Consider the following 57,671-nt stretch of genomic DNA (forward strand, 5'->3'; position numbering starts at 1 on the left):
GAGATGCCGAAGGTGGGCGGCGCCTGCACCGGCGCGGGCGGGAGCCGGTGGTCCTTCCGCCCGGTGGGGAGCGACATCGACAGGTGCGTGCGCTGGCCCGGCGCGCCGCCCGGCTCCAACGCCGCGGTGGTGTGGTAGAGCGCCAGGTGCACGAACTGCGCGGCCGATTCTCGGGGGATGCCCGTGTCGATGCACCCCAGCCCCAGCATGCGGGCCACGTGGAAGTCCAGCGCCACCAGCTTGAGCATGACCAGGTAGCTGATGCCGAAGGCGCCGCCGTCGCGCGGGTCGTCGGCCGGGAGCGCGTCGCTGGCCGCCGCGTTGGCGGGGCTGGTGCTGAGCGCCAGGTAGCGCTGTACCCCCGCGCGCAGCCCGGCGCCGTCGTCCGGCTCCTGCAGCGGGGGCAGCGTGGGGTCCCAACGGGCGCGGTAGTTGGCCACGCTGGTGGTGAAGCGCCCCGACCCGGGGTCGGCGAACAGGTAGCGCGGCCAGCGGCGGTCCACCGGCGCCGCCGGGGTCTCCAGGCGGTCGAAGGCCAGCGCGTCGCGCTCGGTGAGCGCGAACCCCCGCCCCACCGGCCGCCATCCATCGTCGGTGGCCAGGGCGCCCAGGATGAAGTCGTCGTACGTCTCCAGGTGCAGCTCGCCCGGGGCGCTGCGGGTGCAGGCGAAGCGGAAGTAGCGCACGTTCTCGGCGCACACCCGGTGCTCGGGGAGGGCGGCGGCGGCCGGGACGGTGGCGGCCGGCGCGGCGGTGCGCACCCCCAGCAAGGCGAGCAGCGCCGCGAACAGCCGTCCGATCGCGGTACGGGCGAGCGGAGGCGGCGGGGAGGGCGGGGGCGCCGGCGGACGCACCACCACGAAGCGCTTGCGGCAGGAGACGACCCGCTCGGCGTCCGGCAGGTTCTCGGTGACCGAGACGGCCTCCACCCGCAGCTCCGCCTCGCGCCCCTCGCCCACCGTGCGCATCACCAGCGTCAGGGCGAAGCAGAGGCGGTCGGTGACCTCCACCTCCACCATCCCGCCGTAGCGCCCCAGGAAGTCGCCGGGTGAGGTACGCGGGTCCACGCCGGCGCGCACCGCGTCGTAGCTGGCAAGGTCGGCAAAGCGCAGCACCACGTCGCGGTGGCGCGGGGGAGTGGTGCCCTCCACCGGGGCGTGGTAGGTCCAGCGGCGGTCCGTGCCCGCCTCCACCACCGCCGCCGGCCGGTCCTTGGCCAGCTTCACCACGCAGGCGCGGCGGCGGTAGGGGGCGCGCAGCACCACCACGAAGTCGTCGGGGCGGTTGAAGCCGTAGGGCGCCGAGTAGGGCGGGTTCGTCCCGCTGGCCAGGTTCCCCTTGGGCAGGTGCGTCTCACCCACCCCGCGCAGCAGGTCCCAGCGCAGGTGGATGCCGCTGGCGCTCCCGTCGGATCCGTCGCTTCCCGCCGCCTGCAGGTACAGGTAGGGGCTCTGCACCAGCGCCGTTCTGGCGGCCAGCTGCTGCGGCACGGTGTCCACGCCGCCGCGGGGGTCGGCGACCGTCTCGGGCGGGTAGGGGGTGACGGTGCTCATTGCGTGACTCCCCCGGGCGAGAGGGCGGGGCCCGCCGGGCCGGTGGGATCCACGGGCGGCGAAAGGAAGAGGGTCACCGTCACCACGCTCGCCGGTGCCCAGGCGGCGCCGTTCCACTCCGGCAGGGTGAAGGTGAAGTCCAGGTCGTGCAGCGCCACGTTCAGCCCGGGGTGGCCCACGAACGCCATCGCCCGGTCCTTCGAGTGCACGGTGGTGAAGGAGACCGGCGGCGCGTTCCGCTGCGTGAGCACCAGGGTAGGGGCGGCGCCCGCGTCGGTGATGCGGGGGTCGATCAAAGGCTCGGGGCTGCGCACCAGGAAGCCGAGCACGCCCCCGCCTGCCGCGTCGCGGACGATCGTGAAGTCGGTGCCCACCGGCGGGTCGAGGGCGGGAAGGCGCAGCACCCCCTGCGCCAGCCGGTCGAACGGATGCCCGTACTCCCGCTCCAGCGGGTCGCCCGAGGGCGGGGCGTGCGAGAGCAGCGCCACCAGTTGCGCGGTGCGACCTGCGTCCAGGGTCACGGCCACGTCGTCGTACACGGCGTCGCGCAGGTACGTCCCGTCGGCGTCGGCCAGGCGGTAGCTGTTCACCTGCTCCGGGTGGTCCGCGTAGCGCGACGTCCGGAAGTTTTCGCGGTGCACCTCCTGGACGGCGGCGCCGAAGCGCGCCGTGAACACGGCCAGGTACAGCTTGCGAGGCTTGAGGCGTTCCACGCTCACCGTGGCCTGCACCCCCGGTGGCGCGATCCCGCCCTGGCCCACGCCGGTGCAGGGGTCGCCCTGCGTGGCCAGGTTGTTCAGCAGCTTCACGTCGGGCGGCGAGTGCCTCGCCAGCCCGGCGGTGAAGGCCAGGTAGACGGGGGGGACCTCGCCCGGGGCGCCGGGCGCGGGCCTCGGGTCCACCGGGTCCAGGATGGCCACCTCCAGGGTGCTTGAGACGGCGGGGTTCCCGTTGTACGCGTCGAACTGGCCGCCGAACATGGTGGCCACGTACGGGTGCAGCCACGCCAGCCGCAGCCGCGGCTCCACGTAGTAGAGCGGCTTGGCGTTCAGCACGTTGCCGTCGGCGCTGGGGTAGCTGTGCGCGAAGTCGATGTACGGCTTGAGCGACTGCAGCCGGAACTGGTCGGCGCGGTCGGCCGCGAGGAGCGCCTGGTATTCGGCGCGGTACGGATGGAAGTGCCCCAGCGGCCCCCGCGTGCGGAAGCCCAGGTGCAGGTAGCGCCGGGCGGCGGTGGAGATGCCCTGCTCGTCGACGGTGACCCGGTCCACCACCTGGAGGGTGACCGCATAAAGGGTGTCGAGCCGCCAGATGGGGTGGAGGGTGCGATTGATGGCCGTCACCATCGCCGTGTTGCTGGCCAGCAGGGCCCCGGCGCCGGGGATGGTGGCGTTGTACGCCGCGTCTTCCGCCGGCAGCCAGCAGAAGCCGAAAAAGAACGTGGCGCAGCCGTAGTCGAAGGATCGGTCCAGGTTGCAGGGTGGGTAGTCCTGGCGCGGCGGCCGCTGCCCTCCCAGCCCCTCCCCCACGGTGTCGCCGCGCAACGGGACGGCGCCCGGGCAGCAGCGCAGCAGCGCGGCCAGCGCCTCCATCTGCCCGCGCAGCTCGTCCGCCTCCGCGCGCAGCTCCTCCGCCAAGCCGTGGTGGTGGACGGCCAGCGCGGGGGAGCAGCACTCCCCCTGCGCGCCATCGGCCAGCAGCTCGTGCTCGGCGGCCTGGGCCAACAACTGGGCCACCTCCGCTTCCAGCGCGGCGAGCTGTCCGCGCACCTCGGCGCAGACCATGGCGAAGTACGCCTCCAAGCTCCCGCACGGCGGCGGAGCCGGCGGTGCGGGGGGCGGCGGACCCCGGTCGGGCCAGGGGGGGCGACCCCCGGCCGGCGCGGTGGCGACCGCGGTGGGTCCGTCGCGGCAGTCGCATTCCCCTGCCTCGATCACCACCCGGTCGATCGGCGCACCGGGTGCGTCGTAGACCAGCGGCTGCTGCAGGCGCAGGGGGTCGGCCACCTCGCTGCGCATGGTGATGTCATCGTAGACAGGCTGGTGGCTGGGGTTCACCCCCGTCTGTCGCCGGCGGCGGTAGTGCACGGTCACCCCGTCGGAGAGGGTGGCCAGCTTCAGCCGCACCCGCGCCGCCGGCTCGGGAAAGACGATCTCCAGCCGCCACCCGGGGCGCAGCGCCACACCGCGGAGGTGCCCGAACGTGTTGGGGAAGGGGATCGCCCGGCCGTCGCCGCCGGTGAGCCGCACGTCCACGCCGTCGAAGGCGTAGCGCCGCCCCGACGCCATCGGGTCCGGCCAGGCGGGCCCGTCCACCGCCACGCAGCGCTCCGGGCGCGGGGGCTCGGGGCAGAAGAGCGTTTCGGTGGTGATCCCGGAGTTTTCGGGGATGAAGGGCCCGGCCGTGTCGTTGACGTAGCTCAGCGGCGTCTGCGACAGCAGCGAGAGCTTGTTCACCCGCCCCGGCTGGTCGGCCTGCCACCACCCCTCCCGCAGCCCGGCAAGGTCCGCCGGGTCCACGAAGGAAAGGTGGGCGAGCGGGGTGAGCGCGCCGTACACGTCGTAGTCGTCCCAGCGGCCGGCGGCGGGGTTCCAGGAGCGGATCCGCACCTCCTCCACCACGTACTCGTGCCGCACCTGCGGCGACTTCCCCCGCTGCGGCGGCACCAGGTCGGCGTTGGCGAAGCCGGTGCCGGTCACCCCGATATTGGTCACGGCGGGCCCCGGCGCCACCGGGCGTTTGAACTCCACGTCGATGGTGCTGTCCAGCGGCACCACGAAGTCGTCGAAGCTCCCGCTCCACCCGGCCGTGGGCGGCGGCGGCAGCGCGGCGGCCATGGCGCCCGGCGCCACGTTCAGCGCGAAGCGCTCGCGCGTGGCCACGCACACCGCGCGGGCCGCCTCGCTGGGGGCGTCCTCGTTGAAGACCGGGAGGGCCGCCGTTTCGAGGTTGGAGTCGAAGGTCCAGGTGAAGTCGAGCGTGAAGGTGCCGCCCAGCTTCTTCACCGGCTTGGGGAGGTCGAGCTCCACGCTCACCGAGCCGGTAACGATGAACGGCTTCGGCGCCTCGGCGGCCAGCGCGGCCGCGAGGCTGACCCCCATCTTGAACTTGAACACCTTCACCGCCGCCGAGCCGCCCATCAGGATCCGGCCGCCGATCTGCTTGGGCTTGAAGCTCAGCCGCCCCTGCGTGTCGAGGTACACGTGCGCCTCGAAGCGCACGGGTCCGAACCCCTTGGCGAAGTCCCAGCTGACCCCCGCCCCGGCGCGGATCCCCGAGGCGGAGAGCATCAGGTACGACCAAGCGTCGAACAGGGTGAGGATGCGCGCCGTGATCCGCTTGCTCGCGGGGGTGTCGACGCCGGCGTTGATGTACCAGGCGCCGGAGTCCTGGAAGAAGAACCCCATCTCCACCAGCGCCTGCAGGTCGAGGATGGCGCCCGAGCCCTCGGGCACCTGGTAGTCCACCCCGAAGGCCGCTTGGATCGACTCGCGCGTGACCGCGATCACCACCGAGAACGGCGGCTCCGTGGCGCGCAGGTCCGCCCGCTCGCCCAGCACCGCCGCCTGCCCCACCAGCAGCAGGACGTCGGGGAGGGAAAGGAGGAGGAAGAGCTTGGCCGAGATCGCCTTCGCCGAGTCGCTCGCGGTGCCCACCACCGCCCCGGCGCCGAGCGAGAAACCCTTGCGGGAGGTGAACTTGTCCACGTTCACCCCTTCGCGGTACGAGAGCGGCACCTGCTTCTTGTAGTACTCGTACCACGAGGCGTCGGGTGGGAGGTTCACCGCGGCGCGGTCGGCCACGTAGTGCATCCCGAGCAGCACGCGGAAGGCGTAGAACGCGAGATTGGTGTTGCCGATGACGATCGGTACCGACAGGCTGAGCTCGGCGTCGATCAGGAACGACGGGATCGACGGGTTGAGCCGCATGGCCGCGCTCGCGCCGATCCCCGCTCGGGGGAGCATGAGCCTGATGCCGCCCGCGTACTCGGCGCCCGCGCTGGAGCCGGTGGCGTCCGGGTCCGGCTCCTTCACCTGCAAAAAGCCGCTGATCAGCACCGCTGCCTCGTCGGCCGACTTGCTGCCGGGGATCACCATGTCGACGGCAATCCCCTCCACGCGCATGAACACGTCCAGTGGCGGGCCGTCGGTGCGCCAGTAAATCTTCAATCCGCTGGCCTGCACCTGAACGCTGCCGGAGTTCACGTCCACCCCGCCGTCGAAGGAGAGCCACTTGTAGCTGAACCCGTTGCGCTCGTACGAGCCGGTTCCGAGCGCCGTCACCGACAGGGTAACGGGCCCCACCTTGAGGGTAACCGCCTTCGGCAGCACCAGGGTGCCACCCTCGATCTCGAAGGTGCCGTCTTCCCAGATCACCAGCTTCTTGAGGTCGACCGAGATCGGGCGGTCGAAGGTGAGCGCGGGGATCTGGAAGGTGAGCGTGGCGGTGCCCGAGGCGCACAGGAAGAAACGGTCGTCCTCGCGCCCGAAGCCCAGGGTGTAGATCACGAAGTCCATCACCCCGGGGATGCGGATGAGAATGCCGTCCTTTTCCGTGGCCGTCACGCTGAAGTCGCCGTCCTGGGCGATGTGCGCGCGGATGTCGATGGTGGCGTCGTTCCCCAGGGCGTCCTTGAAGCCGGGGATGGTGATCCACCCGCGGATGTTGGACTCGACGATGGCGTTGCGCTCGAAGCGCAGGTCGAAGGCGGTGAGGCCGGCCTCGATGTTCCCGATCTGCGTGTGCATCACTCCCGCGGCGTCGAACCCGATCTTTCCCGAGAAGCCCCCGGTACCGATGATCAGGTTCGTCCCCACCAGCTTGGGGCCCGTGCCCGTCGTCGTCCCCGACGCCTTGAACCACCTGTTCGGCAGGCCGATGGTGGCCTCCTTCACGTAGACGCCCACGAAGTCCACCGGCCGCCCGTCCGCCGTGGCCTCGGGGATGTTCTTTGTGCGGCTCAGGTCCAGCTTCATGTCGTCGAAGCCGAGCGTGAGCCCCGTGTCGCCGATCTGGCTTGTGGTGAAGCTGAAGGTGCCCAGCGAATCGAACTCGAACCCCGTTTCGGTGGAGTAGAGCACCGAGCCCGCCACGAAGGTGAGCCGCGACTTCTGTTTCTGATCCTCGGGAAGGGTGGAGTTGGCGTCGATCACCTCACCGGTGTTGGCGTCCACCGGCTGCAGCAGCGTGCGCGGGAACTCCAGCGCCAGGCTCAGGTCGCGGATGGCCACGGAGCAGCGGGGGACCAGGAACGCCTTGAAGTCGTCGCGCGAGAACTCCTTCACCCACTGGCCGAAGAAGGTGGAGATGTCGTTGAACACCTGGTCCACCGAGTCGGCGCTGCTCAGGTAGTCGTAGATCAACTCGTAGAGGGTGAAGGTCTGCGACTGCTCGAGCTGCGCGAGCAGGTCGTCGATGACTTCGTGGGGGGCGGCGCCGGGGTTCTGCAGGGTGGGGTTGGTGAGGAGGACGGAGGGGAGGTGCTCGAGGTTGATGCTGTTCACCAGGTCCTGCACCGGGTCGGCTGCTGCGCCGTGGAACAGGTCGATGAGCCGCGCCAGCAGCGCCGGCGGCGGCGCGCCCGAGATCTCCACCAGCGCGTCGAACACTAGCCGCGGCAGCTCCACCAGGCTCGCGTGCTGGAAGTGGCGCACGTACTTCAGGATCTGCCAGCGGTAGCTGAGCGCGATGGGGATGGAGGTCTCCGGGCCCGCGACCAGGTCGGGGTACATCACCAGCGCCACGCCCCCCGTACCGGGGATCTCGAAGCCGAGCCGGCGGTAGATGACCAGTGACAGCTGGTAGAACCCCACGTCGCCGTGCGCGCTCTTCTGGACCTGCAGGTCGCGAAAGAAGAGGCGGTCGAACACGGCGTGAAGCCCCTCCTGCACGAACCCCAGGTTGGGCGGGATCGCGTCCAGCGGCAGCAGCGTGGAAACGGAGGGGTAGAATGAAGTGTCGGTCATGATTTTTATCTCAACGAACGACTAGGGTCCAGTAGGGTCCTTCTCTCCAACCGCATGACGGTCGCGATCGAAAGAGTCATACGAGATTGCACGGGCTGGTTCGGGATCGGTGGGTGAAAGATCTCACGGAGAGTCAGCAGAGTCAGCAGAGTCAGCAGAAACTGCTTTGTTTTTTCTGATGACTCTGCTGACTCTGCGTGATTCCTCTTTTCCCGTTGTTCCAGAACGATGCTCGGTGATCCAGTATCACGAGTAACTGACGCGAAGCGAGATCATGCTTCAACGCCTTGATAAAGGATCGAGTGAAATTTCTCTACATAACCAACCAGGAAGGCACTCCGCGCAGCCAGCTTCCTGTTCCTGGATTTGAAGGCATTTTTCAATTCGTACTGGTTGTGTGATGAGATCGCCCGGATAATACCAGGGTCATTGCGAGAAATACGGACATATGCACCGTTCTTCATCTTCGGCTTCAACAGCACGTTGTCCATCTCGTACTCGGTCACCACCCACCGTCCGATACCACCGTAGGAAACAGTCGCAAACAGCAGCTTCTCAAGAATGTTGGGTGCTGCTCCCGTTGCGATGATGTTCGTGACCTTGTTTTTGATGAGGGTCTGTGTATAGTATTTTTTTGAAAAGATGAGCAGGTAATTCTGCACAATGGTCCGCTTGGCTACGGGCATCTGGAAAGCGTCGAAGGTAGCTTTGTTCCTGAGGTAGATCAGCATGCCTGGGCCTCTGTACAACCCGAAGATCTTCTTCAGGGCCGCTTTGAACAGCCCCGCGTTGAATCCTAGTTTGTGAGTGCCATCCAGCACGGAGTCCGGCGCAGTGAAATCGCCGCTGGCGTAAAAACCGTTTAACAAGGTTTCGAAGCTGGAGTAATTGACTGGATTGTCGGGTAACTCACTGGCCGGTCGCACCAGGTAGCGCTGACTATCAGTCGCGGGCGTAATCAGGATCTTCGCCGGAGTTTCCGACGCGGGTTTGTGATAGAAGACTTCATGCGAGTAAATGTTTCGGAAGCCGTTGACGGGATCCCCAATCCTCTGCTGAATGGTAACGCGCCACCCCGTGTAACCCGCGGCGGGACCGGTTGCGGAACTGATGGCGATCAGACTTTCGTCTATTCCCATCAGATCTCGAAGCGATAGGCGAAGGCTGGCGTCGCCGGCCGCAAACGGAATGGCAACGGAGCGCGACTCGTAGTGCAACGTGAACGATCCCGTTGCACCAGCGAGTTTCTGGATCGTAAACTCGACCTTGTAGACGTTTGCCGTGGCGTAGTTGCCGCCGATGTCGTAACCGTACCCCAGGGTCAGGCCGGACGCCCACCGCGTGGTGGCTTGCGAGCGTATGTTGGGGTTCTCCGCATAGAACTGCCCCGCCTGATAACGGACCAACAGGCCGGTCAGCACCCCTCCCGACGTGTAGAATGTGTCGGCCGTGAAATCCTCATCACCCGCGAAATCTTCTTCCAGGTAATGGTTGGTTGGTGTGCTGGCACTCGTGACATAATATCGGTCAGTGGAATCACGATTGATGGTCCGGCCTGCAATGGCGGCGCTTCCCGGTTGCGGCGAACTCGCGGTAAAGACACCTGCCGTATCGTATGTGCCGAAGGTGATCCGACGTTTTGCATGCACGACTGTTTCAATCTCATCCGGGTAATGCGCACCCCGCACGAAGTTCTGTGGCTTGTTCTCCGTATAGACCGTGAGGAAATAGTACAGCGGAAGCGTCTTGATCGCATCGATGGTAGCCTGATCATCGATTGCTTCCTTGGGTACCCGCCCGGGAAAGAGATCACCGAAGTCAATTTCGTAATAGGAATATGCACGTGCAGTGTCAGGGGTGTTGTAATCGAAGCTTACGACGTTTCCTCCGTCGTCTACGTGATCGTACGTGCTCCCGGCGAGTGCCACCTGTTCACCAGCGCCGTTCAGCCGCTTCACGGCGTAAGCGGCGCGGATGTCATTGGCTCGCTTGCTCCACGTCGTTCCGCCCACGTCTAGTGGATCGCCAAAATTGGATATGAACGGGCTCCCAGCATAGTAGCTGTCGGAAGGAGTGTCGTAGAACAGGTCCTGACCCGCAATGTCGAAGTTCGCGACGGGGTTGGGGCGCGTGATGGTGCAGAGTTGAAACTGCGGACTTAGAACTTCACCCTTCGAGTTGACGACTTCGTGGAATGCCCCCAGCACGTAGGTACCGTCGGGGGTTTTCACGATCCTTCTGTTGCAGTAGAGGTCCAGTTCCGGATCGGTAAGTGGCGGTGAGATCTGGACTGCTTCCCCTTGGAAGGGGAGGCGGAACATGATCAGGAACGTGAGTTTGTCCAAGCTCTTGTTCGGCTGGCTGGTTCCGGTCTGCTCCAGATCCGGGTTCACTCCGTTGTCGCTCGAAGGATCCCACTCGGTCGTGATCGTAGCACCGACTTTCGTATAGAAGCCGGCGTATTCGGCAATTTTTCCACGCAGCGGAATCCCAGCAGCCTTGATGTCTTGGAGCAATTGCCACAGCGGAGCGTCGAAGCCCCCGGGCATCATAGAGGGGATCTCGACGACGCCCGTGTTGACTTCGGTAGACGAGGAGATCTGGGCCTGTGGATCAAGCGCCAGCATGGCCGTACACCTTCAGGTTGGTGGTGCCGTTCAGAGGATCGGTATTCATTTCGTCGACCTTGTAATCGCCCGTCGCCGTATCGGCCTTGAATCCCCGCAGAACGACTTCGAACGACGTATAGCGGACACCCTTGACGTCGGTCTGAGTCTGCAAGTGCTTCACGCCCAAGTAGATTCGAAAACGATTGTCCAGAGTGGCCGCAGCACTGCTCTTCCAGATGTCATACGTGGTGTTTGAGAGGACAAGCATGAGGAGCTTGCCGAAATCAGGAATCGTGAACCTCGCCCGAGCCTCGGCGTCGGCGTCCGAGGTGAACTCTGCCATGGGAACGGTTTCAGCAGCAGAAAGCACGAGGTCGCTCCTCCGTACCCGCTCGAGCGCATACTTGAGGACCACCAGGTTCGGGTAGCTTCCCGTGAATTCACTGGTCTCTCCGGAGAGCCTCACGAGCGCAGAGGTCTGTCCCGTCTGCTGCCGTATGCACGTGGGCAGCACGAAGAGCGTTGTGTTGGCGGAGTCGCGTGCAATGCCGACGTTGCCGATGAAATCGCAGTCCAGCCCCGCCACTCCTCGCCCATCCACGTAGACTTCCTCCTCGTACACCGCGGACTTGATGCTAGACGAGCCCGCAAAAAGGATGCGCAGGTCGAGCGGATAGAGCAGGTTGTCGAGGTAGTTCGCCGCCGGCAGGGCCGTGGAAACCATGGAGGCCGTGGCCGCGCTACCCGGCTCCTGCTTGAGGTACTTCAGCCGGATGTAGCACGAGACGGGCGTCGTGGCGGCTTGGCCCGTGACGTTGGGCACCACGAACGTCATCGATTTCGCGGAAGTGGTCCCGGTCTGGGTGAATCCGCCGAAAGCTCCCTTGAAGTCGTCGAAGAACCGTTCGGCACCGTTCAGCTCGGCCGGGAAGCCGTCGCCCTTGGCGCCCGTTTCGCGGTACCCCTGTGACACGTAGAGCAGCGGTTTGGGATTGTGGCCGACCGGGAGCTGGATCCGGAACGCGTTCCGCGCTTTAGTGACGTTGTTGCCCGGGAAATCCGCTGCCTTCAGGGTCAGGAGAGGCCACTTGCTCGCGTAATAGTCGACCTGCGCCGGGGTAACAGTTCCAGGCTTGTAGCTGAGCTGGATGGTGTCGGTGTAGTTCCCGAAGTAGTTCAGCGAGTAGTTGTGCTCGTTGCGAATGTCCAGGTAGCCCTTGTTCCGGTTCATGAACGACGAAAGCACGTCGATGTACAGATCCTTTCCCCCTTTGGGCTCGAACGTCGACCCGGTGCTGCTCCTGGCGTGCACCCCCACGTCGAAGAACGATCCGTAGAAGGCGCAGGGGTCCATGAAGCCCAGCACCTGCTCTTTCGCGTGGCGGTGGTCGAACCTTTGTGCGGGCGTCGCCTGGGTGGGGAGCGCCGCCACGGAGATGACGCTCTCCAGCCTCCTCGCCAGGGAGATCTCGTGGCGGAAGCCGAGCCCCTCCAGCAAGATCTCGATTCCAAAGCTTGCCCTGTCGAACTGGCCGATCCTCCACCCCCCCATCACCGGCTGCAGTTGGAACTTCACTCCCGCCTGGTAGAAGAAGTTGTCGATCGGCTGGTCGTCAGCGAACTCCGGGCTTGCCGCGGCCGTGAACCCCACGCCCAGCGCCTCGGCGGGGGGGGAGGTGTTGGTATTCGCGGTGGCGTTCTTCTCCGCCTGCGACTTCCAGATGCTCTGCGTGAGCTGGTTTGTCGACGCCTGGGCGACCTCGTTCCCGTTGATGAGTGACGAGCGGAGGATCCCCTTGTAGATGATGTACTTGATGGGGACGAAGTTCAGCGCCGGCTGCTCCCGCGGGCGGAGCACCAGGTTCACGAGCGCCGGGTTGTTGGGGTTCGAGATTTCCTGCACGCACACGACGCCGGCGCACACCGCGTAGGCGGTGGGGTCGAAGTTCTTGCTGGGATCGGCCGTGTGGAGGCTGGTGGTGCGGTAGAGGTCGGCCCCATTGACTGTGCCAGCCGGCCCGAACGCCTGGCTGGGGAGCTGTGGGGCGAGGAGATCCGCGTTTGTGAAGAAATGGAACTTTGCGGCCATGGATCCGGCTCCGCTGCATGCTGGGACCTGCGATGAACGACTGCCTGACCTGTGGATCGACTGCGCCTGAAGGAACTGCCAGGCTGAGATGCGCCGGGAAGGGCGGGGGTGGAGCGGCGCTGAGAGCGTGAAGCGCGCATTTGACGTGCCGCGCGCCGCCCTTCGCGTCGTGCCGGTGCAAGGCCCTGCGAGCGGCGGAGTTGGGTCGCGCCGCGCCGTGTGAGCGTCCGCCGGCAACGTGAGGCTGGCCCGTCCCAGGTGGGACGAAAATGGGGCGAGAAACGGGGCTACTGAGCGGCTTGTGCTCGTCACGCACAGCTCTCAACGTACAGTAGTGATCGCGACCGCGCTGAAGATGAGGCAAAGCAGCCCCAAGTCCGTTCGATGCTCAATTTGGGGATGTAAGCCAGCGCCAGTAACAAAACGGAGTAACAAAAGCCAGTAACGCTGGGTGATCCTGGGCAACCCCGGGTTGCGCAAACCTCACAGAAATACTAGACTTTTGTTGCCTCCGTAACGCGGCGTAACGGGCCGCCGCGGTTTCCTAATCTTGGGGCCGCGCGTTCGAGTCGCGCCGGGGGCACTATCGACGAAACCCAACCGTGGATGCTGGGTTTCGTCGTTTGTTCGACACCAAGCGACGAACGGGCCCGGGAGCATCTTTGCTTCCGGGCCCGCTCGCCGTCTGTTCGGGATCTCAGCGCCCCACTGCGCTCAGGGGTCGACCCTGAACGGCATCGTGCGAGAGCGCGTGACGCCGTTCGTGCCGACGTAGGTGGCGGTGAGAGTCACGCTGCCGGGCGAGACGCCGGTGATCGTCGCGGACTCGCTGGTGGACGGCTCTCCGACCCTGACGATGCTGGTGTCCGAGCTCGTGAACACGATCGTATAGCTCCCGGGTACGCCGTTGCCGTTCGCGGTGTACCGGACCCTCGCGGAAGCGGTGCAGGTCGCTCCCACCTTCACGGCCTGGCACGTCAGGGCATTGAACGAGGGGATACACGTCCTTGACGCCGCGGAGAGGCGGGCGGCGATCGCGGCGTTGCGTCTGGGAAGGGCGATGGAAGGCCTCCGCGGGGATCCCGCAAAAGTCTGCCGAAGCACAGGGACTGTTGCAGTGAAGATAGCCGCAGGCGATCGGAACAACGACGGCGTTCCATTTCCGCCACGCGATTCTTCGGCACCACGAACAGTGCACCGGTGGCGTCTCCTGGCCGAGATTTGCTTCAAGCGCCCGCGCCGCCCCCGACCGACCGTCCCCGGGCGTTGCGCACGCGCCTCCGCGCATGGCGATCAGCTTCGCACGATCACGCAAGTTTCGTCTTGCACCTGCAATCCCGGGCTCGTGGCCACCCGCCGGGCCACTGCGGCTAAAGCGAGCGTCCACAAGGTGTTTGCAAAGATGCTCGCTTTTTGTTCCGGCCTCGGGTACATTGGGGCACACACCAGCCGGCCCGCGCCCCTGCCCGTGCTCCCCCGTCCCGCACCGGTGCGCGCGCCCCTGCGCACATCTCCATTAGACCGAAGCTGCGTTTCCGGCCGCGGAACGCGTCCCGGATCGCCCGGCGATCAGCGCGCGGGGCCGTTCTTTTTGGTTTCCACCGCCACAGGGCTCTCCGATGCAGACACCCGATCCGCCATCTCCCGCGCCTTCCGCCGCACGGGCGCCGTACGTTCCGCCGCTTCTTGAAGATCTGGGAGGGTGGACCGCGCTCACGCTCCAGCAGAGCTTCGTGGTAGCCGACGAGCAGCCCTGGACCCAGTACCTGAAGAACGACCAGAAGTAGCCCCGCCGTCTCCACCGCGGCAGCTCCCTTGACGGAACGGCACCCATGCGGTTCAAACATTGCTGCCCCCTTGCCCTGCTCGGCGCCGGACTCCTGGGCGCGTGCACCGACGACGTCACCGGCACGGGCGGCGCAAACCCCGCTCCGGAGGCCCCGCGCGCGCTCGGCCTGGTGGAGATCCGCATCAGCGGCATCGGCACCGCCCAGATGAGCGCCGCGGTGTTTCCGCTGGAGCGCGCGCGGGGGGACCTCACCCCGGTGCCGGGCGGCAGCCCCGCGGGCACCGTCCAGGTGCGCCACGTGAGCGCCGCCACGGTGGACGTGGGTACGCGTGGGGCCGGGGGACAGCGCTACCTGCAGGCCGTCTTCCAAGTGCGCAACGCGGATGCGCAGGGCACCGCCTACGCCACGCAGCGGCGGAACGTGGCCTTCGTTCCCGTGAGCACCGCGGGCACCATCCCCGGCACACCCGTGCGGCGGTTCCTCAGGCAGGACGGCGGCGCCGCGGACTCCGCGCTGGCGGCGCAGCTGCGGCCCACCGGGGCGGTTGCGCTGGACGCGGGGGGCGCGCCGGCCTCGCAGTACCCGGACGTTCTGCAGGCCTTCACCGAGGCCGAGGCGGATGCGATCGGCATGCCGGAGGGGGTGACGAACCGCTTTCCCTACGGCTTCGTGGTGCGGCACGCCACGGCAACGGACACGCGGACGCTGGCGCCCACCCCGGCGGCGGACCAGTTCGACGGGCGCGTCACCTTTGCGTACCGCATCCCGCTGGCGGCCACGGCGGCGGACGACCCCTTCACCATCTCGGTGCTGGCGGTGGCGGTGGAGGACGGCGAGACGCGCGTGACGCAGGCGCCGGAGGAGCAGGCGGCGGCGGGGCGCAGCGCGTTCGAGGCGCGGGCCGCCGCGCTGGCCGCCACGGGGGTCACGCTCTTCCCCGGCGGCGCGTACGCGGGAAGCGCGGCGAAGCGCATGCTCTGCGGGGTGCGCACCGCGGGCGAGAGCGGGAATCCGGCAGCCACGCTCTCCCCCTGCCCGGCGATCGCATCGGTGGCGGTGAGCCCGACGGACGCGGTGCGGCTGGTGAACGTGGCGAGCGAGCTGGTGGGGCAGACGGTGCAGCTGACCGCGGCCGCCACGGACGCCAACGGCGGCCCCGCCGAGTGGGCGAGCATCGCGTGGAGCAGCTCGGACTCCGCGGTGGCGACGGTGAGCGGCACGGGGCTGGTGACCATTACGGGCGCGGGCAGGGCCACGATCACCGCCGCCGCGGGCGGGAAGAGCGGAACGGCCACCCTTGCGGGTGAGCCGCTGAGGGCGGCGACCCTGACGACCGGGACGAGCCACGCCTGCGGACTGACCCCCTCGGGTGCGGCGTACTGCTGGGGGGCCAACTACCGGGGCCAGCTGGGCGACGGCACCACCACGGACCGCGGCTCGCCGGTGGCGGTCGCAGGCGGGCATACCTTCACCAGCATCAGCGCGGGCTTCGCCTTCACGGTGGCGCTGACCTCCTCGGGAGTGGCCTACGCGTGGGGGGGCAACGACGAGGGCGCGCTGGGCGACGGCACCACCACGAACCGCGCCGAGCCGGTGGCGGTCTCCGGCGGGCTGACCTTCGCCAGCATCAGCGCGGGCGGCTTTCACGTGGTGGGGCTTACCTCCACGGGTGCGGCCTACGCCTGGGGGCGCAACCAGCAGGGCCAGCTCGGCGACGGCACGGACACCCTGCGCACCGCGCCGGTGGCGGTCACCGGCGGGCTCAGCTTCGCGAGGGTTGAGGGGGGCTTCTTCCACACGGTTGCGCTGACCTCCACGGGTGCGGTATACCAGTGGGGGGGAAGCGGCATCGCTAGCGCCGCACCCATGGTGGTGCCCACGGGCGGGCGGCCGTTCGTGAGCGTCTCCACGAGCGCGTACCATACGGTGGCGCTCGCCGCCTCGGGCAAGGCCTACGCGTGGGGGAGCAACTCCGTGGGCCAGCTGGGCGACGGCACCACCACGAACAGCGCCGCGCCGGTGGCGGTTTCCGGCGAGCTTACGTTCGCCAGCATCACGGCGGGCAGAGACTACACGTTGGCGCTGACCCGGGCGGGTGCGGCCTACGCCTGGGGAGGCAACGTCCGCGGATCGCTGGGCGACGGCACGACCACGGACCGTACCGCGCCCGTGGCGGTCTCGGGCGGGCTGACGTTCACGAGCATCGGCGCGGGTGTGTTTTACACGTCGATCGGAGTGACCTCCGCGGGCGCGGCCTACGGGTGGGGAGACTATTCGGGCCAGTCGGGTGGCAGTCCCGGCACGATCTACCCCGCACCTGTGGCGATCTCCGGCGGGGTGGTCTTCAAGCAGCCGTGAAGGGGAGGAGCGATGCTCCCCGCCTCACGGGCCCGCCAGCGGGAGCGGGGTGCCGCCCAGGATGAGCCGCCGCGTCCACACGCGGCGGAGGAGGGCGGGGATCAGCCCCGCGACCGCCGCGCGCGAGGCGGCGGAGAGCGGGACGCCGATGCTCTCCCACAGCGCCCGCACCGCCTCCCGCTCCGGCAGCGCCTCCCACCGGGACGGCCGGTTCGCGTCGCGGGAGAGGAGCGCCACGCTCGCGAGCCGCGCCCCCCCGGGCCGCGCCCCGCCCAGCGCGTCCCAGGGGATGAACAGCTTCCCGTCCGCCCCCATCCGCCCGGGCAGGTCCGGGGCGAAGCGCCGCCGTGCGTCGGGCCACAGGTGCACCCCGCGGTCCCAGCCGTACACCTGGAGGGTGACGGGGTCCAGCCAGGCGAAATCCTCCGCGACCGGGTCCCACCCGCCGCGCACCGCCTGGACGAGCGTGCTGCTCTTTCCGGTTCCGCTGCGGGCCAGGAGCGCGGTGGCCTCGCCGTTCCGGGCGATGACGGACGCGTGGAGCGGCACCAGCCCGCTCGCACGTAGCGACTCGTACACGGCCATGAAAAGCGCTCCGCGAAGAAGCTCCCTCCTCGACTCCTCCTCCAGCCCGTACGGTTCGATCCGGCTTCCCGCGGTGCCGAGCGCCAGCCGGACGCCCGCGGCCTCGTCGCCGATCATCCAGTCATCCTCCCCCAGGGTCCGGCAGGGGAGCTCGATGCGGGGGATGCGTACCACGGGTCCGGGAGCCGGGAGCGGGGTGCGCGGCCGGGCACCTCGCGCCACGACGATGTCGAACCCCGCCTCGCCCGTCTCGTGCTCGTCGAACCGCCAGTGTGCGTGCAGCCACTGCTCCAGGCTGGGCGGGAGATTCGCCGTTTGCACGGTGCGGCCCATCACGGAGAACTCCGTCATGTGGAGACGCGGATCAGCTCCGCGGCGCGCAGCCGCTCAAAGAGGCCGCGCACGTCCCGCTCAGCCGTCGCGACGTCGACGTCGAGCACGGCAGCGAGCTCGCGTGCGGCGGCGGTCACCGATTCCGCGGGAAGCGCACTCCAGATGCGGCGGCCCGTGTCGTTGAGGCTGAACATCTCGCCCGTGCCCGGATCGAGCAGGATCAGCTCGCGATCCAGGTGCGTTTCGATGACGCGGGGATTCCTGGCGTACATTCGGCTCGCGCGGAGAGGAGAGAGCACGCACCTGCAGGTTCCGGCCCCGTGGGCTGCGCGTCCGGCCGGCGGACGGCGGCCGCCGCCGACTGAGCCACGTACCATGGGCGGACGAAAACGCACGAACACCACCCCTGCACATCCAGGACCGAGGAGCGGCCCTGGTACGCCCCGCGGTCTTCGGTTTCCCACCCGGCATCTTCTCGTTGTTTCTCTCCCGCGTCTCTGCGCCTCTGCGTGAGCCCCACGGGTTTCCTGCAACCGGCATGCGACCCCGAGCGGCACCCATGAGGTCCATCCGGCTCTACCCCTCGCCACGGGGCTACCGCGGATGCTGGGTCTTGTTTGTTCGATACCAAGCGACGAACGGGTCCGGGAGCATCTTCGCTTCCGGGCCCGCTCGCTGCCTGGTACGGGGTCTCAGCGCCCTGCTGCGCTCAGGGGTCGACCCTGAACTGCATCGTGCGGGAGCGGGTGACGCCGTTCGCGCCGACGTAGGTGGCGGTGAGCGTCACGGTGCCGGGCGAGACGCCGGTGATTGTCGCGGTTTGGCTGGTGGATTGGCTGGTGGACGGCTGCGCGACCCTGGCGATACCGGGGTCGGAGCTCGTGAACACGATCGTCCGAGCCCCCGGGAAACCGTTGCCGTTCGCGGTGTAACGGATCCGCGCGGAAGCGGTGCAGGTCGCTCCCACCTTTACGGCCTGGCACGTCAGGGCATCGAACGAGGGGTACACGTCAACCACGGAACCCGTCTGGGTGCCGGACACGCCCTCGCTGGTCGCGGTGACGGTGACGCTTCCGGCGCTGACGCCGCCCATCAGCCCGGAGGGCGAGACGGTCGCGACCGCGTCGTTCGAGCCGGAGTAGGTGACGGTGCGGTCCGGGAGCTCGCGCCCCACGGAGTCCACGGCCGTGGCGCGGGCACGGACGGTGTCACCCACGATGAACGGGTCCGGGAACGGGGCGAAGCGAATCGAGGTGACCTGGGCGCGCAGGACCGTCACCGTCGTGGAGCCGCTCTTCCCCTCGCTCGTCGCGGTGATGGTGGCGGTGCCGGCGGACACGCCGCTCACGAGCGCGGTGCCGTTGCTGAGCCCGGAGGTGCTCACGGTGGCGACCGCCTCGTTGGAGCTGCTCCAGGTGACCGGCCTCCCGGTGACCACCGCACCGCTGGCATCGCGCGTGGTCGCGGTGAACTGACGCCACGCGTTCTCACGCAACTGCAGGTTCTGCGGCGTCACTTCCACGGACGCCACCGGGCCGGGAACGACGTTGATCGTCGCGGTCGCCGTCTTCCCTTCAGCGGTGGCGGTGATGGTCGCCGTACCGGCGGACACTCCCGTCACCACCCGGTTGCCATCGATGGTCGCCACCGCCGCGTTGGAGGTGACGAGCGTGGCGGTGCGCCCGCCCAGCTCGTTCCCCGCCGCGTCGCGCGCGATCAGGGTGAGCTGGGTGGTGAGGCCCACGCGCACCTCCGCCGGGTTCGGCGAGAGCGTGAGCGTGGCGATCGGCACCGGGATGACCGTGACCTGCGCCATCGCGGACTTCCCCTCGACCGTGGCGGTGATCGCCACCGGCCCACCGGGGTTCGATCCGGTCACCAGGCCCGTCGCGCTCACCGAGGCCACCGCGGGGTCCGCGCTGGTCCAGGTGATGGGACGTCCGCCCACCGCCGCCCCGCTCGCATCACGCGCGATCGCGGTGAGCTGCACCGACGCGCCCGACTGGATCGTCGCGTTCTGCGGAGTGACCTCGACCGACGTCACCGGGCCGGGAACGACGTTGACGGTCGCGGTCGCCGTCTTCCCTTCCGCGGTGGCGGTGATGGTCGCGGTGCCCGCGGACATCCCGGTCACCATCCGGTTCGCGTCGATGGCCGCCACCGCCGCATTGGAGGTGACGAGCGTGACGGTGCGCCCGCCCAGCTCGTTGCCCGCGGCGTCACGCGCGATCAGCGTGAGCTGGGTGGTGAGCCCCACCCGCACCTCCGCCGGATTCGGCGAGAGCGTCAGCGTGGCGATGGGCACCGGGATCACCGTGACCTGCGCCATCGCGGACTTTCCCTCGACCGTGGCGGTGATCGCCACCGGCCCGCCGGGATTCGAACCGGTCACCATACCGGTCGGGCTCACCGAGGCCACCGCGGGGTTCGCGCTGGTCCAGGTGATGGGACGCCCGCCGACCGCCGCCCCGCTCGCATCGCGCGCGACGGCGGTGAGCTGCACCGACGCGCCCGACTGGATCGTCGCGTTCTGCGGAGTGACCTCGACCGACGTCACCGGGCCGGGAACGACGTTGATGGTGGCGGTCGTCGTCTTCCCTTCAGCCGTCGCGGTGATGGTCGCGGTGCCCGCGGACACTCCCGTCACCACGCGGTTGCCATCGATGGCCGCCACCGCCGCGTTGGAGGTGACGAGCGTGGCAGGGCGCCCGCCCAGCTCGTTGCCCGCGGCATCGCGCGCGATCAGCGTGAGCTGCGTAGTGAGCCCCACCCCTACCTGGACCGGATTCGGCGAGAGCGTCAGCGTGGCGACCGGCACCGGGGCAATCGTCAGCGCCACCCGCCCCACCTTTTCCTCCGCGGACGCGGTGATGGTGGCCGAGCCCGGCGTCAGTGCGGTGACGACGCCACTGGCGCTCACCGTTGCGACCGCCTTGTTGTCGCTGTTCCACGTAATCGCGCGGCCGGGCAGTACGTTGCCGGAAGGATCCTTGAGCACGATGGAGAGCTGCATCGTCTGCCCAGCGACGATGCTCGCCGCGGGTGACGTGACTTCGACGGATTCGACGGAGGCGGGCCCCGCGGGATCGTCGCTGCACGCGGTGAGCAGAAGGGCCAGGAACCCGAGGGCGGTGGTACGGCGCAGGGAGGCGACCATGGTATTTTCACCGAGGAGGGGCGGCGATACGAAGCGTCGCATTCGCAAAGACGGTAGACCGTCCCTGCGGAGTGTGTCGGCTTCTGCCGGTAGCCAGCAGGCTTCTATCGAAGGCGAGCGGCGAACGCCTCAAAATGGCAAGGTCGTTCTACTTATCGTACACTCGTGTGCCCCAGTTGTGCCGCGTCCCGCCAGGTGTCCCGCGTTACCCTGGCGGCTACTCAGCGGGGACCTTCGTAGCGACCAGCTTGACGACCCCCACGAGCATCATCAGTACCCCGGCGCCCATGAGAACGAAGCGGGCCCAGCCGAGACTCTGCACTACGATGCCCAGCGTGTTCACGGAGGTTCCGATTGTAATCAGGGCGATGTAAACGGGGACACTCTGGTTCGTAGTACGGCTCATAAGACGCGGCTCCGGAGTCGGGGAGATATTGGATTCGCCAGGGGCGGCACTGTCACGTACGCTGCACCTGGACGCGAGTTTCATCATGCGCCGGCATACAGGTTTTCGCGGGACCTGGATGAACATAGCGGAGAACGCGGCATGGCGCCGATCCCCAACTCGCCCGCGCATCCGAGCGGTCGAGCCCATTCTACGCCATCGTCACACCAGCGCCGACACCTCACCGCCCGCGGCGCGCGCCCGCTCGGCGTCGGCGGGGAGGTCGGCGAGCATCTGGAAGTCGGCGAAGTCGAAGCCGGGGCCCACCATGCACGCCACCAGGGTGTACGCCCCACGGGTACGCGCGGCCTGCCACTCGCCGGCGGGCACGATGCCCAGCGCGTGGACGCCCTCGGCCACCGGGCCCAGCGTCTGGCGGCGTGCGGGGCCGCCCGCATCCGGCATGCACCACAGCTCCAGCGGGTCGCCCTCCAGCCAGCACCACGACTCGTCCGAGCTTACGCGATGCCAGCGGCTGGCGGCGCCGTCGGCCAGGAGGAAGTAGATGGCGGTGAGCGCGCTCCGCTCCGGGCGTCCGTCGGCGGGACGCACGGCCAGTGGAGAGCGGAAGACCTCGCGAAAGGCGCCGCCCTCCGGGTGCGGCTGCAGGCCGAGAATTCGCACCAGCTCGCGGGCGCGCGGGTGTGTCGGCTCGCTCATGGTCTCCAACGGGGAAGGGTTGCCGATCGGCGTGGGATGCGTGAGACTGCGTTCGTGCGCTCGCAAGATATCTCCCAGGGCGGCGAGCCGAACCCCGGTCCCGGAGCGCGTCGATGCCCGGCGAGTGCATCTTCTGCCAGATCGTCGCGGGTGAAAGCCCCGTGAGCGCGTTCTACGAGGACGACGTAGTGCTCGGCCTAATGACCATCGGCCCGGTGAACACGGGGCACGCGATGGTGATCCCCAGGCGGCACGCGGCCTCACTGAGCGAGATGGACGAGGAGACCGGCAGGCACCTGTGGACCATCGCCCAGCGAACCGCGGAGGCGATCCGGAATTCCGGCGTGCGCTGCGAGGGCGTGAACCTCTTCCTGGCCGATGGCGCGGCTGCGGCACAGGAGGTCTTCCACGTGCACATGCACGTGATCCCGCGCTACGTGGGCGATCCCTTCAAGATCGTGGCCGACTGGACGATCCATCCGCCGCGCGAGGAGCTGGACCAGGCCGCCCGCCAGATCCGAGCCGCGTACGGCCAGCTCTGGTCCGGCGGACCCCGGACGTGACACGAGCCAACCTCGCTCTGATGGGCCGCCGTTATTTACGTCCGGTGAGGACCGGGTGCTGGCATTCCCCTCGCGGGAGCGCCACGCTCGCGCCAGTAAGCCCGCCGCTGCCAGGGAAGAGATGCGAGCATTGATCGTCGATGGTGATTGCGGGATGCGTCAGGCGTTGTCGGCAATCGTGGGCGAGCTCGGGCTTGAGGTGACGGACGCGGCGACCGTGTTCACCGCATCGGGGCATCTGGCGGCGGAGGCGTACGACCTGCTGGTGCTGTCGCTCCTTCTCCCCGACGGAACCGGGATGGACGTCGTGCGGGCCGCGCACCGGCTGGGGTGCGAGGCGCCCTTTCTTCTCGTCACCGGCGCGCACGACCTGGACGCGCTGCCTGCGGCCGTCGCGGCGGTCCTCGGCTGGGACGAGGTCTAGGAAGGCGGCCTCCTGCCTTGTTTTCGCCACTGGTCAAAGACGAATGCTCAGAGCGGACGTGACGCCCATGCACCGCGCCAGGCGGCTGGTGCGGGACGTCGGCAGGTTCGTGGTGTTCAAGTCGCGGCTGCTGGCGGCGATGGTGCGCGACGTCCGGGACCTTCGCGACCCGCAGCTCGCGCCGCTGCCTCCCGCCAGGCTCCGCCAGCGCGTGGGCGGCAGCACGGACGTGCAGACGTTCCTCATCGTCGGGAGGAACGTGGCGCGCGACCTCGACGATCTGCTGGGAACGCTGGGGCGCGGCGTCTACTCGTTCGAGAACGTCCTCGACTTCGGATGCGGCCCGGCGCGGGTGCTCCGCTTCCTGCGCGACGCCCCCGCAACGTGCCGGCTGCACGGCACCGACATCGATCCCGAGTCCATCGCGTGGTGCGAGAAGAACCTCCCGGAGGTTCGCTGGAGCTTGAACGGCCACCATCCGCCGACGCACTTCCCGGACGCGGCCTTCGACCTGATCTACTCGATCTCCGTCTTCACGCACCTCGACGAGCAGCTCCAGCTCGCCTGGCTCCAGGAGCTGCGGCGGATCGCGCGGCCGGGGGCGATCCTCATCGTGAGCGTGCATGGCGAGCGGCTCGCGCGCGCATCCATCCCGCGTCAGGCCGAGGAGGAGATCCACGCGGCCGGTGTCCTGTTCGTGGAGGGCGCGACGGGGATGCTGAAGCCGGACGGGCTCCCCGATTTCTACCAGAACAGCTTCCACACCCGCGACTACATCCTGCGGGAGTGGTCGAAGTACTTCGACGTGCTGGAGTACCGCGAGCGCGCCATCAACAACCACCAGGACGCGGTGTTGCTGCGCAGGAGGTGAGGCACCGCGCCGTGGCTACGTACTGCGCGCATCATCACTACGTAGCGCGACGTACAGCGGGATCGCCCCGCCGGTGGCAACTTGGGAGCGTTCGGTGCGCATGGCGCATCCACGACCTCCCAAGCGATGCGAGCCCCAAAGATGAAGCGTGCCCTTGCCGCCGCTGTTGCCGCGCTCCTCTGCGCCGCGCCGGCCCGTGCCCAGATCGACGACACGTTGCCCCCGGAGAGGACGCAGTCGATCTCCATCCTCCCCTTCCACTTCCTTTTCGGCTTCTACGCGGGCGACTACGAGCGCGTGGTGGCGCCGACGGTATCGCTCGGGCTGGGATCGAGCTACTTCTCCGCGGACGGCTACACCCACGAAGACATCGTTTCGGGCGAGGTGTACGAGACCGGCGAGCTCCACTACGCCACTCTGGAAGGCAAGCTGCGCTACTACCCCTCCGCCGATGGGCTCAACGGCGTCTCGTTCGGCGTGACCTTCGGGCCCACCTGGGTTCGCGGCGACCACGTGGCCCCGGACGGCGGTGACACCTTCACCGCGCTGGGCGTGGGCTTCGAGGTGGCGAGGAGCCATACGATGGGCGTGGACCGGCGCTTCTACTACGGCTACGGCGGCGGCGGGAAGCGCCTCTTCCCCGTGACCGCGGCCAGCGGCGAAGCGCAGCTCGTGATCCCCACGCTGCGGCTCTCCGTCGGAATGCTCTTCTGATCGGCCCATGCGGTCAGAATACGAGGGAGGCACGGGGAGAGGGTTCTCCGTGCCTCTTCGTCTGCGCGTGAGCCGCTACGCCGGGCGCGGGTTCTTGAGGCCCGTCCGTAGCTTGTTCGCGACCTCGCGGAGCACGCGCGGCGCCAGCGTGGCGCGGTGCCGCTCGACGAACGCCTCGACGGCGGCGGGGTCGCGCTTGCACAGCTCGCGCAGCGACCAGGAGACCGCCTTGACCACCATGTCGTCGCGATCCGCGGCGAGGAGCGCGCAGAGGGCGAGGGTGCGCGGCGTGTCTCCGCGGCCGCCGCGCGCGCAATTGTTGAGGCCGATGGTGCTCACCAGCGCCGCGCGCCGCCACCAGCGGTCGGGCGATGCGGCCCAGCCGTGGATGACCTCGTCCGCCACCTGCCCCTCGCGCCACGCCGGACCCGAGACGTAGCACCCAAAGGTATCCACCGCGACCCACGACGCCATCCCGCGCCCGAGCCGCTCCAGCTCGGCGGCTCCCAGGCTGCGCAGGGCTGGCCGGTGCTCGCTCACCAGCTCGTACGCCACGAGGCGCCGCACGTCATCGCCCCCGTCCAGCAGCCGCTCGGCAAGCTCCACCACGTGCCGCGGCTCCCACGCGGCGATGCGGCGCGAGAAGCCGCGGCGAAGCTCGCGCACCGGCACCGTCGTGCGCTCCGGCAGCGCATCCAGCGCATCCGCGATCTCCCGGGCCAACTGCGCTGGATGAGGCGTGGAGCTTTCCATCAGCGTTCGAGGTGCATGCCTGGAGCGGAGCTACTCGCCCAGCCGCAGGATGCGCTTCCAGAGCGGCGGCGGCACCTCCAGCGGCGGCACCTCCAGCGGCGGCTCGCCCTGCAGGAGGCGGGCGGCATTGGTCTCCAGGAGTAGCGTCGCCTGCTCCTCGCCGCCGCGCGAGCGGAGCAGGTCGCGCGCACCCGCCAGCGCCAGCCGGCCACGCGCGTGGTAGTCGCTCGCCAGGTAGTCCACCCAGCCGAGCCGCAGGAGCCGCCATGCGCGCGCCTGCGCCTCCCGCCCGAAGCGTCCCAGCAGCGACCCCGCGTTCACCTGCAGGCGGACGCCCATCCGCCGCCACTCCGCGGCGTCCCGCAGCTCCTCGTGGAGGTTCGGGTAGCGCTCGGGATGCGCCACGACCGGCGACCACCCGCGCTCCAGGAGGTACGAAAGGGTCTGCTCCGCGTTCACCGGCACCAGCATGCGCGGGAACTCGACGAGCGCGAACGGGGTCCCCGCCAGCCGGGTGCGCGGGTCGGAGAGGTCGGGGGTGTCCGTGTTCAGCATCACCTCGGCGCCGAGCTCCAGCCGCAGCGCCGGCTCCTCCGCCGCGGCGATGCCGCGCACCTCCTTCCACGCCGCCTCCACCTGGTCGAGGCGCGCGCCGAGCTGCTCGGGGTGCGCCGTCAGCGCGCCGCTCAGGTGCGGCGTGGTGATGGCGGTGTGCACCCCCTGGCCGCGCATCTCGGCGAGCGCCGCGCGCGCCTGCTCCACGTCGGTCGCGCCGTCGTCCACGCCGGGAACGAGGTGGCTGTGGAAGTCGATCAAGTACGCATCTCCACGGGGGGCTCCTCCTGCGCAATCGCATTCCGCAATCGGCAGGGTACCGCACCCGAGGGCGGTTCTGCAAGGTCAGGGAGGCGCGTCGGAATTTTTGTCATCCTGAGAGAGCCGCCCCGGTCGAACTCCGCGGCCGCATCGCGTACTCCTGCGGCGACCGAAGGATCTAGCCGGCGAGGCAAGTGGACGGCGGGTAACGGCGGTCCTCTCGGAACGCGCAGTAGATCCTTCGCTCCGCGCCAAAGTATGGAGCCGGGGCGAGGACGGCGAAGCGCGTCGCTCAGGATGACAAAAGAAGGGGGGCGAACCCACCATGACCACTGCCGCCCGCGAGCCCGCTTCAGCGGTCTTCCCGTGGTTCCAGCCGGGGGATTCATCCCCCGGCGGGCCTCTCGTTGACACGCGCGCGCCGCAGGGGCACTTTCCCGCCGCCCAGCGCGCCAACCTTTCGGCCCATTCCGGTGAAGTCTCTTCTTACCTACGTCATGATGGTGGTCCTTCCGATCGCGGGGGTGCTCGGCGTGCTGCACGCCGGGCGCGATCTGCGCGCGCCGCACGCGATTGGCGGCGAGTGGCGGATCGGCGCGGGGCCGCTCACGGGTACCACCTTTGTCGTGCAGCAGTCGGGCGAGCACCTGTCGCTCGTGCTGCCGGTGAGGGGCGGAATCCAGCTCCGGGGCAGGTCGCGCGGCGACACGCTCGAGTTGAGGAACGGTGGACTGGCGATCACCCACATGGAGGCGTGTGACCCCGCGCGAGGTACGACCCTGCGCGCGATCCTCGACCTCACCGCCGCGCCGGGGCGGATGAAGGGCGCCGCGATGGTCGGGGGTGAGCACTGCCCGCCGATCCCCTTCGACGCAGCGCGCGCGCCGAAGCCGGGGCGAAAGGCCGCGCAGCACTGATGCCGAACCTTCTCCTTCTCCTCGTCCAGATCGGCGTCGTGCTGGTTGCGGCGCGGCTGGTGGGGCTCCTCTTCCGCCGCATCCACCAGCCGCAGGTCGTGGGCGAGATGGTGGCGGGGATCCTCCTGGGGCCGTCGCTGCTCGGGTGGGCGGCGCCCGAAATCTCGGCGCGCCTCTTTCCGGCGGCGTCGCTCGGCTTCCTGAACTCGATCAGCCAGATCGGGCTGCTGATCTTCATGTTCCTGGTGGGGCTGGAGCTCGATCCGAAGCTGCTGCGCGGCAAGAGCCACACGGCGGTGGTGACGAGCCATGCCAGCATCGTCGCGCCCTTTTTCCTCGGCGCGCTCCTCTCGCTCCTCCTCTACCCGCGCCTCTCGGACGACAGCGTCACCTTCACCGGCTTCGCGCTCTTCATGGGCGCGGCCATGAGCGTGACGGCGTTCCCCGTGCTGGCGCGCATCCTCACCGAGCGCGGGCTCACGAAGACGCGCGTGGGCGCGGTGGCCATCGCCTGCGCGGCGGTGGACGACGTGACGGCGTGGTGCATCCTGGCCGGCGTGGTGGCGGTGGTGCGGAGCGGCACGGGCGTGCATTCGCTCTGGGTGACGCTGGCCGGCTCGGCGGCGTTCGTGGCGGTAATGCTTGGGCTGGTGCGGCCCGTGCTGGCGCGGCTGGAGGGCGCCTTTCACCGGCACGGCAAGCTGACGCAGGACCTGCTCGGCGGGGTGCTCCTCATGGGCCTCGCCTCCGCGTGGATGACGGAGTACCTGGGGATCCACGCGCTGTTCGGCGCCTTCCTGGCGGGCGCGGTGATGCCCAAGGGGGAGCGCTTCGTCCACGCCCTCACCGAAAAGCTGGAGGACGTGACGGTGGTCCTCCTCCTCCCGCTCTTCTTCGCCTTCACGGGGCTGCGCACCTCCTTGGCGCTGCTGGAGGGGGCGGAGATGTGGGGGTACGCCGCGCTCATCATCCTCGTGGCGGTGGCGGGGAAGTGGGGCGGCTCCACGCTGGCCGCGCGCTTCACGGGAATGAACTGGCGCGAGGCGGGCGCGGTCGGGGTGCTGATGAACACGCGCGGGCTGATGGAGCTGGTCATCCTCAACATCGGCCTGGACATCGGGGTGATCTCCCCCGCGCTCTTTGCGATGATGGTGCTGATGGCGCTGGTGACCACCTTCATGACCTCGCCGCTGCTGGAGTGGATCTATCCGGCGCGGATGATACGGCGCGATGCCGGCGTTCCGGGGGAACCGGAGTCTCACACAGAGCCGCAGAGGGGTACGGAAAGAACAGCGGAGGGGTTCCCCTGTGCCTTGTAGTTCCCTCTGTGCCCTCTGTGTGATGCTTTTTCCTGGAAACAGCGCTCACCTGCTAACGCACTCCCGTTGACACAAGTCCAAGCGCGGCGCTAATTTTCGGTTTCTGTGCACCCGCCGGGTGGCGGCGTGCACCCTTCGCCGTTTCCGGTGCAACCAGGCGCTTCGGCCGAACCACCGCCGCTGCCGCAACTCCATTCCGAGGACTGCATGGCTTCGCCCTCCGTCGCCCGTACCCGCCGCCCCTCCGCCGCTGTCCAGTCCGACGACGCGCTCGCCATGCGCGCCGCCGAAGTCGCGGAATGGGCCAAGCGGAACATCCGCCGGATCGTGACGGTGGCCGGTGCCCTCGCCGTGCTGATGCTGCTCGCGGTGGGCTACTTCCTCATGCAGCGCAGCAACGCGTCCAGGGCTTCGGTGGCGTACCTGGAGCTCTCCGCGGGGAACGCGCAGGGGCCGCAGCGGACGACGCAGCTGGAGGCGTTCGTGGCGCAGTACGGCGGCACCAACGAGGGAAAGGAGGCGCGGCTGGAGCTCGCCGGGCTCTACCTGGACGGCAACCAGGCGGCCCGCGCGCTCCCGCACGCCCGTGAAGTCGCGGGGTCCGGCGGGTACCTGAAGTACCAGGGGCAGCTGATGCTGGGCTCGGTGCTGGCCCGCACCGGCGACCGCGCCGGCGCCATCCAGGCGTACCGCGACGCCGCGGCCACCGCCCGCATGGACTTCCAGCGCGCCGAGGCGCTGAACCAGGCCGCCATCCTCCAGGAAGGGGCCAGCAACTGGCAGGGCGCCGCGGAGCTGTACCGCGAGATGCTCAAGGACACCAAGGAAGGGACGATGGACCGCTCCGTCATCGAGATGCGCCTGGCCGAGACCGAGGCGAAGATCGCGACGGCGCGCCGCTAGCCCTTCCCGGTGCTGGAGATACGCTACCCGTACATCGATCCCGTCGCGATCGACCTCCCCGGGCCGCTGGACGTGCGGTGGTACGGGCTTGGGTACATGGCCGGGTTCGGCGTGGCGTACTACATCCTGCGGCGCCTGGCACAGAGGCGCTTCCTGAAGCTTGACCCCGACGCGGTGGGCGACCTGATCTTCGCCCTCATGCTCGGCGTCATCCTCGGGGGGCGCCTCGGCTACATCCTCTTCTACGACTTCTCCAGCTTCGCCGCCAACCCGCTCTCCATCATCCGCATCTGGGAGGGCGGGCTCGCCTTCCATGGCGGGCTGCTCGGCGTGATCCTGGCCGGCGCCTGGTTCGCGCGGAAGCAGGGGGCCCGCTTCCTGAATCTGGGCGACGCGCTGGCGCTGGGCGTGTGCCCCGGGATCTTCACGGTGCGCGTCGCCAACTTCGTCAACGGCGAGCTCTTCGGCCGCATCGCGGGGCCGGACGTGCCGTGGGCGGTTCGTTTCCCGACTGACCCCAGGGCCGCCGAGCTCCTGGGAGTCGGCGGGGCGCTGCAGGATCGCGAGCGGATCATCCGCGACGCCTTCGAGAGTGGCCGGTGGGACGCGGTCAGCGCGGAGGTTCCCCTCCGCCACCCGTCGCAGCTCTACGAAGCGCTCGGCGAGGGGCTGGTGCTGGGAGTGATCCTCTGGCTGGTGTACCGCTGGTCGTCGCGGCGCGGGCACCCGCTGGGCGCGGGGTTCTTTGGCGGCGTGTTCATGCTGGGATACGGCGTGGCGCGCACCTTCATCGAGCTCTTTCGCCAGCCGGACGTGCAGTTCACCGACGATGCCGACCGGGTCGGCACCGTGCTCGGCCCGCTGACGATGGGCCAGACGCTCTCGCTCCTGATGATCGCCGTGGGGATTTTTCTTCTGGTGCAGGGGTGGAGGAAGCGCGTACCGCAGGCACATCTTTCCACCTGACGCGAACGGCCATGGGCGCGGGACACGACCACGGACACGGGCATGCGCACGGCAGCCAGCGCCGGCTGGCGGTGGTGCTGGTGCTGGCGGCGGCGTACATGGTGGCGGAGGCGGTGGGCGGCTGGGTGGCCGGCTCGCTCGCCCTCCTGGCCGACGCGGGGCACATGCTCTCCGACGTGGGGGCGCTGGCGCTCGCGCTTTTCGCGGCGTGGATCGGGCGCCGCCCCGCCAACGCGCGCCGCACCTACGGCTACCACCGCACCGAGATCCTGGCCGCGCTCGCCAACGCGAGCACGTTGATCGCCATCTCCCTCTTCATCTTCGTGGAGGCGTTCCAGCGCCTGAACGACCCCCAACCGGTGCAGGGCGCGCTGGTGATGTGGATCGCGGTGGGCGGGCTGGCGGTGAACCTGGTCGGAATGTGGGTGCTCCACGGCGGCCGCGGCGAGAACCTGAACGTGCGCGGCGCCTGGCTGCACATGCTCACCGACGCGCTGGGGAGCGTGGGCGCCATCGCGGGCGGCGCCGCGGTGTGGGCGTTCGGGTGGTTCTGGGCGGACCCGGCGGTCTCCGTCCTCATCGGCGCGCTGGTGATCTACGCCTCGTGGGGCCTCCTCAGGGAGAGCGTCTCCGTCCTCCTGGAGGGCACCCCCACGCACATCGACCTGGACGAGGTGCGCGCCGCCATGCTCCAGGTGGACGACGTGGAAGCCGTGCACGACCTGCACGTCTGGACCATCACCAGCGGCATGGAGGCGATGAGCGGCCACGTGATCGTCGGCGAGCGCCACGAGCGCCGCCCCTCCGCCGACATCCTCGCCGACCTGCACCGCGTCCTTCACGACCGCTTCGGCCTGCACCACCTGACGATCCAGCTGGAGCCCCGTGGGTTCCAGGAGAGCGGGTGCGTGACGCTGGCGGGGTGTTGAGGGGAACCGTTTTTACGCCCAACATGCAAGGATCATGGCCGCTTACACTCTGGACGTACTCGAAGCAACGCGTAGCATGTTGGCAACGTTCTTCGATGAGGTTGATGAAGTCGCCAGATTGACTCACCAACTGGCTGAGCACCGCGACGAACTTCTCTGGGAAGCGGCCCACGTCTTAACAGGACCAAACCTTTCCACAGAACACGCGCAGGGTGCGCACGATGCAGCGGCACACATGGGGAATGTTATCAGGCTGATGCGAACCTCCCGTCCAAGCGTGCTATTTCGGTTGATTGACGATCAGATCGCGAGGTTCTCCGATCTCCAGCCTCGTTTTCCTGAACACGTCCAACTAGAGGTTGATGGGCTGATTGAGGCTTTGCAGGCGTTTCATGGGGCGTATGAGACGTTAGTGAGTAGCTACGACACCGCAAGCGCAATGGCTGTGCTCGCAGCCGGCGGAGATGTGGAGGATGCAAGAACCACCCTTATTCCGGTGTTAATCACCATTGAAGAGGGTTTCGGTGAAGAGGGGGTTATAGCCCCCGGCGAATCCCTCTTCGAACTTTATCTCGCGTCCCACTCGGATTTCGCGCGTATAACCCGGCAGTTCGAAGCGATTGTAGAGTTGTACGACACTCTGTGCAACGTGATGGACGTCGCCCCGGGCGAGCATCCATTACGTGTAGCGCACTTTGCGTCCGGTAGCCTCTGGCTAAAGCTGTTTGGTGAGTCGCGAGTGATAACGCTGATGGTCTCTCTGGTACAGCGCAGTGTGAATTACCTCCACCGAAATTTCACCAATGAAGGGAAGATATCGTCGATCCCACGCAAGCTGGAGGCTTTAGATGCTGCCGTGCGATTCACGAACGGTTTAGCCGATGCCGGTATTGATCCCGGTCCGATGCGCGCGGAGTTGCAACATTCATCGGTACTCATCGCAAACGAGTTGAATGCATTGCTTGCAGGCGAGCCAAGTGTTCGACTGAACGGGACTGAGATCGCACTCGCGACTGAGCTACACGCTGGGTATCTCGAAGCAGGAAGAAAGATGCTGCCAGCCCGGAGCCAAGATTCATTGACTGAACCAGGCGAAATGACGCCAGAACAGCCTTAATCTTTCGCACCCGCCGTCATCGATCCTCCATTGTCGTAGATGGAGTGGCGCTATGCAGGTGCGCCGGTAAGGTGCTCGCGTTTATACCGGTTGACGGATGGCAAATGGGACAAACAGGTCGGCAAATTGGCCCGTACCCGCGTAATCCGGCCGGTTACTCCCGCGTAGCGGAGCGGAGGTCAGACACGCGCGATGAATCTTGCCCGTGTCCGATCTGTGCGCCACGCAGCGATGCACGCAACCGTCCCTCCCCCAGGTAGTTATTGGGGGAGGGGCCGCGAGTTCACGAGCGGGGGAGGGGGTCCCTTCAGTCCACCGCGATCCCGCCGCGATCCGCCTGCGCAATCGAGCTTTCGGCGGTCTCCAGCACCGGGTCCTGGCCGATGCCGTCGTGCAGGGCGAGCCAGCGCTCCGCCTCAAGCGCGGCCATGCACCCGGTGCCGGCGGCGGTGATGGCCTGGCGGAAGTAGTCGTCCATCACGTCGCCCGCGGCGAAGACGCCGTTGACGCTGGTGCGCGTGCGCCAGGCGTGCGGCGTCTTCACGTAGCCATGCTCCGTGAGGTCCAGCGCACCTTCCAGGAACGACGTGTTCGGCGTGTGGCCGATCGCCACGAACAGGCCGCCGCACTCGAAGTCCTCCTCCGCGCCCGTGGTGAGCGACTTGAGGCGCACGCCGGTCACGAACTCGTCCCCCAGCACGTCGGTCACGGCGGTGTTCCAGCGCACGCTGATCTTGGGGTTCTCCAGCGCGCGCTTCGCCATCACCTGCGATGCGCGGAACGAGTCGCGCCGGTGCACGATCACCACCTCGCTGGCGAACTTGGTGAGGTAGTTGGCCTCCTCCATCGCCGTGTCGCCGCCGCCGACCACCACCAGGCGCTGGTTGCGAAAGGCGGGGAGGGCTCCATCGCACACCGCGCATGCGGAGACGCCGCCGCCCGACTGCGCGAGCCGCATCTCGTTGGGAAGCCCCAGCCAGTTGGCGCGCGCGCCGGTGGAGATGATCACGGAGCGCGCGTGCACCTCGCCGGACCAGGTGAGCCGCAGCACGAACGGATGCCCGGTGAGGTCGACCGAGGCCACGTTCTCGCCGATTACGCGCGTGCCGAAGCGGACGGCCTGCGCCTTCATCCGCTCCATCAGCTCCTGCGCCTGCAGCCCGTCTGGGAAGCCGGGGAAGTTCTCGATCTCGGTGGTGTACATGAGCTGCCCGCCCGGGATCATCGTGGGCGAGGGCTCCCCCTCGATCACCAGGGGATCCAGGTTGGCGCGTGCTGCGTACAGGGCGGCCGTCCAGGCCGCGGGGCCCGATCCGACGATCACCACGTTCTCGATCTTCCCATCCGCGCTCATCCGTCCTCCATGGAAGTGTGCACCGCGTCCATTCGCGATGCGGGAATATAACGGCGTCGCCAAGCGGCTGCATCCGTCACGCGCGCACCTCGGCCAGCGGGATCTCGGCGCAAACGCGCGTCCCGGCGCCGGGGGTGCTCTTCACCTCCACGCGCCCGCCCAGGTAGGCCGCGCGCTCGCTCATCCCGAAGAGTCCCAGCCCTCCCGAGTCCGCGCTCCTGACCCGCGCCGCGTCGAAGCCGCGCCCGTCGTCCTCCACCGTCACCACCAGCTGGTCCTCCTCCCGCCGCAGCCGCACGGTGGCGCGGGTGGCGGCGGCGTGGCGCACGACGTTGGAGAGCGCTTCCTGCACGATCCTGTACACCGCAAGCTCGCCTTCGGGCGTCAGCGCGCCGTCCACCGGCTCCGCCTCCAGCCGCACGCGCACCCCCGCGATCTCGGACACGGAACGGACGTGCGACTCGATGGCGGGGACCAGCCCCAGCTCGTCGAGCGCGGGTGGCCGCAGCCCGCGGGCGAAGCGGCGCACCCCTTCCAGCGCCGCCCCGATCTCGCGCCGCATGTCGTCCAGCAGCCGTTCCAGCGCCTCGGGATCGGCGTTGCGCAGCACGCGGATGCGGATGAGGAGCGCGGCCAGGAGTTGCGCCGTCTCGTCGTGCAGCTCGCGGGCGATACGCTTCCGCTCCTCCTCGGCCGCGTACAGGGCGCGCGCCGCCACCTCGCGCAGCCGGGCGCGGTAGGCCGCGGCGGCGTCGAGGGAGCCATTGAAGGTGCGGGTGAGCTGCTCCAGCTCGCGGTCCGCCATGGGGGAGACGGGGGCGCGCGCGTCCAGGTCGCCGGCCTGCACGCGCGCCGCGCTGCGCTCCAGCAGCTCCAGCGGCTGCAGTGCGAGGCGCAGGATGACGGCGTTCACCAGCACGGTGGCCCCCACGCCGGCCAGGGCGAAGGCGCTCGCCAGGTCCAGGATGGAGCCGCCGGGCTTGGCGCGCACGTACGCCGCCGTCAGCGTGCTCCCCAGCACCGCGCCAAGGAGCACCAGCGCCGCGTTGGCGATGAGGATCTTGTAGAAGAGCGGGACGCGGAGGAGCGCGCGCAGGATGCGCGCTCCGGGCGTCGCGGGCGGATCGGTCATGGCGGCGCGCGGGGTGCGGGTCGGCGCGGAAGATACATCCGCCCGCCGCAAAGCGCGAAGGGAAAGAAGTCCTAAGTGCTAAGTGCTAGGTGCTAAAAAGCGTAGTTCACTTAGCACTTAGCACTTAGCACTTAGCACTGTTGGTTCCTACCCCGCGTCGCGCCCGTGCACCTGAAACGGCGGGTGCGTCGCCTCCACGGCCGTGAACGGCTCCAGGATGCGGTAGGTGTGCGTGGCGCCGCGCGGCACCGTCCACGAGTCGCCGGGCTCCAGGATGAGCATCTGCCCCTCCGTGTGCAGCTCCGCGCGCCCGCTGATGACGAAGCCCACCACCTCGTAATCGCGGGCCACCGGCTCCTTGTCGTCCTCCGGCGGCGCGTTCTCCCACAGGCGCATGGAGAGGGTGACGCCGGTTGCGAGGTACTTCTGGCCGTGCTCGCCGGTCGGCGAGCTCGCGGAGCTGACCTTCATCACGCTGGTGTCGCCCATCGTCTGTCTCCCATCAGGGGCCCGCCCCGGCGCCGTCGAGATCGTGGACGGCGGCGGAGCTTGCGAAAAGGTGCGGCGCCCCTGCGCAGGCATCGTGCCCGCGCCCGCATGGCACGAGTCCGGCATCCGCGTTGTGCGGCAGTGCGACGCCTCCCGATTCCCGGTCGATCACATGAGAACATTCCTCGTCGCGGCGCTGCTCCTCATCTCGTGCTTCCTCGCGCCGATGCCCACATCGGCGCAGCGCGCCTGCCCGCCCACCACTCAGCAGTCCGAGCGTCGCGTCCGGAATCTGCTTTCCCTTCCCAACCTGGCGCAGTCGAATGTCGACATGGGGAGTGCATCTCGCGATTCCGTGAAGCCATTGCGCACCGAGAGCGACGGTACGGTCTGCGGCGCACTCTGGAAGTTGGTGGAAGCGCAGTCCGACCGGGTTCGCGGGCGCTATACGTTCGCGTTCTACCGCTCCGTGGACCGGTACTTCGTGACACTCACGCCCCCTCCCGTGCCGCCGGGCCGAGCTATGCTCCGGCATGACGACGTAGTAGAGGTGTACGATCGCGATTTCAGGCTCCTGGCACGGTTCGGGATCTGAGTAACAACTTCGTGGCGCCAAATTCCAAGCATCAAGAAACGCCCCCAGCTCATGCAGAGCTGACCGCTCCCGTCGCACCCGAGGCGAGCCCGCCCGGCCCGCGCGCCGTTCCCGCCCGGGAGTGCCCCAACTGCGGCACGTGGGTGGACGACCGCTTCTGCCCGAGCTGCGGACAGCGCAACGCGGAGCGGCTAGTCTCCGTCCGCCGCATGCTCAGCGACACGCTGGAGGACCAGCTCGCCCTCAACGCCGCCCTTCCGCGCACGTTGGGAGCGCTCTTCTTCCGCCCGGGCCTGCTCACACGCGAGTACGTGGCGGGCCGGATCGCGCGCTACCTGCCGCCCTTTCGCCTGTACCTGGTCTCCAGCGTCGTCTTCTTCGTGGCGCTCTCCAGCATCACCGACGCCAACCGCATCTGGCGCGACGCGGCGCCGGCGCTCCGCGAGTGGGAGGCGAAGCACCCGGGCGAGAGGCCCAAGAACATCAACGTCGGCCTCGACACCCTGGTTGCGCCCGGCTGGATGCGCCCGCTGGCCCGCCGCATTCTCCGCCAGCAGGACAAGCTGAACGCGATGACTGCGCTGGAGTCTCTGCGCGTGCAGATGGAGAGTTTCAACCGCAACGCGCCGCGCGCCACCTTCTTCCTGGTCCCCGCCTTCGCCGCCGTCCTGCACCTCCTCTACCTGCGGCGGCGGAAGCTGTACGTGGAGCACCTGGTCTTCGCCCTTCACGTGCAGTCGTTCGCCTTCCTTGCCGCGGCAGCGGGGCTGATGTTCCCGTACACGCTGCCGGGGCGCAACCGCGTCATCGGGCTGATCCTGCTGGGCTATCTGCTGTGGGCGATGAAGGTGGCGTACGGGCAGGGGTGGCCGAAGACGATCCTCAAGTATGCCGCCGTGGTCGTGTGCTACGGCTCCATCCTCGTCGGGACGATCGCGGCGCTGACGGTGATCTCGCTGCTCACGCTGTGACCACCGGCAGCGCCTCCTTATCGCGCAGCAGGGCGACGATCGCCTCCAGGTGCTCGTGGTCCACCTCGTCGAAGGCGGCCGGGATGGTGCTGTCGACGTCGAGCACCGCGATCAGGCGGTCCTGCGTGTCCCACACCGGCACCACGATCTCGGACATCGAGGCGGAGTCGCAGGCGATGTGGCCGGGGAACGCGTTCACGTCCTCCACGATCAGCGTCCTTCCCTCGCGCGCCGCGGCGCCGCACACCCCGCGCTCGAATGGAATCCAGAGGCATCCCATCGTCCCCTGGTACGGCCCCACCAGCAGCATCCGCTCCGCGACGCGCCGGTAGAAGCCGGTCCAGAAGTAGTACGGGAAGGCGTTGTGGAGGAGGCACACGATCGAAACCATCCCCGCCAGCAGGTCCCGCTCGCCCTCCAGCGTCGCGCGGACCTGCTCCGTGACGATCCCGTACCGCTCCGCCTTCGCCGCCGCATCCATGCGGAGCTCCCCCGTCTTGTCGGCAACCAGTGTGTATTCGGCCATCGTAAAGTTCGCCTCGCACAGAGACACAGAGGGCACAACGAGAACAGAAAAGGCTACTCCGTGCCTTGCAGTTCCCTCTGTGCCCTCTGTGTGATGGTGTTATCGGTTACTGGAGCTCGCGCCGCGCCGGCGCCCCGGCTTCCATCAGCTCGCGGAAGCGGCGCAGATCGTCCTCCAGCATCGCCTGCGGCATGCTGTGGAAGAGGCCCAGGATCGCCTGGCCCACCACGCCGCCCGGCGCGTCAATCTCCACCGCGTAGTGCACCTCCGCCTGCGTGCCGTCGCCGAACGGGGTGAAGCGCACCGAGCCGCGGTTGGGGATGTCTGACGGTTCGATCGACTCCCACGCGATGTACTCGCCCGGACGGTCCTCCGTCAGCCGCGAGGTCCACTGGAAGGAGCGGCCCATCGGTCCCGCTGCGGTCCAGCGCGAGGTGCTCTCGTCCAGGATCTCCACGCGCGTGATGGCGTCGCGGAAGCGCGGCGCGGTGGTGAAATCGCGCCAGAAGTCGTACAGCTCGCGCGCCGGCCGCTGGATGGCCGTGCGCGCCGAGCCGCGGAACCCGGCGTCGGGATCGGGCTTGTCGGGGCGCGTGGTCTCGTGCGAGCGGTCGATGCCCAGGGCGCCGTACACCTGGCAGTAGCCCGTCACACCGCGGTGCACCAGCGTCGCGCCGGCGAGGCCGAGGATGGTGCCCTGCACGCCCTTTCTGCGCAGGCCGAGCGCGGCCAGCGCGCCCCCGCCCAGCACCGAGAGGATGCGCTCGTTCTTTCCGACATTCGTACGCGCGGCGCCGCCTTCGGCGCTGCGCGGCTCGCCCATCTTCGCCACGTCCGGACCTCCTGCTTCGGGACATCGTGCTGCGGTCGAGCGGCGGGCGGTGTGCAAGAGGCAAGCCCGGGTGGGCCCTCACCCCCCGAGGGGCTGCACTCCAGGAGAGGCGTCGGCTTCGCGGCCACCGGCGCGATGAATCGTGCCCCTACGACATCTGGTGCTACTAGCAGATGCACGCATACGCCCCTCCCCCGCAGTTTGGGGGAGGGGCAGCGAGGAACGAGCGGGGAGAGGGCCTACACCGCGGCGGCGCGCGGTGAGGCGGGGAAGGCCGTTTCGCTCGGCGCTTCGGCGGGGTGCTCCTCCAGGGCGGAGGCGGTGGTGAGCACGAGGGCGATCCAGACGCAGTCGGCCAGGAAAAGGTGGGTGAGCTGCATCCAGAGCGGCACCCGCAGGACGATGTTGATGACGCCGGCCGCCACCTGCACCGCAAACAGCGCGGTCAGGAGGGTGGCGAGGCGTTGCGTGGCGGGGCTGGGGCGGGCGCGGCGCACCATCCAGGCGACGACGGTGATGTACACGCTGGTGGCGATCGCCAGGAGAGGGTGCACGATGCGCAGCCGCTCCAGGAAGTGGGCCGTCGAGGAGAGCTCGAAGCCAACGGTGGTCTTGGGGAAGAGCGTGTCGCCGAGTGCCGTGACCGCGCCGGTGGCGCCCACCAGGATCGTGGCGCCGAGGGCCGTGAGCAGGACGGCACCGAGCGGGCCCCGGCCGCGCACCCGCACCTCGCCGCCGCCCGAGGCCCACCAGCCGGTCAGCGTGAGGGCGCCCAGCAGGAGGAAGGTGTTGACCAAGTGCGCGGCCATCGAGAACGCGCGGAAGGCGGACTTGTCGCCCGCCACCAACTCAAAGAGCACCAGCCCGGCCCCGAGCAGTGCCTCCACGAAGATCAGCGCGGTGGAGAGCGCCGCGCCCCGCCGCACCCGGTGCCCGGCGGGGAAGGCGCGCCACGCCCACAACGCCATCGCCACCACCAGCAGCAGCGCGAGGCCGCTGGTGGCGCGGTGGGTGAGCTCGATGAGGAGCTCGTTGGAGGCGAGCTCCGGCATCACCTCGCCGTTGCAGACGGGCCAGTGGCGGCCGCAGCCGGCGCCGGAGTTGGTGGCGCGCACGACCGCGCCCCACAGCACCACGGCGACGTTGAAGGCCAGCACGCCCCACGCGTAGCGGGCGAAACCGGAGGTGGAGCGGAACAGCGGTCTCATTCGGACGGGCCCTGGCACAGGTGGAAGCCCAACGGTACACCCCTGCCGCGCCACCGCGCAAGTGTTTGCGCAAGCACGGGTTCGGCGGCGTGCAAAGCGTGTGGGGGAATGCCCCACGAGGCGGTCGGGAGGCCTCCACACGCGGGGGTGCTGGGGTGGCGCACGTGGGTGCGGCGTGTATATTTGCGCTCGTCCGCGCCCGCCAGACCGGCGCGCGCGGCCCCAACGAACGACGCCTCCCACGGGGCGCCGAGCCCGTAGCTGATGCACGATACTCTTCCAGCCGTGACGGCCGCCCCCGCGGAGGCACACCCGGACGCCGGAATGACCACCGCCACGCAGCGCGCCGGGATCGAGGCGGAGCGGCGCGGCGGCGCGGGCGTGCGCCAGCTTCTGCGCGACTACGTGACGCTCACCAAGCCGCGCATCATCTCGCTGCTCCTGGTGACCACCGTCACGCCCATGTTCATCGCGCTGCGCGGCTGGCCGTCGCTGTCCGTCGTGCTGTGGACGATGCTGGGGGGCTACCTGATGGCGGGTGGCGCCAACGCGATCAACATGTTCATCGATCGCGACATCGACGCGCACATGCCGCGCACCAAGCTGCGCCCCATCCCCAGCGGGCGGATGTCGCCGGGGCACGTGCTGGGCTTCGGCGTCACGCTGGGCGCCGCGGCGTTCGCGACGTTCGCGCTGCGCGTGAACCTGCTGAGCGCGTGGCTGGCGCTGGCGGGGCTCCTCTACTACGTCTTCATCTACACCCGCTGGCTCAAGCGCACCTCGCCGCAGAACATCGTGATCGGCGGGGCCGCGGGCGCCTTTCCGCCGCTGGTGGGCTGGGCCGCCGCCACGGGCGAGGTGTCGCTGACGGCCGCGTACCTCTTCCTGATCGTCTTCTTCTGGACCCCGCCGCACTTCTGGGCGCTGGCGCTGGTGAAGCAAAAGGATTACGGCCGCGTGGGCGTCCCCATGGCGCCGAACGTGTGGGGCGAGCGCGAGACGATGCGCCAGATGCTCTTCTACACGTTGATCATGATCCCCGTCACGCTGGCGCCGGTCACCTACGGCGGGCTGGGGCTGGTGTACGGCGTGTCCGCGTCGGTGCTGGGCCTCTGGTTCCTGCGCGACGTGGTGCGGGTGATGCGCGCGGGCAACTTTACCAAGCCGGCGTGGACGCTGTACCGCAACTCGCTGCTGTACCTGGCGCTCCTCTTCGCGGCCATGGCGGTGGACGGCGTGGTCCCGGGCGCGCGCGTGGGCCACGACCCCATCATCCTGCGCGACCCCGACATCACCGCCGCCGCGCGATGAGCGGCACACTCGCCTTCCACGCCGCCTCCCCGGATGGCGCCGAGGGCTTCGTGGTCCTCCTCCAGCGCCCCGGCGCGGACGGGCTGCTGAGCACGACGGAGTGGCCGGCGGGCGCCTACCTCGCACCCGGCCGGCATGGCGACACTTCGGTGGATGAACTGCTCGCCCGCGTTCGCGCCTGGCGCTCGGCCGGGTGGACGCTGAGCGAGCCGCTGGAGCGGATCGAAAGCTGGCTGCGGCACCCGCCGCGCTGACCCACCCACCGCGGCGCTCGCCGCACCCCCATCCCTTCTCCTGGAGGCCCTCCGCGATGACTACGCCGCACCGTGTGTCGCCGCGAAGCCAGGCCCGCTGGGACGCCGCCGCCGACGAGCACGAAGTCGCCCTCGCCGCGTACCTGCACTCGGCCTCGGCCCTGCCGCACGCATCGTGGACGCTGCCGTGGGGGGAAGGGAAGTGGACCCCCGCCCAGGTCACCGAGCACCTGACGCGTGCCTACGAGGCCCTCCTCGACGAGTTGCGCGAGGGGCGCCCGATGCGCGAGAAGCTGGCGGGATGGCGGAAGAAGATGGTCCGCATCGTCATCCTCCCCCACATCCTCTTCCATCGCACGATCCCCCTGCGCGTCCCCTCGCCGCGCGAGATGCGCCCCGGCGAGCCGCGCGCCGACCGCGAGGGTGCGCTGCAGGCGCTCCGCGAGCTGGGCGAATGCTTCGCCGCCGAGCTCGCCGCCGCGCGCGAGCAGGGCTCCGCCGGCCTCACCCATCCGTACTTCGGCAAGCTGGAGCCCATCAAGGCCCTCCGCTTCGTCGCCATCCACCTGGACCACCACCGCAAGCAGATCGAGCGCACCCCCAAATAAGAAAAGCCTCACACAGAGAACACAGAGGGAACCGCAAGCCGCAGAGAACTACTTCTGCCGTTCTTGCCGTTCCCTCTCTGTGTCTCTGTGTGAGGCTTTTTACCTTGGCTGTCGACGTGGCGCGAGGGTGTTGCGGATTCGCTGCAGCTCCTCGCGCAGATCGCGGATCGTCTGGTCGCGCTCGGCTACCTCGCGGCGGAGGCGGGCGGCCTCGGCGGCCGCGGCGGAGCTCTCGCCGCTGCCGCCGGGCGAAGGCTCGGTCACGACGCGGGTGACCACGCGGGGGTCGCACGCCACGGCGCCCGCGCGCGTGTCGCACGGGCGCTGCAGCTCGGTGACGAGGCGGAGCAGGGAGCCGGCCTCGCGCAGGTGGTAGCCGCGGAGCGCCTGCACGCTGTCGTCGGCCAGGTACATCTGGAGCTGCTGGCGCGCGAGCGTGAGATCCACGCTGCTGCGCGGCTCCAGGCTCAGCACCCCCAGGTAGAAACGCGACTCGTGCCCCTCCGTCGTGCGCGGATGCTCGTTGGCGAGGCGCTGGAACGCGGCGGCTGCAACCCGGAACGAGTCCTGGGCGTACGCGGCGTGCGCCTGCTCCCACAGCCGCGCCCGGTGGCCCGCGTCCGGCCCGCCCCCCCGGAGCGTGGCGCAGGCGCCCAGGAGGAGCACGGAAAAGATTGCACAGACAGTTCGCATGGGGTCAGCCGTGAGGAATCGTCTCGCCGACCTTGGCGGCCGGTGGGCGTTCGGGGATTACCACGGTGAAAGTGGTGCCCTTTCCTTCCTCACTCGCTGCACTGATCGTGCCCCCATGCGCCTCCACGATCTCATGCGCGATCGCCAGCCCCAGCCCTGAACCCACCGAGCGCGGCTGGGCGTCGTTGTCCACCTGGTAGAACTTCTCGAAGATGTGCGGGAGCTTGTCCGCGGGGATGCCGACGCCCGTGTCCGCGACCGTCACGCGGATGCCGGCGCCGTCACGGTGCGCCTCCAGCCGGATGTTTCCGCCGCGCCGCGTGAACTTGAAGGCGTTGGAGAGGAGGTTGCCCAGCACCTCGTTGAGGCGGTCCGCGTCGCCCACCACGTTGACGGGAACGTCGTCCGCCACTTCCACGGGGAAGTCGATCCCGTTCTGGTAGGCGAGGACCTGGAAGCCGCTGGTCAGCTCCTGGAGGAAGTCGCGCACGTTGATGCGCCGCAGCTCCAGCCGCCCGCCCCCCGCCTCGAAACGGCTGATGTCCAGCAGGCGGTGCACCAGGCGCGTGAGGCGGTCCGTCTGGTCGTTTACGGCCAGGAGCGTCTTCCGCTGCGTCTCGTTGACCTCGCCGTAGATGCCGTCCGCCAGGAGCGACACGTAGCCGCGGATGACGCTGAGCGGCGTCTTGATCTCGTGCGAGGCCACGGAGACGAACTCGGCCTTGAGCCGGTCCAGCTCCGCCAGCCGCTCGGCCATGGAGGTGAAGGAGCGCGCCAGCTCGCCGATCTCGTCCGGGCGGTGCGTGGGCACGCGCACGTTGGGGGTGAAGTCGCCCTCGGCCACGTGCCCCATCCCCGCCCGCAGCTCGCTCACCGGCCGCAGCACGCCGCGCGTGAGCCAGGCGCCCAGGAGGAGCGTGGCGATCAGCGCAGCGGCCAGCGCGGTCAGCGTCGAGGTGGCGGCGCGGTCGGCAATTTCTTGCGCGCGGCGAACTTTTTCCTCACCCTCGGCGTCGATGGCCTGGGCCACGGGGTCCAGCGAGTGCTCCATCGCGTCGAACGCCGGAACCACCACCGACTGCCGGAATTCGGTGTTGGGGTCCGCCACGCCGCGGCGCAGGCGCGACTGCTCTTCGGCGATGGCGCGGCGGAGCTGCTCGAACTGGCGGGCGGCGCGGCCGGTGGCGGCGCGGTACTCCGGCGTGGCGCTCGGGCGCGCGCCCAGGCCGCGGATCTCCCCCTCCAGCCGGCGCGTGGCGGTGTCGGTTCGCGCGCGCCAGTAGAGCGCCGTATCCGGCGAGATGTTCCACAGCACCACGTGGTTGCTGTGGGCGTAGTCCAGCTCCTCCAGCCCGGTGTGGATGCGCCCCAGGATGCGGGTCGCCTCGGTGTCGCGCGTGCGGAGCTGCGCGGCCACGTTCTGCAGCTCGCGCAGCCCGAACAGCGCGGACACCGCCGGCACGAGCAGCACCGTGGTGATCGCCAGCAGGGTAAGGACGAAACGTGTGCGCAGGTTCATGCGCCGCGGTCCGAAGTCATCTGAGCCGGTGTAAACGGATGGTTAACGCGCTTGCGCCTGCCGGACGGTGCCGCGTGACGGCTCCCGGCGCAAGGGGTAGTACGGCAACTGCACGTTTCACACAGAGACACGGAGGAGAACAGAAAGGAAAAAGAAGCTGCCTTTTCAGTTCTTGTTGTTTTCCTCTGTGGCTCTGTGTGAGGCCGCTGTTCGTTCGCGGCGCTTGACCTCGTCCCAGAGCACGTCCAGCTCTTCGAGGGTGGCTTCGCCGAGGACGACGCCGCGCTCGAGGGCGAGGGCTTCGATGGCGCCGAAGCGGCGGGCGAACTTGGCGTTGGCGCGCGCCAGGGCCGGCGTGGGATGCGCGCCCGCCAGCCGCACCAGGTTCACCATGGCGAAGAGCAGGTCGCCCAGCTCGTCCTCCAGGTGGTCCGCGTCGCCGGACTCCAGCGCCTCGCGAACCTCGTCCGTCTCCTCGCGCACCTTGTCCCACGCGCCGCGCCAGTCCGGCCAGTCGAAGCCCACCGAGGCGACGCGGTCCTGCATGCGAAAGGCGCGCAGCAGCGGGTCCATCCCCGAGGGGAGGGCGCTGAGGAGGCCCGTGGCTTTCGGGTGCCCGGCGCGCTCGCGGGCCTTGATCGCGGCCCACTCCTCCCGCTCCCCCAGGCCGAAGAGGTGAGGGTGGCGTCGGCGCATCTTTTGCTCCAGGCCGGCGACCACTTCCTCCCGGCTGAAGGCGCCCTGTTCCTCGCCGATCACCACCTGGAAGGCCACGTTCAGCAGCAGGTCGCCCAGCTCGTCGCGCAGCGCGGCGGGGTCGCCCGCGTTGATGGCGTCGGCCACCTCGTGGGCCTCCTCCAGCAGGTAGCGCTGGAGGGAGTGCGGCGTCTGCTCGGCGTCCCACGGGCAGTGGGCGCGAAGGAAGCGGACCAGCTCCAGGGAACGGTCCAGGACGCCGCCGGAGTCGGGCGCGGCGGGGCGGAAGTCGGGTTGCGATGTCGTCACAAGGGGCCTATACTACGCGATTTGTGCCAATTCCGCCAACGGACGCCGAGCACGACACTTCCCGCGCCTGGGTGGAGGTAGACCTGGACGCGCTTCTGCGCAACCTCCGCCGCGTGCGCGAGGCCGCGGGTGGCGCCGCCCTCCTCCCCATGGTGAAGGCCAACGCCTACGGGCTGGGGCTCGCCCCCGTGGCGCGCCACCTGATGGCGTCGCTGGAGCCGGAGGCGCTGTGGGGCTTCGGCGTCGCCGCGGTGGCCGAGGGGGAGGCGCTGCGCGAGACCGGGTGGCGGGGCCGGGTGGTGGTGACCGCCCCCACGCCGCCGGGCGAGTACGCGCGCGCCGCACGGGCCCGTCTCACCCTGGCGCTCTCGGACGTTGACGCGGTGCGCGGGTGGGCGGATGCCGCGCGGAACGCGGGAGCACGCCTGGCCTTCCATACCGAGATCGACACGGGGATGGGTCGCGCCGGCTTTCCGGCGGGCGAGGCGGCGGAGTGGGGAAGGGCGGTGGCGGAGGCCGCAGGGGACCTTTTGGAGTGGGAGGGGTGTTTTACGCACTTCCACTCCGCGGACGAGGCCGACCTCGCTTCCGCGGATGCGCAGGAGCGGCGCTTCCGGGCTGCGCTGGCCCGGCTTCCGGATGGGCACCGGCACGTGGTCCACACCTCCAACAGCGCCGCGGCCCTGCGCCGCGCCGGTTTCGGGGGCGACGTGGTACGCCCCGGCATCTTCATGTACGGCGGCGAGGCGGGGCCGGGCACGCGCCCGGAGGCGGTGGCATCGCTCCGCGCGCGGATCGGGCTGGTCAGGGCGGTCCCCGCGGGGACCACGGTGGGCTACGGCGCCACCTACACCTCGCGTCGCGAGGAGCGGTGGGGAACGCTGGCCATCGGCTACGGCGACGGGCTCCCCCGGCGCCTGGCGACGGCGGGAGGGGAGGCGCTGGTCCGTGGGCGCCGCGTGCCGATCGTCGGCCGCATCTCCATGGACATGACGGTGGTGGACCTTTCGGAGGTGCCCGGCGAGGTCCGCGCCGGCGACGTCGCCACCCTCATCGGAAGCGACGGTCCCGGCGAGATCCGGGTGGACGAGGTGGCCGCCCGTTGCGGCACCATTTCTTACGAGATCCTCACGGGGCTGGGGCTCCGCCTTCCGCGCACCTACCGGGGCGCGCCGGCGGGTGCCTGAATCCCGGGGCGGCCGAGGCCGCCCGCACACACACCGTTCCGGTTCTCTCTGATGCTACGTCGTATCGGCCCGTGCAGGACCTTCCTGCTCGCCGCGCTCGTGCTGGGCCTCGCGGCATGCGACGACGAGTCGCCCACCCTTTCCGGCACCGAGATCTTCGGCGGCAACAGCCCCACGCGAGAGGTGATCGTGCCGGCCGGCGCCGCCTTCCGGCCGCTGGGCGTGTTCACCGGCTACAGCGCCCCCAGCGGGGTGGTGTACTCGGTGGTCGCCAACCGCTTCGCGGGCGAGCTGAGCGCCAACGCGCTGTACCGCAGCGCGGCGGCCTTCCCGCGCTCGGTGACCTTTACGCAGGACAACGTCAACCGCACGGACACGCTCCCCCGCTTCGTCTCCGGCGAGCTGGTGCTGCGCGTGGACTCGGCGCTCTCCACCGCCGGGCCGGTGACGCTCCAGGTCTTCCGCCTGGCGCAGGATTGGGACGCCACCACCGCGACGTGGGAGCTCGCCTCCGACACGGGCGGCGTGCGCACCCCGTGGCGGACGCCGGGGGGCACGCGCGGCGCGCTCCTGGCGCAGGCGGAGTACACGGTGGGCGCCGCCGGCGACTCGGTGGTGATCGCGCTGGACTCGGCGGACGTCGCCGCGCTGCGCGACAGCACCGGCTTCGGCTTCACGGTGGGCGCCGCGCAGGCGGGGGCGCGGGTGCAGATCCGCGCCATCCCCACGCTCCGCGCGGGCGTGCGCCCCTCCAACGCGGTCCGCGACACCGTCGTGCAGACGACGATCCCCATCGAGACGCAGCCCAACACCTTCGTCTTCACCCCGGAGCCGCCGCAGCCGGCGGGGATGCTGGCGGCGGGCGGCATCCGCTCCGCGCGCTCGCTCTTCCACTTCGAGCTGCCGGACTCGGTCACCGGGTGCGCCGCGGGCGGCGGGTCGTGCCAGCGCGTGGCGCTGCGCGACGTGCAGCTCAACCGCGTGTCGCTGCTGCTGCGCCGCTCTCCGGTCTCGGCCGCATTCGCGCCGCTGGACTCGGCGATCGTCTCCATCTACACCATCACCGAGCCGGAGCTGGGGCGGCGAGCTCCGCTGGGACAGCCGGTGCTGGACCCCAACGAACGGGTGAGGTTCGCCAACCAGAGCGGCTTCCTGGCGCCGCAGAGCGCGGCGGCATTCGCGCCGGCCGACTCGCTGGTGGAGCTGAACATCACCGCCTTCGCCACCAGCGCGGCCCGCGGCGACACGGTGCCCATGGACTTCGCGCTGCTGGGCGGCCCGCTGGTGGGGATCCCGTCGGTGCGCCCCAACGGCCAGATCTACGACACCTTTGGCCTCGTGGCCTTCCTGCCGGAGCCGCGGCTTCGCATCGTCTACACACTGCCGGTACGGAGCGAGCTGCCATGAGCCGCGCCTTTCGCCTCGGGGCCCTCGCGGCCCTGGCCTTCGCCGTACACGCGGGCGGCGCCCAGGCGCAGTCGGTGCTCTCCTCCCGCGGGCTGGGGTACCCCCTGGAGCCGGTGGACGCGCGCGCCCGTGGGCTGGGCGGCGTTGCGCTGGGCCTTCCGGAGGCCACCTTCTCGCTGGTGAACCCCGCCGGGCCGGTGGGGCTCGCCACGGCCGCCATCTCGGTGACCTTCCAGCCGGACCAGTACGACGCCACCGCGGGAACGCAGGCCACCAGCGGCACCACGGCGCGTTTTCCCGCCGTGCAGGCCGTCTTCCAGCCGCGCCCCCGCTTCACCCTGATGGCGGGGTACGGCGCGTTCCTGGACCAGAACTACCGCGCCACCCGCAGCGACACGATCACGCTGAGCACGGGACGCGTCGCGGTGGAGGAGCGCTTCCGTTCGCAGGGCGCCATCGCGCGCTTCCGCGGCGGGATCGGCTACCGTGCCGGGCCGCGTTTCGCGGTGGGGCTGGCGGTGGACGCCTTTACCGGAGCCGTGCGCGACACCAGCCAGCGCTTCGTGGAGGGGCTGAACGCGGCCGTCAGCGCCACCACGATCACCTACACCGGCACCGGCATCTCCGCGGGGATGCGCTGGATGCCGGTGGAGGCGCTCAGCTTTGCGGCGGCCGTGTCGGGCGGCGGGAAGCTGAACGCCAGCCCCAACGACTCGACGGTGGCGGAGAAGGACTACTCGCTTCCCGTCACCCTGGACGTGGGCGCCAGCGCCCGCGTGACGGGCAACATGCTGCTTGCGGCCTCCGGCCGGTGGGCGGGATGGGGCGCGGCCGACGACGACATCACCAACCGCGGCGGCGCGCGCGACGCGCTGAACCTCGCGGGCGGGCTGGAGTACGACGGCTTCACCCTCCTGGGCCAGACGCTTCCGCTGCGGCTGGGTGCCCGCATGGCGCGCCTCCCCTTCCGCTGGGACGGCGCGGACTCGGCCTTCCCTGACGAGCGCGCCCTTACCGCCGGCATCGGCGCGCGCCTCGGCCGCGGCGCGGCGATGCTGGACGCGGCGGTGGAGCGCGGCACCCGTGGCGGCGACGCGGCGGGCTTCGAGGAGCCTTTCTGGCGCGGCTCCGTCTCGGTGACGCTCTTCGCCCGCTGACCCACTCCACGCGACGCGGCCCGGTGTCTTTACGGCGCCGGGCCGCGTTGGCGTTGCGGGGGGCGGGGCGCTGGGCAATGGGTGGCAACCGAGCGGGTCCGGCGGTTGAAACCGCTGCAACAACCGCGGGAAACCTGCCTTCGCAGGTTCGGGGGGCGGGGTTGGTAGGGGGCGGCGGGCACCCTGGCAGGCCCCGGCGCCGCAACACCGGGGGATGAATCCCCCGGCTGGAACCACGGGAAGGCGGCTGAAGCCGGCTCGTGCACGCCGGCATCTGACCCGGAGTCCGCGCAGGCGGACTTTGTGCTGTTGTAGCCGCGAGTTCACTCGCCGCGAAAGCCACGACCCACCACCCACCATGACCGCACCAACGGACCCGCGGGGCCTGTTCCTTGCCTTCGAAGGGGTGGAAGGCTCCGGCAAGACCACGCAGGTCCGCCTGCTCTCCGAGCTGCTCGCGGCGCGGGGGCGTGAGCCGGTGGTGGCGCGCGAGCCGGGGTCCACGCCGCTCGGCGAAAGGGTGCGCGCCACCGTGCTCGCGGACCTGGAGCTGGCCGTGCCCGCGCGGAGCGAGCTGTTCCTGATGCTGGCGGCGCGGGCGGCGTTCGTGGACCAGGTGGTGCGCCCCGCGCTGGCAGGCGGGCGGGTGGTAATCGCGGACCGGTTCGAGCTCTCCACCCTGGCCTACCAGGGCGGCGGGCGCGGGCTGCCGGCCGACGAGATCGCCGAATGCAACCGGATCGCCACCGGCGGCGTATCTCCTCATGCCACCATCCTCCTGGAGCTCGACCCCGAGGAGGGCGCGCGGCGGCAGAGGTCGGCCGGGATGGACCCCGACCGGATGGAAAGCGCCGGGGCCGAGTTCCACGCCCGCGTGGCCGCCGCGTACCGCGAGATGGCAGGCCGCGTGGCAGGAGTCGTGCGGGTGGACGCGGGAGCGCCGCCGGCCGAGGTCCACGCGAGAGTGGTGGCCGCGCTCGCCACCCGCTTTCCGGAAACCTTTCCGGCAGGCGGGTTTACAATCTAGCAGCACCAGCCGCGCTTTCCCCGCGGCCTCCCCGCACCGCTCTTCGGAGGCGGAATGAAGCTCCATCGCACCATTGTCGCCCCCGCGCTGGTGGCGGGCGTCGCACTCGTATCCGGCGGCTGGCTCCTGCAGCAGGGCAGCCGCGAGGACAGCGTCTTCCAGCGCGCGCAGCTCTTTGACGAAGTCGTGCGCTACGTACAGACGCGCTACGTGGACCCGCAGCCCGCTTCGGAGCTGTACCAGAAGGCCATCAAGGGGATGCTGCGGGAGCTGGGCGACCCGCACACCACCTTCATGTCCGCCGAGGAGTACGCGCAGCTCCACCTCGCCACGAGCGGCGAGTACGCGGGGGTGGGGATCCAGATCGCGCCGCGCGACAACTACATCACCGCGGTGGGCGTCCTTCCCGGCACCCCGGCCGAGCGCGCCGGCGTGCGCGTGGGCGATCGCATGATCGAGATCGACGGGCAGGACGCGAAGGGGTGGAGCGACGAGAAGGCGGTCAAGGTGCTGCGCGGTCCCAAGGGATCGCCCGTCACCATCAAGGTGCTGCGCGTGGGCGTCGACGAGCCGGTCACCTTTCGCATCGTGCGCGACGAGATCCACGTGAAGTCGGTGCCGTACGCGTACATGGCGTCGCCGGGGGTGGGCTACGTCAACCTCACCGTCTTCGCGGAGACCTCCACCGACGAGATCCGCGCGGCCATCACCCGCCTCAAGGGCGAGGGGATGAAGTCGCTGGTGCTGGACCTGCGCAACAACCCGGGCGGCCTCCTCAACCAGGGCGTCTCGGTGTCGGACCTCTTCCTGAAGTCCGGCCAGGCGATCGTGGAGACCCGCGCCCGCGACCCGCGCGAGAGCGAGACCTTCCGCGCCCGCGACGACGCGTCGTATCCCGAGCTGCCGGTGGTCGTGCTGGTGGACGAGTACTCGGCCAGCGCCGCGGAGATCGTGGCCGGCGCGCTGCAGGACCACGACCGCGCGCTGGTGGTGGGGAGCCCCACGTACGGCAAGGGCTCGGTGCAGTCGCTCTTCCCGCTCTCGGGGGGCAACTTCCTCAAGATGACCACCGCCAAGTGGTACACTCCGGTGGGGCGCTCCATCCAGAAGGAGCACGAGGAGGACGAGGACGGCCTGGCCGCCGAGGACACGGCCGAGGTGAGCCGCTCGGGAACGCCGATGCTGCAGGACACGGCCAAGCGGCAGCCCTTCCGCACGGATGGCGGGCGCACGGTGTTCGGCGGCGGCGGCATCGTGCCGGACCTGGAGCTGAAGCAGGACTCGGCCACCGCGGTGGAGCGGGACTTCTTCCGCGCCCTGGCCAAGGACCTGGGGAAGTGGGAGAGCGAGCTGCTGCGCTACGCGGTGGAGTACGGCCGCAGCACGCCGGGGCTCACCCCCGACTTCCAGGTGTCGCCGGCCATGCGCAACACCCTCTTCGAGCGGATCGCCCGCGCCGGGATCGGGGTGACGCGCGCCCAGTACGACGCCGCGCAGCGCTACGTGGACCTTCGCCTGGTGAACGCCATCGCGCGGGCGCGCTTCGGCGAGAGCGTGGCGGCCCAGCGCAACGACGCCACCGACCGCGTGCTGCAGGAGGCGCTGCGCCTGGCGAGGACCTCGCCCACGCAGGCGGCGCTCTTCCGCGCGGCCGAAGCGGCCCGCGGCAGGCAGCCCGCGACGGCCAGCCGGAGATAAAGAGCGCCGGCAGGTAAAAGCGGCCAGCAGCGGGCAGGGGAGGAGGGGTGCCAAGGTGCCTCTCCTCCTTTATTTTACGGGTCCGCGGCGGAAACCCCCGCGGCGGTGTGTCCCCAGGGTCGAGCGGCGATGACGGAAGCGGTGAGCGTGGTGGAGGTGGTGAGGAACGCGGTGCCGGAGAGCTGGCACCGCGTGCACGTGGCGGTGGTCGATGCGCGGGGGATGCTTCGCGCGTCCACCGGCGACCCGGAGCTGTGCACCTTCTTCCGCTCCTCGTCCAAGCCGATCCAGGCGCTCGCGCTGGTGGACGACGGCGCCGCCGAGCGCTTCGGCATCACCCCCGCGGAGCTGGCGCTCTGCTGCGGTTCGCACGCGGGGAGCGCGCGCCACGTGGCCGCCGCCGAGTCGATCCTGCTCAAGGCCGGGTGCACGGCCGAGGCGCTGGCGTGCGGGGCCCATCCGCCATTCGACGACCACACGCGGCACGAGCTGGAGGAGGCGGGTCTGGCACCGGGGCGGCTTCACAACAACTGCTCGGGGAAGCACGCGGGGATGCTCCTCCTGGCCCGCGCCCACGGCTGGGAGACGGACGGCTACCAGCGCGTGGGGCACCCCGTGCAGGGCCGCATGCTGGCCGAGGTGGCGCGCTGGGCGCAGGTGCCGCAGGAGGCGGTGGGGCTGGGGACGGACGGGTGCGGCGTGGTGACGTTCGCCCTGCCGCTGCGCCACATGGCGCTGGCGTACGCCGGCTTCGCGGCGGCGGCGCGCGCGGGCGAGCCCGGCCCCTCGCGCATCGTGGAGGCGATGACGGCGCACCCGGAGATGGTGGCCGGCGAGGGGCGCATCTGCACCGAGCTGACGCGCGTGGCGGGCGGCCGCGTCTTCGCCAAGATCGGCGCGGAGGGCGTCTACTGCGTCGGTGTACCCGGCGCGGAGCTGGGGATCGCGCTCAAGGTGGAGGATGGAGCCCAGCGCGCGGCCGGCCCCGCCATCATCGCCGTGCTGCGCGAGCTGGACCTGATCTCGGAGGACGACCTGGGGCGTCTGCACACCTTCGTCTTCCCCGAGGTGGTGAACACGCGCGGCGAGACGGTGGGCCAGCTCCGCCCCCGCATCCACCTCGCCACGCCGGATGCCTGACGCCGCCCTGCTGCGCCTGGCCGCATCGCTCGGCACGCGCGACTCCGCCGCCATCCGCGCGGCGATGGAGGGCGCTCTGGATGCCGATCCCGTCGCGGTCGAGGAGGTCCTCCTCCAGTCGCACCTCTTCGTCGGCTTTCCAGACGCGCTGAACGCGCTGGGGCTGTGGCGCGAGGTCAGCGGCCGCCCCGCATCCCCGTCGCTCGGCGAGGACGCGCGGGAGTGGGACGCGCGCGGAAAGGCGGTGTGCGCCGCCGTCTACGGCTCGAACTACGAGAAGCTGCGCGCCAACGTCCGCTCGCTGCACCCGGACGTGGACGGCTGGATGGTGACCGGCGGCTACGGACGCGTGATTGGCCGCCCGGGGCTGGACCTGGTGACGCGCGAGCTGTGCATCGCCGCGCTGCTGGCGGTGTGGAACGTGCCGCGCCAGCTCCACTCGCACCTGCGCGGCTCCCTCAACGCCGGCGCGACCGCCGAGCAGGTGGACGAAGCCGTCGAGGCGGCGTGCGCGTTTCTCGATGACGACCGCGCGGAAGAGGTCCGCGCGCTGTGGGGCGCGATCCGGCGGCCCTCACCCCCCGGCCCCCTCTCCCGATGACAGGAGAGGGCGCCCCTCTCGTTGTCGGGAGAGGGGGAGCACTGCAACTACGAGGGGCTCGAATGCCCCTAATCCCTAATCCCTAATCCCTAATCCCTTGTTTTTAGATCACGCGACGATCCAGGTAAAGGCCGGCGACGGCGGTGGCGGCGAGGTGTCGTTCCGGCGCGAGACGGGGGTGCCGCACGGCGGGCCCAACGGCGGCAACGGCGGCAAGGGCGGCGACATCATCCTGCGGGCCGATCCGCAGCTCACCACGTTGATGGACTACCGCTACCAGCAGCACTACAAGGCGCAGCCCGGCGCGCGCGGCCAGGGCTACGACCGCACAGGGCGCGACGGCGAGCCGCTCATCCTGCGCGTGCCCCTGGGCACCGTGGTCAAGGATGACGAGACGGAGGAGCTGCTGGGCGAGCTGCTGACCCCCGGCGACGAGGTGGTGGTGGCGAAGGGCGGCCGCGGCGGGCGAGGCAACGCGGCCTTCGCGACGGCCACCAACCAGGCGCCCCGCCGCGCCGATCCGGGCGCGGAGGGCGACGAGCGCCGAATCGTGCTCGAGCTGAAGCTGATCGCCGACGTGGGGCTGGTGGGGGAGCCGAACGCGGGGAAGTCGACCTTCCTCTCCGCCGTCTCGGCCGCTACGCCGAAGATCGCGGACTACCCGTTCACCACGCTCACCCCCAACCTGGGCGTGGTGACGCTGAGCGACCACCGCTCGTTCGTCGTCGCGGACATCCCGGGGATCATCGAGGGGGCGCACGAGGGGAAGGGGCTGGGGCACCAGTTCCTGCGCCACATCGAGCGCACCCGCACGCTGGCGATCCTGATCCCCGCCGACGCGCTGGAGCCGCAGACGGAGTACGACCGCCTCCGCGAGGAGCTCTCGCGATATTCGGAGGAGCTCGCCGCAAAGCAGCACTGCGTCGTCTTCAGCAAGGCCGACCTGCTTCCGCCCGAGTGGGAGCAGCCGCGGGTGGATGCGCCCGAGGCGTGGGGGCAGTTCGTGATCTCGTCCGTCGCGCGTCGCGGGTTGGATGCGCTTCTCGAAGGGTTGTGGACGCACGCCGCGCGCGTGGTGGCCGAAGAAATCGCCGCGGGCGAAGAGCCCGAGCCCTGGCGCCCCTGACGCACGCATGCCGCTCGATCCCGCCGCGCTGGAGCCGCTCCTCCGGCTGGCCGTGGTCCCGCGCATCGGGCCCGGCCGCATCGGCACCCTCCTGGCCCGCTTCGGCACGGCGGAGCGCGCGCTGAACGCATCCGTCACGGCCATCGCGGCGCTCCCCGGCTTCGGCGCGGAGATGGCGCGCCGCGTGGCGGAGGCGGGGACGCCGGCGGGGCGCGAGCGGGCCCGCTACGCGCAGCAGCTGATGGACCGCGTCGGCGCCGTCGCCATCACGCTGGACGACGCCGCTTACCCGGCCGCCTTCCGCCTCCTTCCCGATGCGCCGTTCCTGTTGTTCGCCAGCGGCCGGCTGGATCTGCTGGGAACGGCCGGGATCGGCGTGGTCGGCACCCGCGCGCCCACGCCGTACGGGCGCCAGGCCGCCTCGTCGCTGGCGGCGGACCTGGTGCGCGCCGGCTACGCCATCATCAGCGGGATGGCGAAGGGGATCGACGCCGCCGCGCACGCCGCCGCCCTCGACGCGGGCGGGGCGACGGTAGGCGTGCTGGGGCAGGGGATCGACCGCGTCTATCCGCCCGAGAACCACCGCCTCTTCGGCCGCATGCGCGAGCGCGGCCTCCTCGTCACCGAGCTCGCTCCCGGCGAGGACCCCAACGCCGGCAACTTCCCCCGCCGGAACCGCCTCATCGCGGCGCTCAGCGACGGCGTGCTCGTGGTGGAGATGGGCGAGCGGAGCGGCGCGCGACACACGGTGGAGTACACGCTGGAGCTGGGGCGCGAGGTCTTCGCCGTCCCGGGCCCCATCGGCTCGGCGGCGAGCGCGGGCACCAACCAGCTCCTCAAGGAAGGCGCCCGCCTCGTCACCTCCGCGCACGACATCCTCGAAGAGCTGCGCGGCGTCGGTCACGCCACCCCCGTTGCTCCACCTCCCGCGCCGCCCCCCGATCTCCCGCCGCAGGAGGCGGCCGTCTTCGCCCTCCTCCACGGTGAGCCCCGCCACGTCGACGAGCTCGCCACCGCCGCCGCGCTCCCGACCGGCGCCCTACTGACAGCGCTCCTCTCCCTCGAGCTGCGAGACCTCGCGGAATCGCTCCCCGGCAAGCAGTTCCGCCGCCGCTGAAAAGCATCACACAGAGAACACGGAGGGGAACTGCAAGCCGCAGAGAACCCCTTTCTGTTCTCTTTCCGTACCCTCTGTGGCTCTGTGTGAGCCCCTTCCCGCGCGGAACGTCCGGCTGGCTGCGGTGTCCCTGAGGTCCACCCGTCGCAAGGAGTGATCGTTGCCGTCTGGCCCGTCCGCGCCGCGTGCGCTGTACGTCCACGTCCCGTTCTGCGTGCGCCGCTGCTCGTACTGCGACTTCGCCGTGCAGGCCACGCGCGAGGCGCCCACGGCCGAGTGGCTCGACGCCGTCGTGGGCGAGATGCGCCTGCTGGCGGACGAGCGCGGGTGGACGGAGCCGCTCGCGCTGGACACGGTCTACGTCGGCGGCGGCACCCCGTCGCTCCTCGCGCCCGCAGCGATGGCGGAGCTGCGCGAGCGGCTGGCGCCCTTTGCCACCTGGAGCGACGCGGCGGAGTGGACGTGCGAGGCGAACCCGGAGAGCTTCACCGCGGCCACCGCCGCCGACTGGCGCGCCTCCGGCGTCAACCGCATCTCGCTGGGCGCGCAGACCTTTCACGAGCCCGCGCTGCGCTGGATGGGGCGGATGCACGGCGTGGAAGGCCCGCGGCGAGCGATGGACGCCGCGCGCGAGGCGGGCTTCGGCAACGTGAGCGTGGACCTGATCTTCGGCCTTCCGCAGCGCCTCGGCCGCGACTGGGGCGCCGACCTGCACCACGCCCTCACGCTGGAGCCGGAGCACGTCTCCCTCTACGGCCTCACCGCCGAGGCCGCCGCGCCGCTCGGCCGCTGGGTCCTGGAAGGCCGCGAGACGCTCGCCGACGACGACCGCTACGCGGACGAGTACCTCCTGGCGCACCGCCACCTGACCGCGGCCGGCTTCCGCCACTACGAGGTCTCCAACTTCGGCCTCCCGGGCCGGGAGTCGCGCCACAACGGCGTCTACTGGACGGGCGCGCCCTACGCCGCCCTCGGGCCCGGCGCGCACGCCTTCTACCCGCCGCTGCGCCGCTGGAACGTGCGAAGCTGGGACACCTATCGCGACTCCATCGCCGCCGGCCGCCTCCCGGTCGACGACGAGGAGACGGTGGATGACGAAACGCGCGCGCTGGAAGGAGCGTGGCTCGGTCTTCGCACGGACACCGGCTACCCGCTGGCCGACGCCTGCGACGCCGAGCTCCGCCTTGCGGATGCGTGGCGCGCGCGGGGGCTGGCGCACGCGGATGAAGCCGTGTTGCGGCTGACGGCGGAGGGGTGGCTGCTGCTGGACCGGCTGGCCGTGGAGCTGGCCGAAGCGGCGGAGGGGAGGGCGGTGTTGGCGGGATGAACGCGGGCGTCGAGGAAGGGCAAACGTGGGCGGACACGCAGGTCCGCCCCTACGAGCTGTCGTGTCGAAGGCGGCGGTCGGCGCGGGGGGGAGGGCGGGCGCGAAGGGCGGGTGTCAGAGCGTGGGCGGGCACGGGCAGCCACGCGGGGCGGCCCCTACGGGATTTGTGTGCGGAGGGCGAGGATCGAGGTGGGGGCAAGGGCGGGCGCGATGAATCGCGCCCCTACCGATCTGTGGAGCCCGGACCGCAGTTCTCCCCCTCGCCCGCCCTGCGCCCCCGCAGGCGGGGGAGGGGGCCGGGGGGAGGGGGCCATCCCGCCCAGCATTGCGCTCCCCTCCGCCAACCGCGAAATTCAACGGGTTTTCCAGCGTTTTCCACGGGCCACGGACCCATGACCGAGCAGCCGCTCAGCGAGCGCGAGCACGAGGTACTGGAGGCGGTCATCCGCACGTACGTGGAGACCGCCGAGCCCGCCGGGAGCCGCATGGTGGCCCGGCGCTTCGGGCTGGGGATCTCCCCGGCCACGGTGCGCAACACCATGAGCGACCTGGAGGAGAAGGGCTACCTCTTCCACCCGCACACCTCCGCCGGCCGCGTCCCCACCGACCTGGCCTACCGGCTGTACGTGGACGTCCTCATGTGCCGTACCCCCCTCACCTCCGGCGAGGAGCTCGCCATCCGGCGCGAGCTGGCGGCCGGGGCGGGGGAGGGCGCGGCCATCGAGCAGCTCGTGCGCAGGGCGGCGCAGGTGGTAGGGCTGCTCACGCAGGAGCTGGGGGTGGCGATGGCGCCGCGGCTGGACGAGGCCGTGCTGGAGCGGCTCGACCTGGTGCCGCTCGGCGAGGCCAAGGTGCTCCTGGTGCTGCGCCTGCGCGCAGCGGGGGTGCGCACCATCTACGTGGACGTGCCCACCCTCATCGCCCCCACCACGCTGGAGTCGGTTGGGCGGGTGCTGAACGAGCGGCTGGGCGGCCTCACGCTGGGGCAGATCCGCGCCACCCTCCCCGAGCGGCTGCGCGACACCGTGTCCACCGGCCGCGGCGAAGCGGAGCTGCTCAACGTCTTCATGCAGCAGGCCGACGAGTGGTTCGCGGCGCCCGCGCACGGCGACGCGGATCTGCACCTGGGTCGCGCTTCGGTGCTGGCGGACCAGCCGGAGTTCGCCAGCGGCGACCGGCTGCGCGCCCTCATGGAGCTCACCGAGCGGCGCGACCTCCTCAAGCGGGTGGTGGGGACTCGCGCGGCCGGCGGCCTCAACGTCACCATCGGCGTGGAGCACGACGACCCGGCGCTCTCCAACTTCACCCTGGTGACTTCCGAGTACCGCTCCGGCGACCTCAAGGGCGTCATCGGGGTGATCGGGCCCACCCGGATGCCGTACGAGCGCGTTGTGGCGCTGGTGGACACCACTTCGACGCTGATTTCGGAACTTCTCGGCTGACAAAGCCGCTGCGCAGATAATGGGATGAGAGACTACTACGAGATTCTTGCGGTGGAGCGTACCGCGGATGGCGAAGCGATCAAGAAGGCGTACCGCAAGCTCGCCCTC

Annotated in this window: 49 protein-coding genes (2 of these 49 cut by a window edge); 29 read left to right on the forward strand and 20 right to left on the reverse strand. The window is 69.9% G+C overall.

Features of this window, described 5'->3' with window-relative positions:
* The 5 genes from VF584_11730 to VF584_11750 form a co-directional block, all read right to left on the reverse strand.
* A protein-coding gene (locus tag VF584_11730) for a hypothetical protein (protein ID HEX8210836.1) crosses the window boundary here: on the reverse strand, nt 1-1,553 show its 5' portion. The gene continues 3,943 nt to the left of window position 1, outside the view; 1,553 of the gene's 5,496 nt are visible here — the first part of the coding sequence; the start codon lies at nt 1,551-1,553; its stop codon lies off the left edge, out of view.
* Nucleotides 1,550-7,519, reverse strand: coding sequence for a hypothetical protein (locus tag VF584_11735; protein ID HEX8210837.1), 5,970 nt, complete (start codon nt 7,517-7,519; stop codon nt 1,550-1,552). Before VF584_11735 ends, VF584_11730 begins: the two co-directional genes overlap by 4 nt.
* Before the next feature lie 272 nt (nt 7,520-7,791).
* Nucleotides 7,792-10,146 (reverse strand): hypothetical protein, encoded by a 2,355-nt coding sequence (locus VF584_11740; protein HEX8210838.1) that lies wholly within the window; start codon nt 10,144-10,146, stop codon nt 7,792-7,794.
* Nucleotides 10,133-12,217, reverse strand: a complete 2,085-nt coding sequence (locus VF584_11745; protein HEX8210839.1) for a hypothetical protein — start codon at nt 12,215-12,217, stop codon at nt 10,133-10,135. Before VF584_11745 ends, VF584_11740 begins: the two co-directional genes overlap by 14 nt.
* A 714-nt stretch (nt 12,218-12,931) precedes the next feature.
* A complete protein-coding gene (locus VF584_11750; protein ID HEX8210840.1) occupies nt 12,932-13,099 on the reverse strand; it encodes a hypothetical protein in 168 nt (55 codons plus the stop codon).
* Nucleotides 13,100-13,836: 737 nt separating this feature from the next.
* Between VF584_11750 and VF584_11755 the strand changes: the two genes are divergently transcribed.
* Nucleotides 13,837-14,004 (forward strand): hypothetical protein, encoded by a 168-nt coding sequence (locus VF584_11755; GenBank protein HEX8210841.1) that lies wholly within the window; start codon nt 13,837-13,839, stop codon nt 14,002-14,004.
* 45 nt (nt 14,005-14,049) lie between these two features.
* A complete protein-coding gene (locus VF584_11760) occupies nt 14,050-16,365 on the forward strand; it encodes an Ig-like domain-containing protein (GenBank protein HEX8210842.1) in 2,316 nt (771 codons plus the stop codon).
* A gap of 24 nt (nt 16,366-16,389) precedes the next feature.
* Here the strand turns inward: VF584_11760 and VF584_11765 are convergent, their stop codons facing one another.
* The 4 genes from VF584_11765 to VF584_11780 form a co-directional block, all read right to left on the reverse strand.
* The gene (locus VF584_11765) at nt 16,390-17,301 is read right to left on the reverse strand and encodes a hypothetical protein (protein HEX8210843.1); all 912 of its coding nucleotides are present in this window, start codon (nt 17,299-17,301) and stop codon (nt 16,390-16,392) included.
* The gene (locus VF584_11770) at nt 17,298-17,555 is read right to left on the reverse strand and encodes a PqqD family protein (protein ID HEX8210844.1); all 258 of its coding nucleotides are present in this window, start codon (nt 17,553-17,555) and stop codon (nt 17,298-17,300) included. The genes VF584_11765 and VF584_11770 overlap by 4 nt, the downstream gene beginning before the upstream one ends.
* Before the next feature lie 437 nt (nt 17,556-17,992).
* On the reverse strand, nt 17,993-20,440 hold the full coding sequence (locus VF584_11775) for an Ig-like domain-containing protein (GenBank protein ID HEX8210845.1): 2,448 nt from the start codon (nt 20,438-20,440) through the stop codon (nt 17,993-17,995).
* A gap of 607 nt (nt 20,441-21,047) precedes the next feature.
* Entirely contained in the window at nt 21,048-21,545 is a 498-nt protein-coding gene (locus VF584_11780) for a cupin domain-containing protein (GenBank protein HEX8210846.1), read from the reverse strand.
* 113 nt (nt 21,546-21,658) lie between these two features.
* Between VF584_11780 and VF584_11785 the strand changes: the two genes are divergently transcribed.
* The 4 genes from VF584_11785 (at nt 21,659) to VF584_11800 (ending at nt 24,117) form a co-directional block, all read left to right on the forward strand.
* Nucleotides 21,659-22,108 carry an HIT family protein gene (locus tag VF584_11785; GenBank protein HEX8210847.1) on the forward strand — a complete coding sequence of 150 codons (450 nt, stop codon included), beginning with the start codon at nt 21,659-21,661 and terminating at the stop codon, nt 22,106-22,108.
* Nucleotides 22,109-22,229: 121 nt separating this feature from the next.
* A complete protein-coding gene (locus VF584_11790; protein ID HEX8210848.1) occupies nt 22,230-22,532 on the forward strand; it encodes a response regulator in 303 nt (100 codons plus the stop codon).
* Between the two features lie 43 nt (nt 22,533-22,575).
* The gene (locus tag VF584_11795; GenBank protein HEX8210849.1) at nt 22,576-23,403 is read left to right on the forward strand and encodes a class I SAM-dependent methyltransferase; all 828 of its coding nucleotides are present in this window, start codon (nt 22,576-22,578) and stop codon (nt 23,401-23,403) included.
* A 141-nt stretch (nt 23,404-23,544) separates the two neighbouring features.
* Complete coding sequence (locus VF584_11800) at nt 23,545-24,117, forward strand: hypothetical protein (GenBank protein HEX8210850.1); 573 nt, start codon at nt 23,545-23,547, stop codon at nt 24,115-24,117.
* A gap of 75 nt (nt 24,118-24,192) precedes the next feature.
* On the opposite strand, the gene VF584_11805 is transcribed toward VF584_11800, so the two are convergent.
* Entirely contained in the window at nt 24,193-24,840 is a 648-nt protein-coding gene (locus VF584_11805) for a DNA alkylation repair protein (GenBank protein HEX8210851.1), read from the reverse strand.
* 60 nt (nt 24,841-24,900) lie between these two features.
* On the reverse strand, nt 24,901-25,686 hold the full coding sequence (locus VF584_11810) for a CpsB/CapC family capsule biosynthesis tyrosine phosphatase (protein HEX8210852.1): 786 nt from the start codon (nt 25,684-25,686) through the stop codon (nt 24,901-24,903).
* A 473-nt stretch (nt 25,687-26,159) separates the two neighbouring features.
* Between VF584_11810 and VF584_11815 the strand changes: the two genes are divergently transcribed.
* The 6 genes from VF584_11815 (at nt 26,160) to VF584_11840 (ending at nt 31,837) form a co-directional block, all read left to right on the forward strand.
* On the forward strand, nt 26,160-26,603 hold the full coding sequence (locus tag VF584_11815; GenBank protein HEX8210853.1) for a hypothetical protein: 444 nt from the start codon (nt 26,160-26,162) through the stop codon (nt 26,601-26,603).
* Complete coding sequence (locus tag VF584_11820; GenBank protein HEX8210854.1) at nt 26,603-27,922, forward strand: cation:proton antiporter; 1,320 nt, start codon at nt 26,603-26,605, stop codon at nt 27,920-27,922. Before VF584_11815 ends, VF584_11820 begins: the two co-directional genes overlap by 1 nt.
* A 207-nt stretch (nt 27,923-28,129) precedes the next feature.
* Nucleotides 28,130-28,825, forward strand: coding sequence for a tetratricopeptide repeat protein (locus tag VF584_11825; protein ID HEX8210855.1), 696 nt, complete (start codon nt 28,130-28,132; stop codon nt 28,823-28,825).
* Nucleotides 28,826-28,834: 9 nt separating this feature from the next.
* Nucleotides 28,835-29,791: a prolipoprotein diacylglyceryl transferase gene (gene lgt / locus VF584_11830; GenBank protein ID HEX8210856.1), complete on the forward strand. Its 957-nt coding sequence runs from the start codon at nt 28,835-28,837 to the stop codon at nt 29,789-29,791.
* Nucleotides 29,792-29,802: 11 nt separating this feature from the next.
* Entirely contained in the window at nt 29,803-30,720 is a 918-nt protein-coding gene (locus tag VF584_11835) for a cation diffusion facilitator family transporter (protein HEX8210857.1), read from the forward strand.
* A 34-nt stretch (nt 30,721-30,754) separates the two neighbouring features.
* Nucleotides 30,755-31,837, forward strand: coding sequence for a hypothetical protein (locus VF584_11840; protein HEX8210858.1), 1,083 nt, complete (start codon nt 30,755-30,757; stop codon nt 31,835-31,837).
* 307 nt (nt 31,838-32,144) lie between these two features.
* Here the strand turns inward: VF584_11840 and trxB are convergent, their stop codons facing one another.
* From trxB to VF584_11855, 3 genes are all read right to left on the reverse strand, one after another.
* Nucleotides 32,145-33,191 (reverse strand): thioredoxin-disulfide reductase, encoded by a 1,047-nt coding sequence (trxB, locus tag VF584_11845; protein HEX8210859.1) that lies wholly within the window; start codon nt 33,189-33,191, stop codon nt 32,145-32,147.
* Nucleotides 33,192-33,267: 76 nt separating this feature from the next.
* Nucleotides 33,268-34,323 carry an ATP-binding protein gene (locus VF584_11850; GenBank protein HEX8210860.1) on the reverse strand — a complete coding sequence of 352 codons (1,056 nt, stop codon included), beginning with the start codon at nt 34,321-34,323 and terminating at the stop codon, nt 33,268-33,270.
* 147 nt (nt 34,324-34,470) lie between these two features.
* Entirely contained in the window at nt 34,471-34,812 is a 342-nt protein-coding gene (locus VF584_11855; GenBank protein HEX8210861.1) for a cupin domain-containing protein, read from the reverse strand.
* Here VF584_11855 and VF584_11860 point away from each other — a divergent pair.
* Both VF584_11860 and VF584_11865 read left to right on the forward strand, forming a co-directional pair.
* On the forward strand, nt 34,802-35,407 hold the full coding sequence (locus VF584_11860; GenBank protein ID HEX8210862.1) for a hypothetical protein: 606 nt from the start codon (nt 34,802-34,804) through the stop codon (nt 35,405-35,407). The two genes, VF584_11855 and VF584_11860, sit on opposite strands and share 11 nt — an antisense overlap.
* A 143-nt stretch (nt 35,408-35,550) precedes the next feature.
* Nucleotides 35,551-36,378, forward strand: a complete 828-nt coding sequence (locus tag VF584_11865; GenBank protein HEX8210863.1) for a DUF3667 domain-containing protein — start codon at nt 35,551-35,553, stop codon at nt 36,376-36,378.
* Here VF584_11865 and VF584_11870 read toward each other — a convergent pair.
* From VF584_11870 to VF584_11880, 3 genes are all read right to left on the reverse strand, one after another.
* On the reverse strand, nt 36,368-36,904 hold the full coding sequence (locus VF584_11870) for a GAF domain-containing protein (GenBank protein ID HEX8210864.1): 537 nt from the start codon (nt 36,902-36,904) through the stop codon (nt 36,368-36,370). The two genes, VF584_11865 and VF584_11870, sit on opposite strands and share 11 nt — an antisense overlap.
* A gap of 106 nt (nt 36,905-37,010) precedes the next feature.
* Nucleotides 37,011-37,727, reverse strand: coding sequence for an SRPBCC family protein (locus tag VF584_11875; protein HEX8210865.1), 717 nt, complete (start codon nt 37,725-37,727; stop codon nt 37,011-37,013).
* A 248-nt stretch (nt 37,728-37,975) separates the two neighbouring features.
* Entirely contained in the window at nt 37,976-38,944 is a 969-nt protein-coding gene (locus VF584_11880) for a COX15/CtaA family protein (protein HEX8210866.1), read from the reverse strand.
* A 264-nt stretch (nt 38,945-39,208) separates the two neighbouring features.
* Between VF584_11880 and VF584_11885 the strand changes: the two genes are divergently transcribed.
* The 3 genes from VF584_11885 to VF584_11895 are packed head-to-tail and all read left to right on the forward strand — an operon-like array spanning nt 39,209 to nt 41,117.
* On the forward strand, nt 39,209-40,255 hold the full coding sequence (locus tag VF584_11885) for a heme o synthase (protein HEX8210867.1): 1,047 nt from the start codon (nt 39,209-39,211) through the stop codon (nt 40,253-40,255).
* A complete protein-coding gene (locus VF584_11890) occupies nt 40,252-40,509 on the forward strand; it encodes a hypothetical protein (protein HEX8210868.1) in 258 nt (85 codons plus the stop codon). Before VF584_11885 ends, VF584_11890 begins: the two co-directional genes overlap by 4 nt.
* A 56-nt stretch (nt 40,510-40,565) precedes the next feature.
* Complete coding sequence (locus VF584_11895; protein ID HEX8210869.1) at nt 40,566-41,117, forward strand: DinB family protein; 552 nt, start codon at nt 40,566-40,568, stop codon at nt 41,115-41,117.
* A gap of 99 nt (nt 41,118-41,216) precedes the next feature.
* On the opposite strand, the gene VF584_11900 is transcribed toward VF584_11895, so the two are convergent.
* From VF584_11900 to mazG, 3 genes are all read right to left on the reverse strand, one after another.
* Nucleotides 41,217-41,810, reverse strand: coding sequence for a hypothetical protein (locus VF584_11900; GenBank protein ID HEX8210870.1), 594 nt, complete (start codon nt 41,808-41,810; stop codon nt 41,217-41,219).
* Between the two features lie 4 nt (nt 41,811-41,814).
* Complete coding sequence (locus VF584_11905; protein HEX8210871.1) at nt 41,815-43,329, reverse strand: HAMP domain-containing sensor histidine kinase; 1,515 nt, start codon at nt 43,327-43,329, stop codon at nt 41,815-41,817.
* 165 nt (nt 43,330-43,494) lie between these two features.
* Nucleotides 43,495-44,334, reverse strand: coding sequence for a nucleoside triphosphate pyrophosphohydrolase (gene mazG, locus VF584_11910; protein HEX8210872.1), 840 nt, complete (start codon nt 44,332-44,334; stop codon nt 43,495-43,497).
* A gap of 23 nt (nt 44,335-44,357) precedes the next feature.
* On the opposite strand from mazG, the gene alr reads away from it, so the two are divergent.
* The 12 genes from alr to dnaJ all read left to right on the forward strand — a co-directional run.
* Nucleotides 44,358-45,521 carry an alanine racemase gene (alr, locus tag VF584_11915; protein ID HEX8210873.1) on the forward strand — a complete coding sequence of 388 codons (1,164 nt, stop codon included), beginning with the start codon at nt 44,358-44,360 and terminating at the stop codon, nt 45,519-45,521.
* A 51-nt stretch (nt 45,522-45,572) separates the two neighbouring features.
* Complete coding sequence (locus tag VF584_11920; protein HEX8210874.1) at nt 45,573-46,928, forward strand: hypothetical protein; 1,356 nt, start codon at nt 45,573-45,575, stop codon at nt 46,926-46,928.
* The gene (locus VF584_11925; GenBank protein HEX8210875.1) at nt 46,925-48,085 is read left to right on the forward strand and encodes a hypothetical protein; all 1,161 of its coding nucleotides are present in this window, start codon (nt 46,925-46,927) and stop codon (nt 48,083-48,085) included. The genes VF584_11920 and VF584_11925 overlap by 4 nt, the downstream gene beginning before the upstream one ends.
* 358 nt (nt 48,086-48,443) lie before the next feature.
* Complete coding sequence (gene tmk, locus VF584_11930; GenBank protein HEX8210876.1) at nt 48,444-49,112, forward strand: dTMP kinase; 669 nt, start codon at nt 48,444-48,446, stop codon at nt 49,110-49,112.
* 54 nt (nt 49,113-49,166) lie between these two features.
* Complete coding sequence (locus VF584_11935; GenBank protein HEX8210877.1) at nt 49,167-50,810, forward strand: S41 family peptidase; 1,644 nt, start codon at nt 49,167-49,169, stop codon at nt 50,808-50,810.
* Between the two features lie 129 nt (nt 50,811-50,939).
* Nucleotides 50,940-51,950, forward strand: coding sequence for an asparaginase (locus VF584_11940; protein ID HEX8210878.1), 1,011 nt, complete (start codon nt 50,940-50,942; stop codon nt 51,948-51,950).
* Nucleotides 51,943-52,551 carry a carboxymuconolactone decarboxylase family protein gene (locus VF584_11945; GenBank protein HEX8210879.1) on the forward strand — a complete coding sequence of 203 codons (609 nt, stop codon included), beginning with the start codon at nt 51,943-51,945 and terminating at the stop codon, nt 52,549-52,551. Before VF584_11940 ends, VF584_11945 begins: the two co-directional genes overlap by 8 nt.
* A 97-nt stretch (nt 52,552-52,648) precedes the next feature.
* The gene (gene obgE, locus VF584_11950) at nt 52,649-53,677 is read left to right on the forward strand and encodes a GTPase ObgE (GenBank protein HEX8210880.1); all 1,029 of its coding nucleotides are present in this window, start codon (nt 52,649-52,651) and stop codon (nt 53,675-53,677) included.
* 7 nt (nt 53,678-53,684) lie between these two features.
* Complete coding sequence (dprA, locus tag VF584_11955) at nt 53,685-54,794, forward strand: DNA-processing protein DprA (GenBank protein ID HEX8210881.1); 1,110 nt, start codon at nt 53,685-53,687, stop codon at nt 54,792-54,794.
* A 160-nt stretch (nt 54,795-54,954) separates the two neighbouring features.
* Nucleotides 54,955-56,121, forward strand: a complete 1,167-nt coding sequence (hemW, locus tag VF584_11960; GenBank protein HEX8210882.1) for a radical SAM family heme chaperone HemW — start codon at nt 54,955-54,957, stop codon at nt 56,119-56,121.
* Nucleotides 56,122-56,513: 392 nt separating this feature from the next.
* On the forward strand, nt 56,514-57,563 hold the full coding sequence (gene hrcA, locus VF584_11965; protein ID HEX8210883.1) for a heat-inducible transcriptional repressor HrcA: 1,050 nt from the start codon (nt 56,514-56,516) through the stop codon (nt 57,561-57,563).
* 24 nt (nt 57,564-57,587) lie between these two features.
* On the forward strand, nt 57,588-57,671 hold the 5' end (the start) of the coding sequence (dnaJ, locus tag VF584_11970) for a molecular chaperone DnaJ (protein HEX8210884.1). It continues 1,071 nt past the right edge of the window; only the first 84 of its 1,155 coding nucleotides appear in the window; its start codon is at nt 57,588-57,590; its stop codon lies off the right edge, out of view.

Source organism: Longimicrobium sp. (assembly GCA_036389135.1).
In the GTDB taxonomy this organism is placed as follows: domain Bacteria; phylum Gemmatimonadota; class Gemmatimonadetes; order Longimicrobiales; family Longimicrobiaceae; genus Longimicrobium.

Coding starts and splice junctions, on each gene's coding strand:
- VF584_11905 (HEX8210871.1), bottom strand. CDS start 43,329: ATGAACCTGCGCACACGTTTCGTCCTTACCCTGCTGGCGATCACCACG.
- tmk (HEX8210876.1), top strand. CDS start 48,444: ATGACCGCACCAACGGACCCGCGGGGCCTGTTCCTTGCCTTCGAAGGG.
- VF584_11940 (HEX8210878.1), top strand. CDS start 50,940: ATGACGGAAGCGGTGAGCGTGGTGGAGGTGGTGAGGAACGCGGTGCCG.
- VF584_11880 (HEX8210866.1), bottom strand. CDS start 38,944: ATGAGACCGCTGTTCCGCTCCACCTCCGGTTTCGCCCGCTACGCGTGG.
- VF584_11885 (HEX8210867.1), top strand. CDS start 39,209: ATGCACGATACTCTTCCAGCCGTGACGGCCGCCCCCGCGGAGGCACAC.
- VF584_11740 (HEX8210838.1), bottom strand. CDS start 10,146: ATGCTGGCGCTTGATCCACAGGCCCAGATCTCCTCGTCTACCGAAGTC.
- VF584_11790 (HEX8210848.1), top strand. CDS start 22,230: ATGCGAGCATTGATCGTCGATGGTGATTGCGGGATGCGTCAGGCGTTG.
- VF584_11890 (HEX8210868.1), top strand. CDS start 40,252: ATGAGCGGCACACTCGCCTTCCACGCCGCCTCCCCGGATGGCGCCGAG.
- VF584_11745 (HEX8210839.1), bottom strand. CDS start 12,217: ATGGCCGCAAAGTTCCATTTCTTCACAAACGCGGATCTCCTCGCCCCA.
- VF584_11855 (HEX8210861.1), bottom strand. CDS start 34,812: ATGGGCGACACCAGCGTGATGAAGGTCAGCTCCGCGAGCTCGCCGACC.
- VF584_11945 (HEX8210879.1), top strand. CDS start 51,943: ATGCCTGACGCCGCCCTGCTGCGCCTGGCCGCATCGCTCGGCACGCGC.
- VF584_11770 (HEX8210844.1), bottom strand. CDS start 17,555: ATGTACGCCAGGAATCCCCGCGTCATCGAAACGCACCTGGATCGCGAG.
- dprA (HEX8210881.1), top strand. CDS start 53,685: ATGCCGCTCGATCCCGCCGCGCTGGAGCCGCTCCTCCGGCTGGCCGTG.
- VF584_11850 (HEX8210860.1), bottom strand. CDS start 34,323: ATGACCGATCCGCCCGCGACGCCCGGAGCGCGCATCCTGCGCGCGCTC.
- VF584_11825 (HEX8210855.1), top strand. CDS start 28,130: ATGGCTTCGCCCTCCGTCGCCCGTACCCGCCGCCCCTCCGCCGCTGTC.
- VF584_11840 (HEX8210858.1), top strand. CDS start 30,755: ATGGCCGCTTACACTCTGGACGTACTCGAAGCAACGCGTAGCATGTTG.
- VF584_11735 (HEX8210837.1), bottom strand. CDS start 7,519: ATGACCGACACTTCATTCTACCCCTCCGTTTCCACGCTGCTGCCGCTG.
- VF584_11920 (HEX8210874.1), top strand. CDS start 45,573: ATGCTACGTCGTATCGGCCCGTGCAGGACCTTCCTGCTCGCCGCGCTC.
- VF584_11760 (HEX8210842.1), top strand. CDS start 14,050: ATGCGGTTCAAACATTGCTGCCCCCTTGCCCTGCTCGGCGCCGGACTC.
- VF584_11900 (HEX8210870.1), bottom strand. CDS start 41,810: ATGCGAACTGTCTGTGCAATCTTTTCCGTGCTCCTCCTGGGCGCCTGC.
- VF584_11755 (HEX8210841.1), top strand. CDS start 13,837: ATGCAGACACCCGATCCGCCATCTCCCGCGCCTTCCGCCGCACGGGCG.
- VF584_11785 (HEX8210847.1), top strand. CDS start 21,659: ATGCCCGGCGAGTGCATCTTCTGCCAGATCGTCGCGGGTGAAAGCCCC.
- VF584_11835 (HEX8210857.1), top strand. CDS start 29,803: ATGGGCGCGGGACACGACCACGGACACGGGCATGCGCACGGCAGCCAG.
- VF584_11870 (HEX8210864.1), bottom strand. CDS start 36,904: ATGGCCGAATACACACTGGTTGCCGACAAGACGGGGGAGCTCCGCATG.
- VF584_11780 (HEX8210846.1), bottom strand. CDS start 21,545: ATGAGCGAGCCGACACACCCGCGCGCCCGCGAGCTGGTGCGAATTCTC.
- VF584_11925 (HEX8210875.1), top strand. CDS start 46,925: ATGAGCCGCGCCTTTCGCCTCGGGGCCCTCGCGGCCCTGGCCTTCGCC.
- VF584_11775 (HEX8210845.1), bottom strand. CDS start 20,440: ATGGTCGCCTCCCTGCGCCGTACCACCGCCCTCGGGTTCCTGGCCCTT.
- VF584_11795 (HEX8210849.1), top strand. CDS start 22,576: ATGCTCAGAGCGGACGTGACGCCCATGCACCGCGCCAGGCGGCTGGTG.
- VF584_11875 (HEX8210865.1), bottom strand. CDS start 37,727: ATGGGCGAGCCGCGCAGCGCCGAAGGCGGCGCCGCGCGTACGAATGTC.
- VF584_11765 (HEX8210843.1), bottom strand. CDS start 17,301: ATGACGGAGTTCTCCGTGATGGGCCGCACCGTGCAAACGGCGAATCTC.
- hrcA (HEX8210883.1), top strand. CDS start 56,514: ATGACCGAGCAGCCGCTCAGCGAGCGCGAGCACGAGGTACTGGAGGCG.
- VF584_11895 (HEX8210869.1), top strand. CDS start 40,566: ATGACTACGCCGCACCGTGTGTCGCCGCGAAGCCAGGCCCGCTGGGAC.
- trxB (HEX8210859.1), bottom strand. CDS start 33,191: ATGAGCGCGGATGGGAAGATCGAGAACGTGGTGATCGTCGGATCGGGC.
- VF584_11935 (HEX8210877.1), top strand. CDS start 49,167: ATGAAGCTCCATCGCACCATTGTCGCCCCCGCGCTGGTGGCGGGCGTC.
- VF584_11820 (HEX8210854.1), top strand. CDS start 26,603: ATGCCGAACCTTCTCCTTCTCCTCGTCCAGATCGGCGTCGTGCTGGTT.
- VF584_11800 (HEX8210850.1), top strand. CDS start 23,545: ATGAAGCGTGCCCTTGCCGCCGCTGTTGCCGCGCTCCTCTGCGCCGCG.